The sequence below is a fragment of the uncultured Flavobacterium sp. genome (genome assembly GCF_963922255.1).
Lineage (GTDB): Bacteria > Bacteroidota > Bacteroidia > Flavobacteriales > Flavobacteriaceae > Flavobacterium.
This window is the reverse complement of the sequence record NZ_CAWUIC010000004.1, coordinates 57,672-115,342: the sequence shown is the minus strand read 5'-3', so window position 1 is coordinate 115,342 and position 57,671 is coordinate 57,672. Positions and strand designations below refer to the sequence as shown.

At 30.8% G+C, this 57,671-nt stretch carries 43 protein-coding genes (2 of these 43 cut by a window edge); 27 read left to right on the top strand and 16 right to left on the bottom strand.

Annotation, left to right across the window (positions count from 1 at the left end; genetic code table 11):
- Both AABJ49_RS05105 and AABJ49_RS05100 read right to left on the bottom strand, forming a co-directional pair.
- Positions 1–348 carry the 5' portion of a hypothetical protein gene (locus AABJ49_RS05105; protein WP_338376623.1) on the bottom strand. It extends 150 nt beyond the left edge of the window, so the window shows 348 of its 498 coding nt (coding positions 1–348); its start codon is at positions 346–348; its stop codon lies off the left edge, out of view.
- 138 nt (positions 349–486) lie between these two features.
- Complete coding sequence (locus AABJ49_RS05100) at positions 487–1,419, bottom strand: peptidylprolyl isomerase (RefSeq protein ID WP_338376621.1); 933 nt, start codon at positions 1,417–1,419, stop codon at positions 487–489.
- Positions 1,420–1,592: 173 nt separating this feature from the next.
- On the opposite strand from AABJ49_RS05100, the gene AABJ49_RS05095 reads away from it, so the two are divergent.
- The 5 genes from AABJ49_RS05095 to AABJ49_RS05075 all read left to right on the top strand — a co-directional run bounded on the left by AABJ49_RS05095 (position 1,593) and on the right by AABJ49_RS05075 (position 7,081).
- Positions 1,593–2,312: a 3-ketoacyl-ACP reductase gene (locus AABJ49_RS05095; protein WP_338376619.1), complete on the top strand. Its 720-nt coding sequence runs from the start codon at positions 1,593–1,595 to the stop codon at positions 2,310–2,312.
- A gap of 73 nt (positions 2,313–2,385) precedes the next feature.
- Positions 2,386–3,183 (top strand): class I SAM-dependent methyltransferase, encoded by a 798-nt coding sequence (locus AABJ49_RS05090; protein WP_338376617.1) that lies wholly within the window; start codon positions 2,386–2,388, stop codon positions 3,181–3,183.
- A 97-nt stretch (positions 3,184–3,280) separates the two neighbouring features.
- Positions 3,281–3,955 carry a tRNA (guanosine(37)-N1)-methyltransferase TrmD gene (gene trmD, locus AABJ49_RS05085; RefSeq protein ID WP_338376616.1) on the top strand — a complete coding sequence of 225 codons (675 nt, stop codon included), beginning with the start codon at positions 3,281–3,283 and terminating at the stop codon, positions 3,953–3,955.
- 154 nt (positions 3,956–4,109) lie between these two features.
- Entirely contained in the window at positions 4,110–4,466 is a 357-nt protein-coding gene (rplS, locus tag AABJ49_RS05080) for a 50S ribosomal protein L19 (protein WP_338376614.1), read from the top strand.
- Positions 4,467–4,858: 392 nt separating this feature from the next.
- Positions 4,859–7,081, top strand: a complete 2,223-nt coding sequence (locus AABJ49_RS05075; protein ID WP_338376612.1) for an NADP-dependent isocitrate dehydrogenase — start codon at positions 4,859–4,861, stop codon at positions 7,079–7,081.
- A gap of 74 nt (positions 7,082–7,155) precedes the next feature.
- Here the strand turns inward: AABJ49_RS05075 and AABJ49_RS05070 are convergent, their stop codons facing one another.
- Positions 7,156–7,866: a hypothetical protein gene (locus tag AABJ49_RS05070; RefSeq protein WP_338376610.1), complete on the bottom strand. Its 711-nt coding sequence runs from the start codon at positions 7,864–7,866 to the stop codon at positions 7,156–7,158.
- Positions 7,867–7,980: 114 nt separating this feature from the next.
- Here AABJ49_RS05070 and AABJ49_RS05065 point away from each other — a divergent pair, with 114 nt between their 5' ends.
- The 4 genes from AABJ49_RS05065 to uvrB are packed head-to-tail and all read left to right on the top strand — an operon-like array spanning position 7,981 to position 13,920.
- On the top strand, positions 7,981–10,353 hold the full coding sequence (locus AABJ49_RS05065; RefSeq protein WP_338376608.1) for a TonB-dependent receptor: 2,373 nt from the start codon (positions 7,981–7,983) through the stop codon (positions 10,351–10,353).
- A 3-nt stretch (positions 10,354–10,356) separates the two neighbouring features.
- The gene (locus AABJ49_RS05060; RefSeq protein WP_338376606.1) at positions 10,357–11,193 is read left to right on the top strand and encodes a DUF4249 domain-containing protein; all 837 of its coding nucleotides are present in this window, start codon (positions 10,357–10,359) and stop codon (positions 11,191–11,193) included.
- 41 nt (positions 11,194–11,234) lie between these two features.
- Positions 11,235–11,897, top strand: coding sequence for a thiamine diphosphokinase (locus tag AABJ49_RS05055; RefSeq protein WP_338376604.1), 663 nt, complete (start codon positions 11,235–11,237; stop codon positions 11,895–11,897).
- 34 nt (positions 11,898–11,931) lie between these two features.
- Complete coding sequence (uvrB, locus tag AABJ49_RS05050) at positions 11,932–13,920, top strand: excinuclease ABC subunit UvrB (protein ID WP_338376602.1); 1,989 nt, start codon at positions 11,932–11,934, stop codon at positions 13,918–13,920.
- Between the two features lie 51 nt (positions 13,921–13,971).
- On the opposite strand, the gene AABJ49_RS05045 is transcribed toward uvrB, so the two are convergent.
- On the bottom strand, positions 13,972–14,406 hold the full coding sequence (locus AABJ49_RS05045) for an Hsp20/alpha crystallin family protein (RefSeq protein WP_338376600.1): 435 nt from the start codon (positions 14,404–14,406) through the stop codon (positions 13,972–13,974).
- Between the two features lie 244 nt (positions 14,407–14,650).
- Here AABJ49_RS05045 and AABJ49_RS05040 point away from each other — a divergent pair, with 244 nt between their 5' ends.
- A complete protein-coding gene (locus tag AABJ49_RS05040) occupies positions 14,651–15,118 on the top strand; it encodes a DUF4375 domain-containing protein (protein WP_338376598.1) in 468 nt (155 codons plus the stop codon).
- Positions 15,119–15,122: 4 nt separating this feature from the next.
- Here AABJ49_RS05040 and AABJ49_RS05035 read toward each other — a convergent pair whose 3' ends face one another.
- The gene (locus AABJ49_RS05035; protein WP_338376596.1) at positions 15,123–15,524 is read right to left on the bottom strand and encodes a TerB family tellurite resistance protein; all 402 of its coding nucleotides are present in this window, start codon (positions 15,522–15,524) and stop codon (positions 15,123–15,125) included.
- A 47-nt stretch (positions 15,525–15,571) separates the two neighbouring features.
- On the opposite strand from AABJ49_RS05035, the gene AABJ49_RS05030 reads away from it, so the two are divergent.
- From AABJ49_RS05030 to AABJ49_RS04985, 10 genes are all read left to right on the top strand, one after another.
- Positions 15,572–16,357, top strand: a complete 786-nt coding sequence (locus AABJ49_RS05030; RefSeq protein WP_338376594.1) for an alpha/beta hydrolase-fold protein — start codon at positions 15,572–15,574, stop codon at positions 16,355–16,357.
- Positions 16,358–16,398: 41 nt separating this feature from the next.
- Positions 16,399–16,881, top strand: coding sequence for a DUF1456 family protein (locus AABJ49_RS05025; RefSeq protein ID WP_338376592.1), 483 nt, complete (start codon positions 16,399–16,401; stop codon positions 16,879–16,881).
- A gap of 674 nt (positions 16,882–17,555) precedes the next feature.
- On the top strand, positions 17,556–18,443 hold the full coding sequence (locus AABJ49_RS05020; RefSeq protein WP_338376590.1) for a branched-chain amino acid transaminase: 888 nt from the start codon (positions 17,556–17,558) through the stop codon (positions 18,441–18,443).
- Complete coding sequence (gene ilvD, locus AABJ49_RS05015; protein ID WP_338376588.1) at positions 18,443–20,119, top strand: dihydroxy-acid dehydratase; 1,677 nt, start codon at positions 18,443–18,445, stop codon at positions 20,117–20,119. The genes AABJ49_RS05020 and ilvD overlap by 1 nt, the downstream gene beginning before the upstream one ends.
- A gap of 7 nt (positions 20,120–20,126) precedes the next feature.
- Entirely contained in the window at positions 20,127–21,827 is a 1,701-nt protein-coding gene (gene ilvB, locus AABJ49_RS05010; protein ID WP_034751523.1) for a biosynthetic-type acetolactate synthase large subunit, read from the top strand.
- Between the two features lie 16 nt (positions 21,828–21,843).
- Entirely contained in the window at positions 21,844–22,374 is a 531-nt protein-coding gene (gene ilvN, locus AABJ49_RS05005) for an acetolactate synthase small subunit (RefSeq protein ID WP_094772680.1), read from the top strand.
- 20 nt (positions 22,375–22,394) lie between these two features.
- Complete coding sequence (gene ilvC, locus AABJ49_RS05000) at positions 22,395–23,441, top strand: ketol-acid reductoisomerase (RefSeq protein WP_034751526.1); 1,047 nt, start codon at positions 22,395–22,397, stop codon at positions 23,439–23,441.
- On the top strand, positions 23,438–24,682 hold the full coding sequence (ilvA, locus tag AABJ49_RS04995; RefSeq protein ID WP_338376582.1) for a threonine ammonia-lyase IlvA: 1,245 nt from the start codon (positions 23,438–23,440) through the stop codon (positions 24,680–24,682). Before ilvC ends, ilvA begins: the two co-directional genes overlap by 4 nt.
- 279 nt (positions 24,683–24,961) lie before the next feature.
- Entirely contained in the window at positions 24,962–25,669 is a 708-nt protein-coding gene (locus AABJ49_RS04990; RefSeq protein ID WP_338376580.1) for an FRG domain-containing protein, read from the top strand.
- 38 nt (positions 25,670–25,707) lie between these two features.
- The gene (locus tag AABJ49_RS04985; protein WP_338376577.1) at positions 25,708–26,235 is read left to right on the top strand and encodes a hypothetical protein; all 528 of its coding nucleotides are present in this window, start codon (positions 25,708–25,710) and stop codon (positions 26,233–26,235) included.
- 4 nt (positions 26,236–26,239) lie between these two features.
- On the opposite strand, the gene AABJ49_RS04980 is transcribed toward AABJ49_RS04985, so the two are convergent.
- The 5 genes from AABJ49_RS04980 to AABJ49_RS04960 form a co-directional block, all read right to left on the bottom strand.
- Positions 26,240–26,611 carry a methylglyoxal synthase gene (locus tag AABJ49_RS04980; protein WP_338376575.1) on the bottom strand — a complete coding sequence of 124 codons (372 nt, stop codon included), beginning with the start codon at positions 26,609–26,611 and terminating at the stop codon, positions 26,240–26,242.
- Positions 26,612–26,701: 90 nt separating this feature from the next.
- A complete protein-coding gene (locus AABJ49_RS04975; protein WP_338376573.1) occupies positions 26,702–27,547 on the bottom strand; it encodes an N-acetylglucosamine kinase in 846 nt (281 codons plus the stop codon).
- Positions 27,548–27,635: 88 nt separating this feature from the next.
- Positions 27,636–28,646 (bottom strand): type I glyceraldehyde-3-phosphate dehydrogenase, encoded by a 1,011-nt coding sequence (gene gap / locus AABJ49_RS04970; RefSeq protein ID WP_338376571.1) that lies wholly within the window; start codon positions 28,644–28,646, stop codon positions 27,636–27,638.
- A gap of 50 nt (positions 28,647–28,696) precedes the next feature.
- Positions 28,697–29,683: a 6-phosphofructokinase gene (gene pfkA, locus AABJ49_RS04965; protein ID WP_338376569.1), complete on the bottom strand. Its 987-nt coding sequence runs from the start codon at positions 29,681–29,683 to the stop codon at positions 28,697–28,699.
- A gap of 180 nt (positions 29,684–29,863) precedes the next feature.
- The gene (locus AABJ49_RS04960) at positions 29,864–34,252 is read right to left on the bottom strand and encodes a translocation/assembly module TamB domain-containing protein (RefSeq protein WP_338376567.1); all 4,389 of its coding nucleotides are present in this window, start codon (positions 34,250–34,252) and stop codon (positions 29,864–29,866) included.
- Between the two features lie 202 nt (positions 34,253–34,454).
- Here AABJ49_RS04960 and tsaD point away from each other — a divergent pair, with 202 nt between their 5' ends.
- The 7 genes from tsaD (at position 34,455) to AABJ49_RS04925 (ending at position 40,819) form a co-directional block, all read left to right on the top strand.
- Positions 34,455–35,477 carry a tRNA (adenosine(37)-N6)-threonylcarbamoyltransferase complex transferase subunit TsaD gene (tsaD, locus tag AABJ49_RS04955; RefSeq protein WP_338376565.1) on the top strand — a complete coding sequence of 341 codons (1,023 nt, stop codon included), beginning with the start codon at positions 34,455–34,457 and terminating at the stop codon, positions 35,475–35,477.
- 9 nt (positions 35,478–35,486) lie between these two features.
- On the top strand, positions 35,487–36,191 hold the full coding sequence (locus AABJ49_RS04950; protein ID WP_338376563.1) for a 16S rRNA (uracil(1498)-N(3))-methyltransferase: 705 nt from the start codon (positions 35,487–35,489) through the stop codon (positions 36,189–36,191).
- Between the two features lies 1 nt (position 36,192).
- Positions 36,193–36,834, top strand: a complete 642-nt coding sequence (locus AABJ49_RS04945; RefSeq protein ID WP_338376561.1) for a DUF4159 domain-containing protein — start codon at positions 36,193–36,195, stop codon at positions 36,832–36,834.
- 119 nt (positions 36,835–36,953) lie between these two features.
- Positions 36,954–37,907 carry a zinc metalloprotease gene (locus tag AABJ49_RS04940; RefSeq protein ID WP_338376560.1) on the top strand — a complete coding sequence of 318 codons (954 nt, stop codon included), beginning with the start codon at positions 36,954–36,956 and terminating at the stop codon, positions 37,905–37,907.
- 69 nt (positions 37,908–37,976) lie between these two features.
- Positions 37,977–39,065 (top strand): AI-2E family transporter, encoded by a 1,089-nt coding sequence (locus tag AABJ49_RS04935; protein ID WP_338376558.1) that lies wholly within the window; start codon positions 37,977–37,979, stop codon positions 39,063–39,065.
- 3 nt (positions 39,066–39,068) lie between these two features.
- Positions 39,069–40,244 carry a class I SAM-dependent methyltransferase gene (locus tag AABJ49_RS04930; RefSeq protein WP_338376556.1) on the top strand — a complete coding sequence of 392 codons (1,176 nt, stop codon included), beginning with the start codon at positions 39,069–39,071 and terminating at the stop codon, positions 40,242–40,244.
- A 2-nt stretch (positions 40,245–40,246) separates the two neighbouring features.
- A complete protein-coding gene (locus AABJ49_RS04925) occupies positions 40,247–40,819 on the top strand; it encodes a hypothetical protein (protein ID WP_338376554.1) in 573 nt (190 codons plus the stop codon).
- A 795-nt stretch (positions 40,820–41,614) separates the two neighbouring features.
- Here the strand turns inward: AABJ49_RS04925 and AABJ49_RS04920 are convergent.
- The 6 genes from AABJ49_RS04920 to AABJ49_RS04895 form a co-directional block, all read right to left on the bottom strand.
- Positions 41,615–43,090: a hypothetical protein gene (locus AABJ49_RS04920; protein WP_338376551.1), complete on the bottom strand. Its 1,476-nt coding sequence runs from the start codon at positions 43,088–43,090 to the stop codon at positions 41,615–41,617.
- Positions 43,091–43,226: 136 nt separating this feature from the next.
- Entirely contained in the window at positions 43,227–44,447 is a 1,221-nt protein-coding gene (locus tag AABJ49_RS04915) for a hypothetical protein (RefSeq protein WP_338376550.1), read from the bottom strand.
- Positions 44,440–45,435 (bottom strand): SH3 domain-containing protein, encoded by a 996-nt coding sequence (locus tag AABJ49_RS04910; RefSeq protein WP_338376548.1) that lies wholly within the window; start codon positions 45,433–45,435, stop codon positions 44,440–44,442. Before AABJ49_RS04910 ends, AABJ49_RS04915 begins: the two co-directional genes overlap by 8 nt.
- A gap of 11 nt (positions 45,436–45,446) precedes the next feature.
- Complete coding sequence (locus tag AABJ49_RS04905) at positions 45,447–46,166, bottom strand: hypothetical protein (protein WP_338376546.1); 720 nt, start codon at positions 46,164–46,166, stop codon at positions 45,447–45,449.
- 18 nt (positions 46,167–46,184) lie between these two features.
- Positions 46,185–52,700, bottom strand: coding sequence for a hypothetical protein (locus AABJ49_RS04900; protein ID WP_338376544.1), 6,516 nt, complete (start codon positions 52,698–52,700; stop codon positions 46,185–46,187).
- Between the two features lie 6 nt (positions 52,701–52,706).
- Positions 52,707–57,671, bottom strand: partial view of a hypothetical protein gene (locus AABJ49_RS04895; RefSeq protein WP_338376542.1) — the 3' portion only. Its footprint extends 2,994 nt past the window's final position; 4,965 of the gene's 7,959 nt are visible here — the last part of the coding sequence; its start codon lies beyond the right edge, outside the window; the stop codon is at positions 52,707–52,709.

Sequence of the window (57,671 nt, the reverse complement as noted above, 5' to 3'; positions counted from 1 at the left end):
TATACTATATTGTTCAGCAGGAAATGTACTTGTAACAGATAATAAATAATTGTCTTTTGCATATGGAAAAAACCAACGTTCCTTTTCACCTTCTTTACTAATCAAATAGTTTTTGGAGAAAATCATAGGCTTATTTGCGTCCTTCCAACTCAATGAATTATTTATATTTATAACTTCGTTTCCTCCTTTATCAATTAATGTAATTTTTATATTATCTAAATTCTCACTTTTTCCATTTTCATGAACATCAACAACTAAATAGGATGTAAAATCAAAACCACAATGTTGAATTTGACCAAAAGAGCATAAAGAAAATAGAAAAATGAATATGGAGAATAACTGTTTCATGGATTAAATAATATTGGTAAAAATACAAAATCAAGAATAATACCAGTAATTTTTAAAAATAAAAAAATCCCGAAAATTTAACTCTTCAGGATTTCTTTGTAATTATCTATTAGTTCTAATCTAACTGTTAATTTTAAACTACTTAACGTCAATTAATTCAACATCAAAAATTAAGGTTGCATTTGGTGGAATAACTCCTCCAGCACCTTGTGAACCATAACCCAAATGAGAAGGAATTACAAAACGAGCTTTATCACCAACTTTCAATAAAGCAATACCTTCATCCCAACCAGAAATTACTTGTCCTATTCCTAATGTAAATTCAATAGGTTGTTTTCTTTTGAAAGATGAATCAAAAACTTGTCCATTTTCTAATGAACCTTCATAGTGAACTGAAACTTTTTTACCTTTTTCAGCTTGAGCTCCATTTCCTTTTTGAATCATTTGGTAACGTAAACCACTTTCTGTTTTATTGAAACCTGCAGCTAACTTCTCCATAGCTTCTTCGGCCATTCTTTTTTGTTCAGCAATTCTTTTCTCACGAGAACCTTCAAATGTTCTAAAAGCTTCTATAGCATTCCAGTTTTTAGCTTCATCACCTATTCTTATGATTTCTAAAGAATCGATAGTATTTCCTTGCTCAATTGCATCAACAACATCTTGTCCTTCAACAACATGTCCAAAAACAGTATGCTTGTTATCTAACCAATTTGTAGGTACATGTGTAATGAAAAATTGAGAACCATTAGTTCCAGGTCCAGCATTAGCCATAGATAAAACTCCTGGTTTATCATGCTTTAATTCAGGATGAAATTCATCATCAAACTTATAACCAGCATCACCAGTTCCTGTTCCTAATGGACAACCTGCTTGAATCATAAAATCAGGAATCACTCTGTGAAATTTGATTCCATCATAATAAGGTTCACCCATTTTCTTTACATTATTTTCTAATTGACCTTCAGCTAAACCAACAAAGTTTCCAACTGTTCCAGGTGTTTTATCATGAGTTAACTTTACAATAATACTTCCTTTAGTAGTATTAAATTTTGCGTAAATTCCGTCTTGCATTTTTTTGAATTTAAATTATTCGACAAAATTAGTCATTTTATTAGACATAAAAAACTTCTAAATCAGAACAAATTCTTAAAATGAAGGCAGTAATTTATAATTAATTTAAGGGTATATCGACATACAAATTCCATTAAATTCTTAATTTTACCTAAAATAAAAATAAGATTAAAATGGAAAACTTAAAAGGTAAAAAAGCAATCATTACAGGAGGAAGCAGAGGACTTGGAAAAGCAACTGCCCTAGCCTTTGCCAAAGAAGGAATCGATGTTGCTATTACTGGAAGAAACGAAAAAAACTTACAAGAAACCGTGGCCGAATTAAAAGCATTAGGTGTAAACGCAATTTACGCACTATTTAATGTAGGTATTTATGAAGAAGTTCAAAAAGGAATAAAACAAATTATTACAGATTTCGGAAGTGTTGACATCTTAGTAAACAACGCAGGTGTTGCAGCTTTCGGTTCCTTAAATGATATGAAAGTAGACCAATGGTCAGAAATAATCCAAACGAATGTAATGGGAATGTATTTTGTGACTAAAGAAGTCTTACCTTATATAATAGAAAAAAATGAAGGAGATATTTTCAACATTTCATCAACTGCAGGTTTAACTGGAAATGCAAATACTTCTGCTTATTCAGCATCTAAATTCGCAGTAATCGGAATGTCAGAATCATTGATGAAAGAAGTCCGTAAAAATAACATTAGAGTTTGCACTTTAACACCAAGCACAATCGCATCAGACATGTCAATTGAATTAGGAATTGCCAATAAAAACTCAGAAGATTCAGTGTTACAACCAGATGATTTTGCAGAATTAATAGTTGCTGGATTAAAATTACCAAGAAGAGCGATGTTAAAAGCAGCTTCACTTTGGTCAACAAATCCATAAGCTTTAAAAAACATATTAATTTGGACACTTTATTTATTTGAAGTAAATTGTTCCAAATTAAAACAAAAGCTATATGAGTATTGATAATTATAAAAATGTTAACAAACAAACATGGAATAATAAAGTCGATATTCATGTAGCTTCTGATTTTTATAACGTTTCTGATTTCCTTTTGGGAAAAAACTCCGTTCCAAAAATTGACTTAGAACTTTTAGGAGATATAAAAGGAAAAAGCATTTTACATTTACAATGCCATTTTGGACAAGACACGCTTTCCTTAGCAAGACTTGGAGCCAAATGCACAGGAGTTGATTTATCCGATAAAGCCATAGAAAAAGCAAAACAATTAAATGAAGAACTTAATTTAGATGCCAAATTCATTTGTTGTGATGTTTATGAAACTCCTAATCATTTAGACGAAAAATTTGATATAGTTTACACCAGTTATGGCACAATTGGTTGGTTACCCGATTTAGATAAATGGGCAAAAGTAATTTCTCATTTTTTGAAACCCAATGGAAAATTGGTTTTTGTAGAGTTTCATCCAGTAGTTTGGATGTTTGATGATGATTTCACCAAAATTCAATACCATTATCATAACGAAAAACCAATCGTAGAAGAATATACTGGAACTTATGCAGATCAAAATGCAGACATAAAAACAGATTACATTGGTTGGAATCATTCCCTTTCAGAAGTTTTTCAGTCTTTAATGAATAATGGTTTACAAATAGAACATTTTGGAGAGTATGATTACTCCAATTACAATTGTTTTAATGAAACCATAGAGTTCGAAACCAATAAATTCAGAATAAAGCATTTGGAAAATAAGATTCCGATGATGTATAGTTTGATGGGAAGGAAAATTTAAAAGATTTTCGGATTTTCAGATTTTAGATATTCAGACAAACCTGAAACTAAAAAAACTTGCTAACTTTGCAACTTCAAAAACTTTCAAACAAAAAAAAATGAGAATTGACATCATAACCGTTTTACCAGATTTACTAAGAAGTCCGTTTGAAGGTTCTATCATGAAAAGAGCTATCGAAAAAGAATTGGTAGAAGTTCATTTTCATAATTTAAGAGATTATACAACCAACAAGCAAAGAAGTGTAGACGATTATCAATATGGTGGTGGTGCCGGAATGGTTATGAACGTTCAACCCATAGACGATTGTATTTTAGATTTAAAATCACAAAGAGAGTACGATGAAATCATATACATGACACCAGATGGTGCGACATTGAATCAAAAAATGGCAAATTCTATGTCAATGTATGAAAACATTATCATTTTATGCGGTCATTATAAAGGTGTAGATCAACGTGTTCGTGATTTACATATTACAAAAGAAATTTCAATTGGAGATTATGTACTTTCTGGTGGAGAAATTGGAGCTATTGTTTTTTGTGATGCTATAATTCGATTAATTCCAGGAGTTTTATCCGATGAAACTTCAGCATTAACAGATAGTTTTCAAGACAACTTGCTCTCACCTCCTATTTATACTAGACCTGCAGATTATAAAGGAATGAAAGTTCCTGATGTGCTTTTAAGCGGAAATTTTGCCAAAATTGAAGAGTGGAGAGAAGAACAAGCCTATGAACACACAAAAAATAGACGACCAGATTTACTGGAATAAATTCCAAATTTAAAAATTCCTAATTCCAAGTATAAAAATATTTGGATTTGGGATTTAATTATTGATTTTTTTTTATACATTTGCACCCATATTTAACCAACCTCTGACGAAACACGTGTATGTTGCTTAGATTCAACAAGTTATTTATAATATTATGTCAAATTTAGTTGATTTCGTTAATAGCGAATTTGTAACCAAAAAAGATTTCCCTGCATTTTCAGCTGGTGATACAATCACAGTTTATTATGAAATTAAAGAGGGTGAAAAAACTAGAACTCAGTTTTTCAAAGGAGTAGTAATCCAAAGAAGAGGTTCTGGAGCAACGGAAACTTTCACAATCCGTAAAATGTCAGGTTCTGTAGGAGTTGAGCGTATCTTCCCTATCAACATGCCAGCTTTACAAAAAGTTGAAGTTAACCAAAGAGGTAAAGTTCGTAGAGCAAGAATTTTCTACTTTAGAGAACTTACTGGTAAGAAAGCAAAAATCAAAGAAAGAAGATACAAAAACTAGTATCCCATTTTCTCATATTAAAGTCTCAATTTCGATTGGGACTTTTTTTTTGTAATTTTTACACAAATTTCACTAATTAACACAGATCTTAATTTGTACTTATCTCTCAAATTTCTGATTAATAATAGTATTCTGTGTTAATTTATGTAATCTGTGTCTTTCACATTCACAATTACTTACAACACAAAATGCATTTGTATTAAAATAATTCTTTCAAATTATCAAATTCACAATATTAAATCCTTAAAATACGAATTTATCAAATCAAACGATTTCGAGTCAAACAGACCAAAAATAAACTCAAATTTCTTATATTTGCGAGGCTTGAAACTAAAATTCTATACAGTTTTTAAGCATTTAATTAAAATTACTTAACTAAAATAACATTTTTCATGTCTAACAAATCTAAAATTATTTATACAATTACCGATGAAGCACCAATGTTGGCAACTCATTCTTTCTTGCCAATAGTTCAAGCTTTTTCAAAACCTGCAAATATTGATTTAGAAACAAGAGATATCTCTTTAGCCGGAAGAATTTTATCTAATTTTCCAGAATATTTAGAGGAAGGCCAAAAAATTGCTGATGCTTTAGCTGAATTAGGTCATTTAGCTACAAAACCAGAAGCTAACATCATTAAACTACCAAATATTTCAGCTTCTGTTCCTCAATTGAAAGAAGCAATTGCTGAATTACAATCTCAAGGATTTAAAATTCCTAGTTTTCCTGAAGAGGCTGCCAACGATGAAGAAATAGCTGTAAAAGCTAAGTATGCTAAAGTGTTAGGTTCTGCAGTAAATCCAGTTTTACGTGAAGGAAACTCGGATAGACGTGCTCCAAAAGCGGTTAAAAATTATGCAAAAGCTCATCCACATTCAATGGGTGCTTGGACTTCAGATTCTAAATCACATGTTTCTCATATGGAAAGTGGAGATTTCTATGGTTCAGAAAAATCAGTTACTATAAAAGAATCAGGAAGTTTTACTATAGAATTTGAAAGTGCTGAAGGAACAACAACTACACTAAAAGGAAGCTCTCCTTTAAAAGCTGGTGAAATTATTGATTCTTCTGCGATCAATATGAATTCTTTAAAAAAATTCATCGCTGAACAAGTAGCTGATGCAAAAGCAAAAGGAGTTTTGTTTTCAGTGCACTTAAAAGCTACAATGATGAAAGTTTCTGATCCCTTAATTTTTGGAGCTTTCGTAGAAGTTTTCTTCGCTGATGTTTTTGCAAAATATGCTGAATTATTTGCTGAATTAGGAGTTGATACAAAAAACGGTTTAGGTGATGTATATGCTAAAATTGCAGGTCACTCAAAACAAGCTGAAGTTGAAGCTGCTTTAACAGCTGCTATTGAAAATGGTCCAGCTTTAGCTATGGTAAATTCTGATAAAGGAATTACAAACTTACACGTTCCTTCTGACGTAATTATTGATGCTTCAATGCCTGCAATGATTCGTAACTCAGGACAAATGTGGAACAAAGAAGGAAAATCTCAAGATACAAAAGCAATTATTCCAGACAGATGTTATGCTGGAATTTATCAAGCAACTATAGATTTTTGTAAAGAAAACGGTGCATTAGACCCAAAAACTATGGGAAGTGTTCCTAATGTTGGTTTAATGGCTCAAAAAGCTGAAGAATATGGTTCACATGACAAAACGTTCCAAATGAGTGCAAATGGTATTGTAAAAGTTAAAGATGCAAATGGAAACGTAATCATGGAACAGGCTGTTGAAGCTGGAGACATTTTTAGAATGTGTCAAGTTAAAGATGCTCCAATTCAAGACTGGGTTAAGTTAGCTGTAAGTCGCGCAAGAGCAACTGGTGTAGCTACTGTATTTTGGTTAGATGACAAAAGAGCACACGACAGACAAATTATAGAAAAAGTAAATTTATACTTAAAAGATCACGATACAAACGGATTGGATATTCGAATCATGAATCCAGTTGACGCGACTAAATTTTCATTAGAAAGAATTGTTAAAGGTTTAGATACAGTTTCAGTTACTGGAAATGTTTTACGTGATTATTTAACCGATTTATTTCCAATTTTAGAAGTTGGAACATCAGCAAAAATGTTATCTATTGTTCCATTAATGAATGGTGGTGGATTGTTTGAAACTGGTGCAGGTGGTTCAGCTCCAAAACATATTGAGCAATTTATTGAAGAAGGATATTTACGTTGGGATTCATTAGGTGAATTTTTAGCTTTAGGTGTTTCATATGAACATTTAGGCTTGACTTTTAATAATTCAAAAGCTTTAGTTTTATCTGAAACTTTAGATGAAGCAACAGAATTATTCTTGCAAAATGATAAATCACCTGCTAGAAAATTAGGAAGCATTGATAATAGAGGTTCACACTTTTATTTAGCTTTATATTGGGCACAAGCTCTAGCAAAACAAGATAAAGATGCTGAATTAAAAGCTATCTTTTCTCCTATTGCTACTGAATTAACTGATAATGAAGCTAAAATCAATGAAGAATTAATTGCTGCTCAAGGTAAACCACAAGAAATTGGTGGTTATTATCATCCAAATTATGAATTAACGGATAAAGCTATGCGACCAAGTGCAACTTTAAACGGAATTTTAGCTAAATTGAAATAAAAATATATTTCATATATAAACAAAAACGTCCTAATTTCTTAGGACGTTTTTTTGTGATTAATTATTGATTAAATTTATTCTTCTTTAGTAGTTTCTTTTTTCTCTTCAGCATTTTCTTTAGCCTTATTCATAATAGTCAAACTAGCTTTTACACCAGTGTTTAAATTCCATTGACTTGCTGCAATTTGTTTTCCAAATTCATCAAAGATAACAAATGCAGCAGTATTTGGACCTGAAGTCCCTTGATTTAATGCTCTAAAATCAATATGATTATTACCTTCTTTTAATGCTAAAAAAAATGTTTTATATCCTGATTCTAGATAAACACTTTGTACAACAACTTCATCATTAACTAATATAGAAACTACATCTCCATCGGGTTCTTGATGGTCTCTACACATTACTTTTATTAAGTTTGTTTCTACAGTAAACTCTCCTAAATATTGCGTGCTTTGATTACCTGTCGTTGCTTCTTTTAACTTATTATTTAAAGCACTTTTTCTATCTTCATCAAAATCATATCCTTTATCTTTTTGAACCATTATAGGCTGTACTTTATCCTCTTTTTTAAAAGTAAATTTTTTAAGATAGGAATCATCCTTTTTAGTTAAAATACTTTTATAACCGATAGTTACTTGTGGTTCTTCAACTTTAGGAGTTTCATCAATAGTAGGCAATTTATAATTTTCTAACTTCAATTCACCTGTTTTTTTTGGAACTTCTTTTTGTGCCAAAGTGGTAAATGAAATTAAAAATAGAAAAGCTATCAAAAGTGCAATTCTCATGTTTTTTTTGTTTTGGTAAATTTAAAAATTATTTCTGCAATTAACTACAAATTAACATTTGATAAAGAATAAATTAGAATAATATTAGCAAATTTGTAACTCAAAATCTATGCCATGTTAATTAGACGAGTTTTTTTATTATTTCTTTTATTAGTAAGTATATTTTCATATTCACAAGATAAATTCACATTAAGTGGTGTTATTTCAGATGAAAAATCAAATGAAACTTTGATTGGAGTTTCCGTAATAATAGAAGAATTAAAAACGGGTACGTCAACCAATGAATATGGTTTTTATTCCATTACACTTCCTGAAGGTACTTATACTGTAAAAATAAGTTATCTGGGTTTTAAAGAAGTTAAAACAACCATTGATTTAAATCAAAACATAAAAAATAATTTTTCTATTATAGAAAGTGAAGAAGTTTTACAAGAGGTTGTTTTAGTTGATAATCCAAATAAAATCAACATTAAAAGTACTGAAATGAGTGTTAACAAATTAGCCGTTAGTACCATAAAGAAGTTACCCGTAATTTTAGGTGAAGTTGATATTTTGAAATCAATCTTGACTTTACCAGGTGTAACAAATGCTGGTGAAGGACAATCTGGTTTTAATGTTCGTGGTGGAGCTGTTGATCAAAATTTAATTTTATTGGATGAAGCAACTATCTATAATTCATCACATTTATTTGGTTTTTTCTCTGTTTTTAATGCAGATGCTATTAAAGACTTAAAGCTATATAAAGGTGGAATTCCTGCGCGTTTTGGTGGAAGAGTTGCTTCAGTTTTAGATATTTATCAAAAAGAAGGAAACAGTAAAGAGTTTCATGTAAATGGTGGAATTGGTTTAATTTCAAGTCGCATTTTAGCTGAAGGACCAATCGTTAAAGACAAGGGTTCGTTTTTAATTGGTGGAAGAAGTTCGTATGCCCATTTATTTTTAAAATTGACGGACAACCTAAATTCAGCTTATTTTTATGATTTGAATACCAAACTAAGTTATAAAGTAAACGAAAATAACAATTTATATCTTTCAGGCTATTTTGGAAGAGATGTTTTTAGTCTAAATGAAAGTTTTGTAAATACTTATGGAAATAGTGTTTTAAACTTCAGATGGAATCACCTGTTCAATGATAAATTATTTTCAAACGCATCTTTAATTTATAGTGATTACTATTATGGCTTGACTTTAGATTTTATTGGATTTAATTGGGACAGTGGTATCAAAAACTATAATTTTAAATATGATTTCAAGCATTATTTAACAGATAAAACTAAATTAACTTACGGAATTAATACCGTTTATTACGATTTCAATCCAGGGAAAATTGAACCAACCGATTCTAACTCAGGAATTAATCCTGATCAATTAGACAAAAAGTATGCATTTGAACCAGCACTTTATATTGATGCAGAACAAACTATTTCTGAAAAATTATCTGTAAATTATGGATTAAGATATAGTATGTTTTACCGATTAGGAAGTCAAGAAATCAATGTTTATGAAAATAATCAAGCTGTAAATTATGACTCAGATTTAAAAATTTACGAAAAAGCAACTCCAATTGGAACAAAAAAATATGGTTCTAACGAAACCATAGCAAGCTTTGACAATCTTGAACCTAGAATAGCTTTATCGTATTCTATCGATTATAAACAATCTATAAAAATGAGTTATAATAGAATGACTCAATACTTACATTTGATATCAAATACTCAATCTCCTACTCCATTAGATGTTTGGGCTCCTAGTGATGATTTTTTAAAACCTCAAATATTAGATCAATATGCCATTGGTTATTTTAGAAATTTTGCTAATGGAAAATACACTTTAGAAGTAGAATCCTTTTACAAAGACATCAAAAATCGTTTAGATTATATTGATGGAGCCGATTTGATTGCGAATAATGCTATTGAACAAGTTGTTTTAGCAGGAAAGTCAAGAGCTTATGGTTTAGAAATTTTGGCTAAAAAAAATGAAGGAAAATTAAGTGGTTGGATTTCTTATACTTTATCGCGTTCAGAACAACAAACTCCAGGAAGAACTGCTGATGAAATTGGAATAAATAACGGTAATTGGTACAAAACGGGTTGGGACAAAACGCATAATTTATCAGTCACTGGAATTTATGAATTAAATGATAAATGGAGTTTTGGTAGTATCTTTAGTTTACAAACTGGTCAACCGGTAACTTATCCAAATGGTCAATATCAATATTTAGGAATAACAGTCCCGAGTTTTAATACACGAAATGCTAACAATCTTCCTACCTATCACAGATTAGATATTTCAGCTACAATGACACCAAGAAATAATGCTGATAAGAAAATAAAAGGAGAATGGGTCTTTGGAATATATAACCTTTACAGTAGAAAAAATGCAGCATCAATTAGTTTTAGACAAAATCAAGATTCTGGAAACAATGAAGCTGTTCGATTATCAATTTTTGGAATTGTTCCAAGTGTAACGTATAATTTTAAATTTTAAATCATGGTCAAATTTATATATAAAGTAACAACTTTTATAATTCTATTAGTGCTTATGGCTTTAAGTTTTGTTAGCTGTGAAGACGTTGTAGATGTTGATTTAGATACTGCAAATCCTAATTTAGTGATTGAAGCTTCAATTCTTTGGAAAAAAGGAACTAATGGAAATGAACAAAAAATAAAATTAAGTACAACCACTGATTATTACTCAAATGTAATCCCTTTAGTTTCTGGTGCAACTGTTTTCATTACAGATTCATCAAATACATATAATTTTATTGAAAATCCTGGAACTGGAGAATATATATGCGGAAATTTTAATCCTATTATTAATGAAACTTATGTACTAACAGTAATTGCCAATGGTGAAACATATATAGCTACAGAAAAACTTAAGGCTGTTCCAACTATAGATACAGTACAGCAAGATGATGAAGGTGGTTTTTTAGGTGATGAAATAGAAGTAAAATTCTTTTATCAAGACAATGGTTTAACAAATGATTTCTATTTGATTCAATTTAATTCTAATTTCAGTTTATTACCTGAATATGATGTAACTAATGACGAATTTTTTCAAGGCAATCAAATGTTTGGATTATATACAAATGAAGATATGAAACCATCAGATGTTTTAACATTTACACTACATGGAATTTCAGAACGTTATTATAATTACTTAAATGTATTATTAGGTATATCAGGTGGAAATGGTGGAAGTCCTTTTAATACACCACCAGCAACAGTTAGAGGAAATTTTGTAAATCAAACTAATTCGGATAACTTTGCTTTTGGTTATTTTAGTTTATCCGAAATTGATACAAAAACTTATATAATTCAATAACTTCAAAAATCTACAATCGTTAATCTTCAATCTAAAATCTAATGTCTTCACATCATATAGTTCGAGATGACCAAGAACCTGCTTTAATTATTGCTAATGGTGCTGCTTGTAGTGAAGAATTATTAGGTCAACTTTTAGAATGGTCACCTTTGGTAATCGTTCTAGATTCAGCTATTGAACGTGTTTTAGAATTAGGTATTAAAATTGATGTCTTATTAGGTGATTTTGACAGAGGTTTTGATGTTTCAAAATACAAAGAAAGTCAATATCCAATAGAAATTGTTCACACACCAAATCAAGATAAAACCGATTTAGAAAAAGCTTTTGATTATTTAATTGAGAAAAATCATAAAGCAGTAAATGTAATTTGGGCAACCGGAAAACGAGCAGACCATACAATTACAAACATTACAAATATTGTTCGATATAGAGATTTACTGAAGATTGTGATTTTAGATGATCATTCAAAAATATTTTTATTGCCTTCAAAATTTGAAAAATGGTATCCAAAAGAAAGTGTAATATCATTAATTCCAATTGGTGAAGTTACTGATATTCATTCTACTAACCTATTTTATCCTTTAAACAATTTATCATTAACCATTGGTTACAAAACTGGAAGTAGTAATCATGTAGCTGAAGATGGAATTGTAAAAATTACACACAAATCAGGTGATTTATTATTGATGGAATGTTGGGATTGATTTTGTAACTTTGCAATTAAAGCTACAATACTAAATGAAATTCAAAGTCGTATCTGATTACAAACCTACTGGAGATCAACCTCAAGCCATTGAAAAACTTTCAAAAGGAATTATCAATGGTGAAAAATACCAAACTTTATTAGGTGTAACAGGTTCTGGAAAAACATTTACGGTTGCCAATGTTGTTCAAGAAGTTCAAAAACCTACCTTAGTTTTAGCACATAATAAAACTTTAGCGGCTCAATTATATTCAGAATTCAAACAGTTTTTTCCTGAAAATTCGGTGCAATACTTTGTATCTTACTATGATTATTATCAACCAGAAGCCTTTATTCCAGTAACTGGAACTTATATTGAAAAAGATTTATCTATCAATGAAGAGCTAGAAAAACTTCGTTTAAGCACTACTTCTGCCCTACTTTCTGGTCGTAGAGATATCATTGTGATTTCATCTGTTTCTTGTTTATACGGAATTGGAAATCCGGTTGAGTTTCAGAAAAATATTGTTACCGTTGAAAAAGATCAGGTGATTTCTAGAACGAAATTATTACATCAATTGGTGCAAAGTTTATATTCTCGAACAGAAATGGAATTCACACCAGGAACATTCAGAATAAAAGGTGATACTGTTGAAGTTTTTCCAAGTTATGCTGATGATCCGTTCAGAATTCACTTTTTTGGAGATGAAATCGAAGAAATTGAAGCATTTGATGCCAGAGATTCTAAAGTTATTGAAAAGTATGATAAACTAAACATTTATCCAGCCAATATGTTTGTGACTTCACCTGATGTACTAAATGGAGCCATTTGGGAAATCCAACAAGATATGGTGAAACAAGTTGAATATTTTCGTGAAATCGGAAAGCATTTGGAAGCCAAAAGATTAGAAGAACGAACCAATTTCGATTTAGAAATGATTCGAGAATTAGGCTATTGTTCAGGAATTGAAAATTACTCAAGATATTTAGATGGAAGATTACCTGGTACAAGACCTTTCTGCTTGTTAGATTATTTTCCAGATGATTTTTTAATGGTTGTTGATGAAAGTCACGTTACCATTTCGCAAGTGCATGCCATGTATGGTGGTGATAGAAGTCGAAAAGAAAATTTAGTAGAATATGGTTTCAGATTACCAGCTGCGATGGACAATCGTCCGTTAAAGTTTGAAGAATTTGAAGGATTACAAAATCAAGTTATTTATGTTTCGGCAACACCAGCTGATTATGAATTGCAAAAGTGTGAAGGTGTTTATGTAGAACAAGTCATTCGTCCCACAGGCTTATTAGATCCAATTATCGAAATTCGTCCAAGTTTGAATCAAATTGACGATTTAATCGAAGAAATTCAACAAAGATGTGAAGTAGACGAACGTGTTTTGGTTACAACTTTAACCAAAAGAATGGCTGAAGAATTAACGAAATACTTGACAAAAGTCGCGATTCGTTGTAGATATATTCATTCTGATGTTGATACTTTGGAACGTGTTGAAATCATGCAAGATTTGCGAAAAGGTTTATTTGATGTGCTAATTGGTGTGAATTTATTGCGTGAAGGTTTAGATTTACCTGAAGTTTCGTTAGTTGCTATTTTAGATGCTGATAAGGAAGGTTTTTTAAGAAGTCACCGTTCGTTAACACAAACTGTTGGTCGAGCTGCTCGTAATGTAAACGGAAAGGCTATTATGTATGCTGATAAAATTACAAATAGTATGCAAAAAACGATAGATGAAACTACCTATCGTAGAGAAAAGCAAATGGCATACAACAAAGAACATGGTTTAAAACCAAAAGCTTTAAATAAAAGTTTAGGAAATGCTTTGAATAAAAATTCAGTATCTTCACAATACTATGAAAACATTGAATTAAAAGCAGCAGAACCAGAAAGTGAATACTTATCCAAACCAGAAATAGAAAAGAAAATCCGCGAAAAAAGAAAAGCGATGGAAAAAGCAGCCAAAGAATTGGATTTTATGGTGGCAGCACGATTAAGAGATGAAATCAAAGCTTTACAAGATAAAATATAAAAAAACGCAACCATAAAAAGTTGCGTTTTCAAACAATTAACTTCAATCAAATTAATTTATTGCAATCAATCTTTTTGGTTTTGGTAAAGCCTCTTCCCTTTTTGGTAAAGTTAATACCAAAACACCATTTTCATAATTGGCTTCAATATTTTCTGCATTTACCGTTTTAGGTAACGTAAAAGAACGTTTGAAAGAACTATAACTGAACTCTTTTCTGGTGTAAAGCTCTTTTTCATTGTTCTCTTCTTTTTCGGTTTTGATTTCACTTGAAATAGACAATGTTTCGTTATCTAATTCAATGTTGAAATTTTCTTTTTTCAAACCTGGAGCAGCCAATTCTATTTGGAATTGCGTTTCAGTTTCTTTGATATTTACGGATGGAACGTTCGAGGCAAAGGTTTGAACTCCACCAAAATAATCAGGTTTAAAAAATTCTTCCATAATCGCTGGAAATAAATTGCTTGGATTTTTTTTAACTAAGTTCATAGTATTAAATTTTTTAAGATTAAACATTTTTATTATTTGATTCAATATATTCAAATTAAATACCATTGTAAAAATCAAGTCAATTTGACATTTTTACAAAACTTTTTTATGCAAAAATGACTGTTTTAACTAAATTTTAACTGTCTAATTTTCAGTCACATATCTCTATTATTAAATTTTAATGCATCCAAATTCTTTTTAAAATGAATATTGCTTTACTTTTGCAAAAAATAGTCTTAGAAAAATGAAAAACATAAACGAAATACTGCAATTAACCGACGAAATCGAAATCATCGAAGCTGTTGGAACCAACATTTGGAGCAAGAAAAACGAATCAGATGATTTTACTTTACTAAACGATTGTGAACGTACTTTTGTTTATGTAGATGTCTTTGAAGCTGCTATGAATGAAGGTGGTTTCAATTACTTTTTTAGTAACGATGCTGGCAATTTTGCTCTAGAAATAAAAGAAGCTTACAAAGCCATAAATGCTCCAAAAACAGCATTGTTAATTGAAAAAGCATTAAGTTTATTTCCAAAAGGTGACTACAAAGACGATATTGACGAAAGAAGCAAACAATTAGCCAAAATGGACGAGAAAGCTTTCTCTGGTTGGGAAGATTTAGACGAATTGTTTTTTGAAGATGAGCAAGAAGAAGATATTGTGACTTTAATTGTTGCGTTTATTAAGGAAAATAAAGAATCTTTTTAATTAACTAATTCAACTGTGACTGAAAAGCAGCCATTAAAACTTCTCCATCAATCATTCTTGTAGGAGATTTTTTCATTAAATGCAAAACACGTTTCATAGCATAAGGATTCAACCCCATATTAATACCAATTTCATTAATTTTTTTGTGTTCATTTTCGTGTAAAACACCATCAACGTGCATTAATAATGCTATTCTATAAAATTGACAAATTCGGCTAAACTCATCTTTAATAATAGTCTTAGTAGGTTGTTTATCATACAATTTTAACATCGTTCCCTTATCAATTTCTAGTTCTTGAGCCACCATTTCAATAAAGTCATATTCTCTATCGTGTAATTGTCCATCAACCAATGCAAAGGCAATCATTTCTTGCAATAAACTAATTTTCTCTTGATAAGTTTCCATCAAAATGCTACTTTTATTAAAGATTTCAAATTCAAATATAAGCAAAAATGAAAAACAGTGTTCTATTTATTTTAACATTTTTTTTGGGTTTAGCCCAAATTTTAGCTCAAGATCGCTATACTACATTTGAAATTGAAGTACCACAATTAGATACCATTAAAAAAATTTATGTCTATTTGCCTTTAGATTATGAAAGTTCAAACAAAAAATATCCTGTGATTTACATGCATGATGCCCAAAATTTGTTTGATGCCAAAAGATCTTATGCTGGTGAATGGCACGTTGACGAAACCTTAGACAGTTTAAAAGCTAATGTCATTGTAATTGGTATTGAACATGGAAACAACAAACGATTAGAAGAACTTACACCTTATAAAAACGAAAAATTTGGTGGTGGAAAAGCCGATTTGTATCTAGATTTTATAGTTTCGAATTTGAAACCCTATGTAGATAAAACGTATCGAACAAAATCAAATAAAAGCAATACTGCCATAATGGGAAGTTCGCTTGGTGGATTAGTTTCTTTTTATGCTGGCTTAAAATATCCAAAAGTTTTTGGAAAAGTAGGTTGCTTCTCTCCTTCTTTTTGGTTTTCTGATGAAATTTATAAACTGATGGAAAATATTAAAAAGATAAACACCAAAATCTATTTCATGTGTGGTGACAGCGAAAGTGAAAATATGGTAGCTGATATGGAAAAAATGGAAAACTTAATTAGAGAAAAACGTTGCGATTGCTTACACTTAACAAAAATGAAAGTGGTCAAAGACGGAAAACATAATGAAAATTTATGGGCAAAGGAATTTGCAAAAGCGTATCTTTGGCTTTTTTAAAACCCATTACCTATTATCATTAACCCATTACCCAAAATAAAATGACAAACAACGATATATTTAAAAAGCTACGTGTTGCTCTTCAATTAAGAGACGACCAAATAGTTGAAATTTTAGAATTAGTAGATTTTAGAGTTTCAAAAGGTGAATTGGGAAATATTTTTAGAAAAGAAGACCATCCCAGTTATATGGAATGTGGTGATCAATTGCTACGTAACTTCCTGAATGCTTTGGTAATTAAACTTCGTGGTACCAAAGAAAACCCTAAAAATGCTAGCGAAGAATTAACTAAAATAGCCAATTCTAAAATAGATTTATCCACTGGAGAAAAACCAGCAGCAAAGAAACCTGTTGCCAAAAAACCATTTGTAAAAGAGTTTCCAAAAAAGAAATTTGACGACAAACCAAAAACGGATGCTAAAAAGAAACCAGCTTCTAACTCAAAATCTAGAGACGCAAAACCAAAAAAGGTACAAGTAGTTGAAAAAGTTAAATTTAACAACGGAAAACCAAAGAAGAAATAAGTAGCTTTTCAATAAAATATTTAATCCTATCAGAATTAACTGATGGGATTTTTTATATATTTACAATTACTTACAAACGATTATAACTAGTTGTAAGTACTTATAAACGAAACATGCGACTATAAACAAGTTAGGTGCAACCCTAAAAGACGAAACAACCGACATACAAAATGCCAACCCGGCACATAATAAAAAGAGCTGCAAGCCAACGCACAAGCCTACACAAATTGCAGCACATTTTATTTTCCCAACCTCACCCAAACCTACATCTGTCTACTGAATTTTAACGACTTTCAAAAAAAAGGTATAAAAAATTTGCACATTAAAAAAGTATACTTACATTTGTACCGTTAAAACAGAAAAAATGTACAATTCAATTATTATTTCTTCTATTATTATTGCGGGTGTGATTTCACATACCGGGGAGGAATAATTTTGATATAATCTAAAAGATATATTTGAAAGCCTCCCGAGAAATCAGGAGGCTTTTTTTATTGACATTAAACTAAAAAGAACAAAATGAAATCATATAACAACACTATTATTATCAGCATTATTATTAGCTCGCCACCGTGAGAGATGCTGCTTTATGCCAAATTGTAAGCCTTTCTCATTTCGGGAAAGGCTTTTTTTATTCCCAAAAATCAATTATCAACTCAATAAAAAAAATAAATATGTATTCAAACAACGAAACAGTCCTTTTTTTGGACGGAAAATTTGTAAAGGCTAACGAATCTACAACCGATTTGTACAGTCAAACGCTTCATTATGGCTACGGTGCATTTGAAGGTATTCGTTCTTATGAAACCAAAAATGGAACTAAAGTATTTAAAGCCGAAGAACATTATGAACGCTTGAAAAAATCCTGCGAATTGGTAAAAATCCCTTTCGATTGCACTGTTCAAGAGTTAGTCCAAGCTACTTACGAGTTACTGGAAAAAAACAATTTAAAAAATGCTTACATCCGACCATTGGTGTATTGTGGACAAAATATGAGTTTGTCAAAACCTACCAGGGTTTCGGTGATGATTGCCGCTTGGGACTGGGGAGCGTATTTGGGAGAAAAATTATTGCGGTTAACGGTCTCTTCCTATTGCCGTCCGCATCCAAAATCAATCCATATCGAAGCAAAAGTCTGCGGTCATTATGTCAATTCTATCCTAGCAACCAACGAAGCAAAAGACAATGGATTCGATGAAGCCTTGCTTTTGGATAGCGATGGATTTTTAGCCGAAGGTCCGGGTGCGAATTTGTTCTTTGAAAAAGACGGAAAATTATTCACGCCTCAATTAGGAAACATCCTTCCGGGCATCACCAGATCCACTGTCTTGGAGTTAGCCGAGCAATTAGGTCTGGAACTGCATCAAGGAAAATTTACCAAAGAAGCTCTTTTTCAAGCTGATAGTGCCTTTTTCTGCGGAACGGCTGCCGAGGTAGTGGGTATATTATCGGTGGACACTTATCAATTTCCAAAAAACTGGAATGATTCCTTAGGTAAAAAACTTCAAGATGCTTATTCACTTTTGGTACGAGAACCTTTAAAACAGCTCAATTTAAACTAATGAAAACACTCAACAAATACAGTAGAACCATTACACAAGATGAAACCCAACCTGCAGCACAAGCCATGCTTTATGGAATAGGTTTAACCGAAGACGATTTGCAAAAAGCACAAGTGGGAATTGTGAGTATGGGTTACGAAGGAAATCCCTGCAACATGCACCTCAACGATTTGGCTAAAGAAGTAAAAGCTGGTGTGCAACAAGAGGATTTAGTAGGATTGATATTTAACACCATTGGTGTGAGTGACGGTATCTCAAACGGAACTGACGGTATGCGTTTTTCTTTGGTTTCCAGAGATGTGATTGCCGATTCCATAGAAACGGTGGTGAGTGCCCAATGGAACGATGCAGTATTGGCGGTAGTAGGTTGCGATAAAAATATGCCTGGTTCTATCATCGCCATGGGAAGATTAAATCGTCCTGCAATCATGGTTTATGGAGGAACGATCCATTCTGGAAAATGGAAAGGAGAATCGCTCAATATCGTTTCAGCTTTTGAAGCTTTAGGTAAAAAATTCAGCAACACCATTTCCGATGAAGATTACAAAGGTATAATCAAAAACGCTTGTCCTGGCGCGGGTGCTTGTGGCGGTATGTACACAGCAAATACGATGGCTTCGGCTATTGAAGCTTTGGGAATGAGTTTACCTTACAGTTCATCCAATCCTGCGTTGAGCAGCAATAAAAAAATGGAATGTTTTGATACAGGAAAAGCCATCAAAGTGTTGTTGGAAAAAGACATTAAACCCAAAGACATCATGACCCGAAAAGCCTTTGAAAATGCCATGACCATGGTAACGGTTTTGGGCGGCTCTACCAATGCCGTAATGCACCTGATAGCTATGGCACATTCGGTGGATTTGGAATTGACTTTGGATGATTTCCAAAAGGTAAGTAACCGTGTTCCAGTGTTAGCAGATTTAAAACCGAGTGGAAAATACCTCATGGAAGATTTGCACGAAGCAGGTGGTGTTCCAGCAGTAATGAAATATTTATTGAAACACAACTTATTACATAGAGATTGTTTAACTGTTACAGGAAAAACAATTGTTGAAAATTTGGAAACTGTGGAAGATTTAACCGAAGGTCAGGAAGTATTTCTTCCATTGGAAAATCCAGTGAAAGCAAATGGACATCTGCAAATGCTCTACGGAAATTTAGCTACCGAGGGAAGTGTAGCTAAAATAAGTGGCAAAGAGGGCGATTATTTTGAAGGAACAGCCAAAGTATTTGACGATGAATATGCAGTGATTGATGGTGTGAGAAACGGAGAAGTAAAACCCGGTAATGTAGTAGTAATCCGTTATTGTGGACCAAAAGGCGGACCGGGAATGCCCGAAATGCTAAAACCTACTTCCGCCATTATGGGTGCAGGATTGGGAAATTCAGTGGCTTTAATCACCGATGGTAGATTTTCGGGTGGAACACACGGTTTTGTGGTAGGACACATCACGCCGGAAGCTTTTGTAGGCGGAACCATTGCCTTGGTAAATGATGGAGATTTAATTGCGATTGATACCAAAAATAATACCATCAATTTAAAAGTACCTGAACAGGAATTGGAAAAACGAAAAGCAGCATGGAAACAACCTCCATTGAAAGCAAGTAAAGGGGTTTTGTACAAATATGCACAATGCGTTTCGAGTGCTTCATTGGGGTGTGTAACCGATAAATAATTAAAAAATGAAAACAACGGAATTAAAAATAACAGGTGCAGAAGCGGTGATACAAAGCCTGAAAGCCGAAGGTGTAAAAACGATATTTGGTTATCCAGGCGGTGCTATCATGCCAATTTATGATGCCTTGTTTCATCATCTTGAAGAAGTAAATCATATCTTGACAAGACACGAGCAAGGTGCTATACATGCAGCTCAAGGATATGCTAGAACTTCAGGAAAAACAGGGGTTGTATTTGCTACTTCGGGTCCGGGAGCCACCAATTTAATTACAGGTTTAGCCGATGCCCTGATTGATTCTACGCCCTTGGTTTGCATCACCGGACAGGTGGCTTCTCATCTCTTGGGAACTGATGCTTTTCAGGAAACCGATGTCATGGGAATTTCGATGCCGGTAACCAAATGGAATTGTCAGGTAACCAAAGCAGCAGATATAGCACCCACTTTAGCCAAAGCATTTTACATCGCCTCGTCTGGTCGTCCGGGGCCGGTTTTGGTGGATATTACCAAAGATGCCCAGTTTGAAAAACTGGATTTCTCTTACGAAAAGTGTACATCGGTGAGAAGCTACCAACCTAAGCCAAAATTGAATGTAGATCAAGTGCAAGCAGCAACCAAGTTTTTGAATGAGGCAAAAAAACCTTTGATGATTGTCGGACAAGGAATTATGCTTTCCAATGCAGAAGAAGAATTATTGGCTTTTGCCGAAAAAACGGGTATTCCGGTGGCTTCTACGCTTTTGGGATTAGGAGCTTTTCCAAGTCATCACCCTTTATTTGTTGGAATGGTAGGCATGCATGGCAATTATGCACCCAATGTAAAAACCAATGAGTGCGATGTGTTGCTTGCCGTGGGAATGCGTTTTGACGACCGTGTTACAGGTGATGTTTCCCGGTATGCAACACAAGCAAAAGTGGTTCATGTTGATATAGACACTGCCGAAATCAATAAAATCATAAAAGCCGATGCTCCTGTTGTAGCCGATGCCAAAGAAGCACTAACCGTTTTAGCAGATTTGGTAGAAAAACAAACTCATCAAAATTGGTTGGATGAATTTCATCAAGCGAAGCAAAAGGAATTACAGGTACTTTCAGAAAATAGAGAAAAGGAATTTTCAGATGAACTGAGAATGGATTTGGTGATTGATTTACTTTCTCAAAAAACCAAGGGCAATGCAATCGTTGTAACCGATGTGGGACAGCACCAAATGATGGCGGCACAGTTCTATCAGTATAATCAAACCAAAAGTAATGTTACATCTGGCGGATTGGGAACGATGGGTTTTGCACTTCCAGCCGCTATTGGAGCAAAAATGGCAAATCCGGAAAAACAAGTCGTAGCTATCATTGGAGATGGTGGTTTTCAAATGACCTTGCAGGAATTGGGAACCATGATGCAGAATAATATCGGCGTGAAAATCATCATCTTAAACAATGGTTATTTGGGAATGGTGAGGCAATGGCAACAAATGTTCTTTGAAAAAAGATATTCGTTTACCGACATTCAAAGTCCTGATTTTGTGGCTTTGGCAGCCTCTTACAACATCAAAGGTCAAAAAGTTGAAAGACAGGAGGACTTGAACAACGCATTAGACCAACTTTTAAACACAGAAAATGCGTACCTGTTGGAAGTGAAAGTTGCCAGAGAAGATAATGTTTTTCCGATGGTGCCAACAGGTGCTTCGGTAGCTGAAATAAGATTACAATAATTATAAAACGGATAAAATGGAAACAATGAACAAAACATTTACCGTATCCATATTTACGGAAAATACAATCGGAATGCTCAACCGCATCACCATCATATTTACAAGACGACATTTGAATATTGACAGCATCACCGCTTCTGAAACAGAGGTTAAAAATGTGCACCGTTACACTATCGTTTTGAGAACAAACAGAGAACAAATAGATAAAGTTGTTGGGCAAATCGACAAATTAATTGATGTTCTGAAAGCCTTTGTACACGAAGATAATGAAGTAGTACATCAGGAAATTGCGTTATATAAAATCAAAACAACAGAACTTAAATCCAACAATGTAGAGCAAGTGGTTAGAGAAAATAGTGCCAAAGTTCTCACCGTAGATCCCGATTTTATCGTCATTGAAAAAACAGGGCACAAAGCAGATACACAGGTTTTATTTGAGAAATTGAAACCCTTTGGTATTCTGGAATTTGCCCGCTCAGGAAGAGTAGCAGTTACCAAACCAATGAAAGAATTAAGTACTTATTTAAAAGAATTAGAAATCAATTAAAAAAAATAATACAATATAAAATGGCACAATTAAATTTTGGCGGCGTAATGGAAAATGTCGTAACACGAGAAGAGTTTTCATTAGAGAAAGCAAGAGAAATATTAAAAAACGAAACTGTTGCAGTCATTGGATACGGCGTGCAAGGTCCGGGACAAGCCTTAAATTTGAAAGATAATGGCGTAAAAGTAATTGTAGGACAACGAAAAGGGACAAAGAGTTGGGACAAAGCACTTGCTGATGGTTGGGTAGAAAATGAAACTCTTTTCGAAGTGGAAACCGCTTGCGAAAAAGGCACTTTACTCATGAATTTATTATCAGATGCAGGGCAAATACAAGCATGGGAAACGATGAAAAAAAATTTGACAACAGGAAAAGCCCTGTATTTTTCACATGGTTTTGGCGTTACTTTTCATGAAAAAACAGGTATCGTGCCACCTAAAGATGTAGATGTGTTTTTGGTGGCTCCCAAAGGTTCGGGAACTTCGTTAAGAACATTATTTTTAAAAGGGCAAGGTTTAAATTCCAGTTATGCCGTTTTTCAAAATGCAACCGGAAAAGCTGAAGAAAAAGCATTGGCATTAGGCATCGCTATCGGTTCTGGTTATTTGTTTGAAACCACATTTCAAAAAGAAGTATACAGCGATTTGACTGGCGAACGAGGCGTTTTGATGGGAGCTATCGCAGGTGTTTTTGAGGCTCAATATAATGTGCTTCGTCAGCGAGGACATTCGCCAAGTGAAGCCTTCAACGAAACTGTAGAAGAATTGACCCAAAGTTTAATGCCTTTGGTAGCCGAAAACGGAATGGATTGGATGTTTGCCAATTGCAGTACCACTGCACAACGAGGAGCATTGGATTGGAAAGGTAAATTTAGAGAAGCTACCACTCCTGTTTTTAATGAACTGTATGATGACGTGCTTTCAGGTAAAGAAGCAGCCATCGTTATCGAAGCCAACAGCAAGCCAGATTACAGAGAAAAACTCAACGCAGAACTCAAAGAAATACAACAAAGTGAGTTGTGGCAAACTGGAATGCAAGTTCGAAAATTAAGACCTCAAACCAAATGATACATTTAGCAAAAATACAAGAGGCAGCCGAAAACCTGAAAGGTGTGGCTGTGCATACGCCTCTTGTGAAAAACGAAAACCTGAGCGAGCGATTTGCTGCTCAGGTTTATTTGAAACGGGAAGATTTACAACCTGTACGATCCTACAAATTGCGTGGAGCGTATCATAAAATAAGTTCGCTTTCCGAAAATGATATAAAACTAGGCGTTGTATGTGCAAGTGCGGGTAATCACGCTCAAGGAGTGGCTTTTGCGTGTAGAAAACTGAACATAAAAGCCGTTATTTATATGCCTATTACCACGCCTGCACAAAAAATAAAGCAGGTAAAACTCTTTGGAAAAGAAAATGTAGAGGTTGTGTTGAAAGGTGATACTTTTGACGATGCCTACAACGAAGCCCTTCTTTTCAGCCAGAAGAATAAGGCAGTTTTCGTTCATCCGTTTGATGATGAATTGGTTATTTCCGGACAAGGAACTGTAGGATTGGAAATTGTGGAAGACAGCAAATGTAAAATTGATTTTTTATTCTTCCCAATTGGAGGTGGCGGTTTGGCAGCAGGGGTCGTTTCGGTTTTTAAACAATTGAGTCCTGAAACTAACCTTATCGGTATAGAACCACAAGGAGCAGCCTCTATGAAAACATCGTTGGAAAACGGTAAAAATACTGCATTGACGAACATTGATAAATTTGTAGATGGAGCTGCCGTAAAACGGGTGGGCGACAAAACATTTGAAATCTGCCAACATTCGTTAGATGACATCGTCTTAGTGCCTGAAGGGAAAGTTTGCACAACAATTTTACAATTATATAACGAAGAAGCCATTGTTGTAGAACCAGCTGGTGCATTGAGTATTGCAGCCTTGGATTCGTATAAAGACCAAATCAAAGGTAAAAATGTGGTGTGCATTGTTAGTGGCAGCAACAATGACATTACAAGAATGGAAGAAATAAAAGAGCGATCCTTGATGTTTGAAGGATTGAAGCATTATTTCATCATCAACTTTCCACAACGACCAGGAGCATTAAAAGAATTTGTAAATGATGTTTTAGGAGAAAATGATGACATTACTTATTTCCAGTTCACTAAAAAGAACAACCGCGAAGAAGGTCCGGCTGTTGTTGGCGTAGAGCTAAAATACAGATCTGATTTAGATAGTATGGAACAAAAAATGAAAACTAAAAAAATAAATTATCAGCATCTGAATGAGCAGAAAGAATTGTTTACGCATTTGATATTTTAAACTATCTTGTACAGTTATGTGTTGTAAAATTCAAACAACAGTTCATTAATATTTAGCCAACGCACCAAGCAGGAGTAAAATGGACAGACAACAACAAGACAGAAAAGAAGGGCAGCACCTAACCTCGGCTTTAAAAAATTGCTGGTTTTGTGCGCTTTCAGAGAGTACTCAGGTGATTGAAAATCCATCTTGTTTTATTAGCTTTGGAACTACCGGCCGCAACTTCTCAAAGCCGTAGCCGTTGGCAGTAACTACCAAAAAACGATTGAAAATTCATAAATGAAAGAAACCACATTACAATCAATTGAACATCTTCACAAATATCTTGAAAAATTTAGAAAAAGTAGTATTTTTAAATTTCGTGGTCAAAGTGATGATTCTTGGGATTTGATTCCAAAAGCTGGTAGAAAAAATTTTTCAAAAGTATTTGACGAAGAATCTTTTAAACATTGGAAAAGAAGAGCATTATCTTATCTTGAAAGAGAAAACTATACAGAATGGGAATTGTTGGCAATTGCACAACATACAGGATTACCAACAAGACTTTTAGATTGGACGCATACTCCACTTGTTGCAGTTTTTTTCGCAGTTACTGAAAACCAAGATAAAGATGGATCTATTTATGTTTATAAACCAAAATCATTCTTAAGTAGCGAAAATGAAAGCCCATTTGAAGTTAAAGAAGAGATTGGTTTATATCAACCAAGTACTTCGTCAAACAGATTAGCAAATCAATATGGATATTTCACTATTCACAAAAACCCTAAAAAATCTTTAAACGATAAAAATAAAAATGGATATTTAGAAAAACTAATTATTCCAGCAAATCTAAAATTAGAATTAACACAAATGTTAAATCAATATGGCATAAACTATTTAACATTATTTCCTGATTTGGAAGGCTTGTCAAAACATTTGAGTTGGTTTGCGGAAAATTATGATTATTGGGACAAAAATTTTAATGAAAAAGAACTTGAAGAAGATTAAAACCTACTGCTAACAGCCGTCAAACGTTAAAAATAAACATGAAAAAACTACTATTAATAATTCTATCCATTTTCACATTAAATTCTTGTAATAAAAACGATGATAATGATGAAATAGATGCAACTACAATTGATCTAATCACTGGTATAAATTTTAGACAAACATTTGATGATACTCCGCTGTCTTTGGGTAATCCTAATAATCATACAAATAATATTTTTGTAATTTACCCAAATCCATCAATAGATTTTTTATCAATTGCTTCAAATGAAAATATTACTAAAGTCTGGATAATGCCTGGAAATCCAAATAAAATTCATCAACAAACTGACTTTAGCACTATTTATAGTCCTAATACATATACGGAAAGTCAAATTCAAACAAAATCATTATTGGAATTAAATGATTTAAATTCAACCAACGTTTTAATAGATTTAAATTCTTTAAATACAGGCTATTACAGAGTTTTCTTAAAAATTAATGATGCCATTTATTGGGATAATATTTATTTAGAAAAAAATGGAGATGAAAATTCAATAAATGAAATCATTAATTTTTGGAACTAACTCATTAGTCCATCGTCAAAGCATTCAACAACATTTGTGCAGAAGCTTCATTGGTTGCTAAAGGCACGTTGTGCACATCACAAATACGAATCAACATCGAAATATCAGGTTCATGTGGATGACTTGAGTTGGGATCTTTGAAGAATAAAACCATTTTAGTTTTACCTTCTGCTACTCTAGCGGCAATTTGAGCATCACCACCTAATGGTCCAGAAAGCATTCGCTTTACTTTTAAACCCACAGAAGCTACTTTTCCACCTGTTGTTCCTGTTGCAATTAGTTTTATGTTTTCTTTAATTAAAATATCTTTATTTTTATTGATGAATTGAACCATATCGGCTTTTTTTCCATCGTGAGCAATTATTGCTATTTCCATTTTATGCTGAATTTAGTTCAGTATCTTTTTTTTGTTAAAATTAAAAAAAAATCCTGATAGTTACCTATCAGGATTAAATTTTAAATTGGATTAATTAGAATGAAACTCTATTAAACCATCAGCTGGTCTTCGCAGGGCATTACCCATTTTATAACCATATTTTTCTAAAACTACTTTTAGTTCGTCTTTTAAATAAAAAGCAATTGAACCTACAAAGTTTACAGGAACATTTTTATGTTCTTCAAATTGCATTACATAATTTTTGACAAAAGATTTTAATTCTTTTTTTATAATCTTTTTGCAAAATTCTTCTTCTTTATGCTTAATTAAAAACTTAGCAAACGTAGCTAAATAAGCATTTGGATTAGGCTCTTTATATAAATTGTTTTTTATGAAATCAGCATCAACATTGAATTCTTTCTCGAATTCTTTTGCCATTGTTGCAGGCATTTTGTTAAAATAATAACCTCTTAGCAGATGTCTTCCAAAACGATTACCAGAACCATCATCCATAGCGATATAACCTAAAGACTGTACTTTTTGATGTAGAACCGTACCGTCAAAATAACTGCAATTTGAACCTGTTCCTAAAATACAAACAATTGCTTTTTCATCTTTTGGAGTTGTTGCAAAAACGGCAGCATAAGTATCTTCATATACTTTTACTTCTGCATTTTTAAAATATTCTTGAAAAACTACTGTTAAAAAGTCTTTCATTCTATCTGTACCACAACCGGCTCCATAAAAATAAAGATGAGAAGCTTTGTCTTTGTTATGAGAAATATCAAATTTATCCTCTAAACGCTCAATAATTTGCTCTTTACTCAATACTTCTGGGTTTAATCCTAAAGTTTGTGTTGTAAAAAGTACTTTTCCAGCATCATCAATTGCAATCCAATCGGCTTTTGTAGAACCACTATCAACTAATAATTTCATTATTTAGATTTTTAGATTTTCAGATTATAGATTTTCAAACAAATGAATTATAAAACCTTATAACCTTTTAACCATTTAAACTTATAACCTATTTAAGATTAGCTACGTGAACTGATAAATCAATCAATTTACTTGAATATCCATACTCATTATCGTACCAAGATACAATTTTAAAGAATGTTGAATTTAATCCAATTCCAGCTTTAGCATCTACAATTGAAGTTCTTGTATCTGAAATAAAATCTTGAGAAACTACATCATCTTCTGTGTATCCAAGAACTCCTTTCATACTAGTTTCTGAAGTCTCTTTTATTACTTTCATGATTTCTTCGTACGTAGTTTCTTTAGCAACTTTTACAGTCATATCAACAACAGAAACATCAATAGTAGGAACACGAAATGCCATTCCTGTTAGCTTTCCATTCAGTTCAGGAATTACTTTTCCAACCGCTTTTGCAGCTCCAGTTGAAGATGGAATTATGTTTACACTTGCAGCACGTCCACCTCTCCAATCTTTTTTAGAAGGTCCATCTGCAGTCATTTGTGTTGAAGTTGTAGCATGAACCGTTGTCATTAAAGCTTCTACAATTCCGAAGTTATCATTAATTACTTTTGCTAAAGGTGCTAAACAGTTTGTTGTACATGATGCATTTGAAACAATAGTATCTGAAGCTTTTGCTTCCTTATGATTTACACCCATTACATACATTGGAGCATCAGCAGAAGGAGCCGAAATAACAACTTTTTTGGCTCCACCATCAATATGAGCTTGAGCTTTTTCTAATGTTGTGAAAATTCCAGTACATTCTGCAACCACATCTACATCAACTTCTTTGTCATCCCATTTGATTAATTTTGGATCTCTTTCGGCAGTTACTCTAATAAATCTGTCGTTTACATATAGTTTTCCTTCTTTTACTTCTACTTTTCCAGCAAAACGACCGTGAACTGAATCATATTTTAACAAGTAAGCCAAATGATCTACATCTAATAAGTCATTAATTGCTACTACTTCTACGTTATCTCTATTGAATGTTTCTCTAAAAACAATTCTTCCTATTCTTCCAAAACCGTTAATTCCTAATTTTACTGTTGACATTTTTCTTTTAAGTTTTTTATTTATTTTTTTAATTTATAATTTCAAATTGTTTAAGTTGTCATTATATCAGAAACTCTTAATAATTCTAAATCTATTTCAGTTTCTCCTTTAATAGCTTGTTCTAATGGAGTTAGTTCAATTTTATCATTCAAAATTCCAACCATATAATTAGATTTTCCTTCCAAAAGTGATTCAACGGCTTTAACTCCTAACCTAGAAGCTAATACTCTATCAAAACATGAAGGAGAACCACCACGTTGCAAATGACCTAATACAGAAACCCTTACATCATATTCAGGCATATTATCTTCCACATAATCTTTTAGTTCAAAAACACTTTTTCCTATTTTATCTCCTTCAGAAACCACAACAATACTTGATGATTTACCAGAAGCTTTACTTTTTCGCAAAGATTCTAGTAAACGTTCTAATCCTAAATCTTCTTCAGGTATAAGAATTTCCTCTGCTCCTGCTCCAATTCCTGCATTTAAAGCAATATGACCAGCATCACGACCCATAACTTCCACAAAAAATAATCGATTATGAGAACTTGCCGTATCTCTAATTTTATCGATTACTTCTACTACTGTATTTAAGGCAGTATCATAGCCAAGAGTGTGACTTGTTCCAAAAATATCATTATCAATTGTACCAGGAATACCCATTACTGGAAAATTAAATTCTTTATTGAATATTTCTGCTCCTGTGAAAGAACCATCACCACCTATTACTACAAATGCATCAATTTGAGCCTTTCTTAATTTTTCATAGGCTTTTTTTCTTCCTTCTTCTGTTCTAAATTCTGTTGAACGAGCGGATTTTAAAATGGTTCCACCTTTATTAATTATATTGTTTACAGAACGTGGACCCATTTCTTTAAAATCACCTTCAATCATTCCTTGGTATCCTCTATAAATACCAATACATTCTACATTATGAAAAGCACAAGTACGAACAACAGAACGAATAGCAGCATTCATTCCAGGTGAATCGCCTCCTGATGTTAGTACTCCAATTTTTTTAATGTTCTTTGACATGTTTTTTTTTATATTTATCGTAAAATTAGATCATTTATAATTTTTATTCAATGTTTTTAGAAAAAATATAACAAATACTTATACTTTCAAACGTTTTCGTTGATAAGTTTATTTGACATTATCTGCTAAAACGTTTGAAATAAATATGATTTTTTTAAAATAAGTGGTGAAAAATAAGAATTATTCAATATCAGGCACATTTTCTTCGCTTTCTTGAACCTTCTTTTTGTTTTTTTCTTGAGTAGTAATGTTGATGTATTGAGGATCTAAATCCGAATCTGGAACTTCATCATATGGATTTTTGTCGTCTTTCTTTTGTAGCGATTTAGGTGCAAAGACTTTTCTCCACAATTCTGTAATATTATCAAAATCCACGTTATATGACAATCCAATTCCTTGAGTGTAACCAATTCCTTGACCTATATAACTGATATCGTTTTCTTTATTAAAAGCTCTTGCACGTAAAGTATTATCTTCATTTAATTGATATTGTAACTCTACATTTCCAACTACACCTGATTGACTTATTCCACCAACAGGGACACCAACTTTTCCATTAATGGAAATTTTATCATTAATTTGAGTACTTAAATTAACTCCAACTTGATCTGAAATATTATAAATTCTTGAACCCGTAGTATACCCTAAACCTACTTTAATTTTATCATCTTCATTTGAAATAATATCTTCTAACAAACTACTAGCTGTTTCACTCAATGCATTAGAATAATAATCACTGGCAACAGCTCCTTGTGCAAAATAAGTTCCACCTGCTAGAACCGAAAGAGCTTGTTGTTGACGGGTATCTTTATCGGATAATTTATATAAAATTTCAGATTTATAAACTGAACTTACATTTGGATATTCTAAAGAGAATTCTGTTTCAGGATTTTCAAGGTTTCCGGTAATTTTAATAATTACATCAGTGTCTACTTTTCTGTTTGAAATAGAAGAAGATTCTAACAATACTGAAGGATTTGTTTGTGTACTATAAACCGCTTCTAGATTAAGAATTGCAGCCATTGGATCACCTTCCCAAACAATGGAACCATATTTTTTTACAGCTAATTTTTTAGAAATTATTCCACCATATTTAAAGTTATATTCACCTTCAAATATGGTAAAATCTCCATTCATTGTAAATACACCGTTTGTATTTATATGCATATACATTCCACCACCACCTCTACCTTTCATTGCGTGACCTGTTTCTTTATTTAAAATCACTTCAATTTCAGCATCTGGAGTTATGTCAAAATCTAAAACTAAATCTAAACCACCTAAGTCTTTAATATTTTGTTTTATGATTTTTTGTTCTCCAACTTTAATAATATTTATATAAGATACTTCTCCATAGCTCTCAGTATCTTGAACAGGAATTTTAATAGAAGTTCCTTTTTCTGATTTTCCTGAAACATTTATTTTTAATGCTTCAACAGGTCCATTAATAGTAGCTGTTCCGTTTAAGAAAGCAGTTCCATAGTAATATTCGTCTTCTTTTTCTTTTGTATCTAAAGCCAAAATGTTTCTTGAAGATAAATTTAAATCTAAAATCCAATTGTCTAAATTTTTATGTTTTATATTCCCTGAAACAACACCTTTTGTATTGTATTTGGTATCAGTAATTTCAAAACTTCTAAATAAAAATTGATTTTCTGTAACGTCAATTCTAGATCGTTCTTCCAAGTCAAAATCTACATTCAAATAAGGCACATTCATTCCTGCTTTATCTAAATAAATGATTCCATCGATTTCAGGATCATTTGCTTTGCCAACAATATTGGCCCTACCAGTTGCTAAACCTCGCATATCTGAAAAAACTGAACTCAACAATGGTCCAAGCGGTTTGATATCAAAGTCTTCGAATTTAGTATCTAATGAAAGTAATGCTTCGTTATTTACTATTTCAATATTTCCTTTAGTATAAAAACTTTCAAAACCATCTCTAACTATTGAAGAATTTACATTGAATTTTCTAAAATACTCATCACTTGTGACTTGAAGTTTTAAATCTCCTACATCAAAATCATTTACTTGCAAACTATCTATTCGAACATCAGAAACAGGTTTATAAACATCCTTGTCTTGTTTAAAGTCAATTATTCCGTTCATTCTACCTGCAAATGTAAGATTGTTCAATGCTGGTGTGACTTTATTTAAATCAACGTTATTGAATTTTAGGTTTAAATCTTTATAATCTTTACCTTTTATAAATCCTTCAAGTGAAAAAGATTCGTCTTTATTTGAAAATAAGAGTTTTTCAAAATCAAAATTTTCTAGTTTTTTATCGAATACAATTTTGTTAGCTGTATCTTCATCTTCATTTATATACCAAAGACTGTTTTTAAAATTAACTTCAGAATTTTTAAAACCAATTACCGAATTTTTTTCAGGATTTATGGTATGATATAAATTCAAATCATATTTGTCTTCCTGATATTTTCCACCTTTAAACTCTGTTCTAAAAAACAAAGTATCATTTTGAGTAATGTTGATCAAATTAAATTCGGAAATATCATAAAAGTTAGTATGCAAACTATCTAATGAAATATAAGCGTTGTATAAAGGGTTTTTGTTGTCAATATCAATGGTAATTCCACTAAACTTATTGTTATCTATAGAAATCGAAGGTGATTTAAAATCTAGTGTAAATAATTCTTCATCAGATACGATTTTACCTTTTACCCTTGTATTTTCACCTACTTCAACATTGGGCAAAATGGCACCAATGACTTTATTATAAATTGTAATATCAAACGTCATGTATTGATTTGGCAACAGTTTATTTGGAGAATAATTAGCATATAGACTTCCCACTGCATTTTCTAAAAGCTTTTGCAGTTGGTTGAATTTAAATTTCCCTACAACTTTTCCACTTACAATATCTGGAGATTCTACAATTATTGTTCTTTCGTCATTCTCATCGAAAGTAGATTCTAACTTAAAGTCATCAAAAAAGTAGAAATCTTTATTATTTTGATAGTATAAATCCTTAAGGTTAATTGTACCATAAATTTTATCTAAAGAATTTCCTGTAGCATTTATATCAACTATTCCCTTAATTACCGAAATACTATCTTTAGTATAAATATTTAGTGCTTTAAGGTTTGCATAATCAATATTTGCTTTAAAATTGTAGCTTTTTGACTTTGAACTTAAGTCAACAAGTCCATCAAAATCCATTCGAAGGTTCTTATCATTGCTATTAAAATATCCTTGGAAATAAGGCATTTTTAGTTTTCCATCAACTTCAATATTTTGATATGTATATCCATCATAATTTAATGCTTCTACAAAACCTGCAATTTTTGTATCTAAGTACTTTTTGGTAAATCCTTTTCCATCAACATCAATATTAAGTGTTGTATTACCAATAGTTTTGTCACCTATTAATGTTCCTACATCAAACCTTTTTAAAATAACATTACCATTATATTCTGCTCTGTCAATATTATCTAAATTATTTATGTATAAATTTGACTTCAAATAGCCTAATTCAGACAACATAATTACATCTGCGTTTATATCATTATAGGTTAAATCTACAGAACCATTGATGTCAAAACTCCCTAAGTAATTTAAAGATGATGGTAATCTTTCACCCAAAACCCTTGGCATCAATAGTTTTAAATCATTATATTTTGAATAAATTTTATTAAAGTCACCTGTAATTTCAAAGACATTCTCCCTTTTAGATAATAAATTTTTAAAAGTAACATTTCCTCTAATTTCAGAACCATATTTATCTATTAAACTTAGATTCTTTGTGGTAAAATTATTTAATGTTCCTTTTAAATGAGTGTCAACATAAAAGGTGTTATTTGCCCCAAATTCATTGTAAAAGTAATTCAAATCATTAGTTGAAATAGTTGCTTTATCAATTTGAACATCAAATACAACCTTATTGTTAAAATCCTTAAAATCTTCTCTTTTATACAATAGTTTTACATTTCCTTCAAAATTGGAATTAGATGTTTTTAAAGCTAAAGTATCTAAAATTATATTTTGTTTTGTATAAGTAAATTTAGCAGACAAATTCTCAACAAGCAAACCGCGATGATCTTTCAAAGCTAAGGTTTTTATAATAGTCGTCACATCACTGCCTTTAATTGCAAATTGATCTAGTTCACCATTTAAATCAGTAAAATATAAGATTTTTGGATTTTCTAAATTATAATTAGTATAAGTAAATAAACTTTTGTTAATTTTCATATTATTAACAAACATTCTAAATCTACCAGAACTTGGACTACCATCATCAAATGAAGCAATAAATTCATCTAAGTTAGTTTCTTCATCACCTTTATACTGAATAATGTTAAGATGCAATCCATCAACCACAAGGTTTTTTAAATATGGATGCCCATTATTGATTAATTTTCTCACTTCTAAAATTGAAGTTTGAATTTTATCTATTTGAAAAAGATCACTATTATTTTTATCTTTTGCTACAACGTTTTTGAGTTTTACATTTCCAAATGGACTTATTGCAACTTTTTCAATCGATAAGTTTGTACCAAAATCTTCATTTAAAACATTTGTAACATATTGACCCAGTTTTGTTTGCACAAAAGGCAATGACAAAAGTACACCCGAAATGAGTATTAAAACCAATAAACCCAATAGGGAACGTAGTACTATTTTTTTTAATGTTTTGATACGAAAAAAATGTTTTAAATTTGTCTTTTTAAATTAAACCGACTTTTCTGAAACAAAAATAACTATTTTTGAAAGATATTCTTACCAATTAACAAATTTCATGCCTGTTTTTATGTCAAAAAATCCAATATATACTTTAGCAATTGAAAGTTCATGCGATGACACATCTGCTGCTATACTTGTTAACGATAAAGTTATATCAAATGTTGTAGCCAGACAATCTATTCATGAAGAATTTGGTGGTGTTGTCCCAGAATTAGCTTCTAGAGCTCATCAACAAAATATAGTGCCTGTTGTAGATGTTGCCTTAAAAAAAGCTGGAATTACGAAAGAAGACTTAAATTGTATAGCTTTTACACAAGGTCCAGGTTTAATGGGTTCTTTGTTGGTTGGTGGTTCATTTGCAAAATCAATGAGTGCTGCTTTACAAGTTCCTTTGATTGCGGTAAACCATATGAAAGCGCATATTTTAGCTCATTTTATTGATGAAGAAGGATTTGACAAACCAAGTTTTCCTTTTTTAGCTTTAACGATTAGTGGTGGACATACACAAATTGTAAAAGTGAATAGTTTTTTTGATATGGAAATTATTGGTGAAACAACCGATGATGCTGTTGGAGAAGCTTTCGATAAAAGTGCTAAAGTATTAGGTTTTCCTTATCCTGGTGGACCTTTGATAGATAAATTTGCTAAAGAAGGAAATCCAAAAGCTTTTAAATTTACGAAACCAAAAGTAGATGGCTTAAACTTTAGTTTTAGCGGATTAAAAACACAAATTTTATATTTTATACAAAAAAATGTAGCTGAAAATCCCAATTTTATTGAAGAAAACAAAGCAGATATTTGTGCCTCAATACAGCATACTATTATCAACATTTTAATGGATAAAATAAAAATAGCTGTTGCAGAAACTGGAATTTACCAAATAGCTATTGGTGGTGGAGTTTCTGCTAATTCTGGTATTAGAGAAACATTAAAAAAAGCTGAATCAAAGTATGGTTGGAAAACCTACATTCCAAAATTTGAATACACTACAGATAATGCAGCAATGATTGGAATTGTTGGCTATTACAACTATTTAGAAAATAACTTTAGCGATGCTTCTATTGTTTCTAAAGCACGAATTGAATTTTAAATTTTGACCATGCAATTATTCTATAATCCCGATATTAAATCTACTGATACTTTCTTTCAATTTGACAAAGAAGAAAGTAAACATATCATTAAAGTATTAAGAAAGAAAGGTGGTGATACTATATTCATTACCAACGGAAAAGGAAATTTATTTCATTCAGAAATCACTTTGGAATCAGAAAAAAAATGTGAAGTTAAAATCGTTAAAATTGATACATTTGATTCCAAAAAATATCACTTGCATATTGCTATTGCTCCAACCAAAATGAATGATCGATTAGAATGGTTTTTGGAAAAAGCAACTGAAATTGGCATTCATGAGATTACACCTATAATATGTGATCATTCAGAACGAAAAATTTTTAAAATTGATAGAGCTGAAAAAATTATTCAAGCTGCTATGAAACAATCTAATCAGTTTTATTTACCTAAAATAAATGAACCAATTTCACTTGTTGATTTTTTAAAAAATGAATCAAATTCTTTAAAATTTATTGCACACTGCGAAGAAAATAAAAAGGATTTATTCAAAAACAGTTTTAAACCCAATCAAAATGTTCTGATATTAATTGGTCCAGAAGGAGATTTTTCCTCGAAAGAAATTACATTAGCCTTGAAAAATAATTTTATTCCTGTATCTTTGGGAAACACAAGGTTACGAACAGAAACTGCTGGTGTAGTAGCCTGTCATACAGTAGCATTGATAAACGAATAGTATGAAAAAAATTGTTTTTCTTGGGATTTTATTTTTTTGGAATATAGGGTTTTCACAAGAAATCGCTCTAGCTAAATATGCTGGTGGTGGAGATTGGTATGCAAATCCAACTTCTTTGCCCAATTTGGTAAAATATTGCAATCAAACCATAAATACTAAAATAAGTTCTAAAGTTCCAACAGTTGAAGTAGGAAGTCCTGAAATTTTCTCCTATCCATTTATTCACATGACCGGACATGGTAATGTCGTTTTTAGTGCAAATGATGTCGAAAATCTTAGAAATTACTTAACATCAGGTGGTTTTTTACATATTGATGATAATTTTGGGATGGATGAATATATTAGAAAAGAAATTAAAAAAGTATTTCCGAATAATGATTTAAAAGAAATTCCTACCAATCATGAAATATTCCAAGGCCCGAATTTATTTCCAAATGGATTACCTAAAATTCATGAACATGAAAATTTGAGACCACAAGCTTTTGGAATTTTTATTGAAAATAAATTAGTATTACTGTATACCTTTGAATGCGATTTAGGTGATGGTTGGGAAGATAAAGAAGTTCACAATGATCCTGATGCTGTTAGAGAAAAAGCATTAAAAATGGGTGCTAATATTATAAATTACGTTTTTAAAAATTAAACATCTTTTACGGTTTTTACGTAAATTTTAACTATTCCGTATTAAAAGTTAATTATTTTTGATTTTGTGTTATTTTTTTAATTAAAATTGCATCATATTAACAAACCAAATTAACTTATATGAAAAAATTGATTTTATCAGCATCTTTATTGATGTTATTATTTTCTTGTTCGGAAAATAATTCTACTGATTTAGTATCTGCAACAGACGAAGTTGCTCACAGAGGATGTGCCTCACATGATGTTCTATTAAACAATCTAAATGATGACCCAACCTTAGCAGAACGAATGAATCAAATTGAAACATTCACTAAAAATGCTATTATGGAAGGTAGATTAGTAAATGGTAAAATTGAAATTCCTGTTGTAGTGAATGTTCTATATAAAACTGCAGCAGAAAACATATCCTTGGCTCAAATTCAATCTCAGATCGATGTTTTAAATAAAGATTTTAATGGAACAAATACAGATTTTAATAACGTTCCTTCTATGTTCTCTACTGTAAAAGCAAATATTGGAATTACTTTTGTATTAGACGCTGTTGTTAGAAAAAGTACAACAAAATCTTCATGGAGAACAGATGATTCAATGAAAAAAGCAAACAAAGGTGGAATTGCTCCCACTAGTCCAACTACGAAATTAAACCTGTGGGTTTGTAACCTAAGTGGTGGAATATTAGGTTATGCTCAATTTCCTGGAGGTTCTTCTGCTACAGATGGAGTTGTTATTGATAACAATGCAATGGGTACAAACGGAACTGCTACAGCTCCTTTCAATTTAGGAAGAACAGCAACTCATGAAGTTGGACATTGGATGAACTTACGTCACATTTGGGGTGACGCTACTTGCGGAAGTGATTTTGTAAATGATACTCCTTCACACAATACTGCAAATTATGGATGCCCTTCATTCCCTCATTATTCAACTTGTTCAGGAACACCAGTTGAAATGACAATGAATTATATGGACTATACAAACGATTCTTGTATGTATATGTTTACAAATGATCAAAAAAGTAGAATGTTAGCTATATTTTCTTCTGGTGGAGCAAGAAATTCTTACGCACAGCCATAATCTTTTTTTTTTATAATTTATTTTAAAAACTCGTTATTACTAACGAGTTTTTTTTCATAATTTAGCCATATGACTTCAAAAACATTAGCAAATGGAATTTTAAGAGCCGTGGGAATTTTAGTTCTTATTGCTCTGAGCCTTTTTATAATTCATCAAATTTCGACAGTACTTGTTTATTTAGCTGTTTCCCTAATTGTTGCCTTAATTGCAAGTCCTATTGTAAAATTTTTGAAGAGAAAATTAAAATTTAAGAACACTTTAGCAGTTGTTACTACTCTACTTTTCTTCATTTTATTATTAATTGGATTTATTTTATTGTTTGTTCCCTTACTTATTAATCAAGTGGATAAATTATCTTTATTGGATATTGATTCCTTAAAACAGAATTACACCACAGTTATAAATCAATTAACTGATTATTTTTCAAAATATAATCTTGATCTTTCAAAAGCTTTAGATAGTGAATCAATGGTCAAAAAAATTGATTTTAACTTCGTACCCAACCTTGTAAATGGAATTATAAATACGTTAGGAAACTTCAGCGTTGGTTTGGTGTCGGTGATATTTATCACCTTTTTTTTATTGAAGGACAAAGCCTATTATTTTAGAAGCTTTAAAAGTCTTTTACCCAATTCCAATAAAGATAAAATTGTGCATTCGGTTAGACAAAGTAATGATTTATTATCGCGATATTTTATTGGTTTAATGCTTCAACTGTTAATCGTTTTTATTTTATACTTAATTGTTTTGTTGATTTTTGGAGTAGATAATGCTTTGATAATCGCTCTTTTATGTGCAATTTTAAATATAATTCCTTATGTTGGACCCATAATTAGTACGGTTTTAGCTGCATTATTAACAATGATTAGCAATATTCAAGGTGATTTTTCTACCGAAATTATTCCAACGACTATTTATGTTGTTATTGGCTTTTTCCTAGTTCAATTTATTGATAATAATTTTAGCCAACCTATTATTTTTTCAAAAAGTACAGATTCTCATCCTTTGCAAATTTTTTTAGTCATATTAATAGCAGGTTATCTTTTTGGAATAACTGGAATGATAATAGCAGTACCTTTATACACAGTTTTAAAAGTGATTGCTAAAGAGTTTTTTCCAAATAATACCTTTGTAAAACTTCTTACTAAAACTCAATAAACTTTGGAATTCAATACGTTATTAACTGATGAAGTTCAAGATTTTATTCAAAAGAATTTGGATGTAAATCATACAGAATTAGCTTTAAAAAAGAACCCTTTTCCAACGATTGATTATCCAGATTTGATTAACCAAATCATTGCTAAAAAGAAAGCTAAAGACAAATTACCGACTTGGTTTGAAACAAAAAACATTATTTACCCAGCCAAAATTTCAATTGAACAAACTTCTTCAGAAATAACAGCAAAATACAAATCATCATTATTGACTGGAGAAAAATTAATTGATTTGACTGGTGGATTTGGCATTGATGACTATTTTTTCGCTCAAAAATTTAGTGAAGTCTTTCATTGTGAGATTAGCAATGAATTGTCAAGTATCGTTTCACATAATTACAGTGTTTTAAACCAACAAAATATTAATTGCTTACAAGGAGATAGTTTTGAAATTCTAAAACAACTAGACATGCGTTTTGATTGGATTTACATAGATCCATCAAGAAGAAGTGATATAAAAGGTAAGGTTTTTTTGTTAAACGATTGTTTACCAAATGTTCCTGCGTTATTGGATGATTATTTCAAATTCACCAACAACATTCTTATTAAAACAGCTCCTATTTTAGATATAACTTCTGGATTGAATGAATTGAAATTTGTAAAAAAGATTCATATTGTTGCTATTAAAAATGAAATTAAAGAATTGCTTTGGGAAATTGAAAAAGATTATTCCAATGAAATTACTATATCTTCACTGAATATTGATAATGAAATCATAAATAAACTAGATACAATTTATAGAAAAAATTATTTAGCATCATATTCATTGCCAAAAAAATATTTGTACGAACCCAATAGTTCCATAATGAAATCAGGAAATATGGATTTTATTTCTTCATTTTATAAAATGGATAAACTGCATCAACATTCACATTTATTTACTTCAGATCAAATATTAGATTTTCAAGGGAGAAGTTTTCATATTGATGAAGTAATTCCATTTCAAAAAGAATTCATGAAAGCTCTTCAGAAGAAAAAAATGAATTGTACTACACGAAATTTTCCGTTGAGTGTAGAAGAAATCAAAAAAAAGTTTAAATTTAAAGATGGTGGTACTATATTTGCTTTCTTTACTACAAACTTAAATAACGAAAAAATTGTATTAATTTGTACAAAATTATAAAAATGAAAAATTACTTTTTAACCTTACTTTTATTTACTATATCTTTCTCATTTGGTCAAAAAAAAGAATGTCTCTATGATTTTGAAGAAAAAACAGACTCCACTTATATAAAAAAAACAGCTGATATTTTAGTTCATGAAAGAGTTTTTGGAAATAATAAAGAAATGATTTTCTTTTCACTTCTTAATTCTAATGGTGCTCCGATGCTTGGATTGCAGCAAATTCAAAAAAGTAAAGATTTTATACCTGCTTTATGTTTTGATAAAAATTCAAAAGTTATTTTTCAATTGGAAAATGGTAAAATTATAACATTAATCAATTCATCTCAGGAAAACTGTAGTTCTTTTAGTTATGACGAAGAATCAAAAAGTAATATTAAAATTATAACTAACTATTTCTTGTTTTTAAAAGACAATTATGACGAACTGAAGAAATCTCCCATTTCATTGATGCGAATTAAATATGTAGGAGAATCTAAAGATATTGTTTTTAAAAGCAATATGAATTCTGAACTATTAAAGTCAAATTCTTCTCCATCAAATTATTTTGTTGATTATTTGAATTGTGTAGAGTAATTATAAATATTACAAATAAAAAAAGCAACTCTTTTGAGTTGCTTTTTTTGTGGGCGATGAGGGTTCAAAACCTTATTCACAATCCATTGATATATAATAAAATATAAACTTTAAAAACTACTAGGTCTCGATAATGCCCCTTTTATTATTGGGATACAATTATTCCTAAATCTTATTAGCATAAAATTAGTAAATAATGTGGAAATTAACAAATTAATTTAAACCAAAAAATGGACTAGTAGTAATTAATTAGAAAGTCCTTTAAGAATAGTTTTTATACTATACCATTTGAAGATAACATCAAACAGAAAACATTTGTACTTGTACAATTTTCAAACTAGTAAATTTACATGTTGCAGTATATTTTTTGATAATTACAATTATTTAAAAGGATTTCGTTTGACAAACCATTGTAATATTTGTTCTTTTTTTTCCCTGCACAAACGATCAAACTTATACTCTTTATTTGTACTATCAGAGCTATAATTGTTACCATACATTAAAGGTTTTAAGTAAGCATTAATTATTATGATTACCATAAATATGAAAATATCATACCATTTCATTTTTCTAAAATTAAAATTTAGCATAAAAATAAAATGCAGTTGAATTTAAAACAAATTATATAGTGCTTGATTCGGGAATTGAATATACATTTAAGTAATCTAATTACAAGTTACATTGGATATTATTTCAATAAAAAAGTATTTTCTTTTATAATCATTTTTGATAAAATATAATTTTACATTATTGATTATAAGTACTATAAATACAATTAAAATTCTTTAAAAAAAATTAATATTGCTTCATAGTTGTACTCAAAAATTTCCTTGGATTTTCATTAGATATTAACTTAAATAAAGTCTCCCCTAAATAACCTCTTAAGTTGTAATGCAAATCTTTTTCTGTGTCTTTTTGAGATACAACATAATAGTCAGAACCAAAAAGAACTTTATTTTTTACTTTTCCATCTTCCAAAATAAATTTTAACAATGGAAATAATGACTCATCATGAATTATAAAACTTATATCGGCATAAACATTCTCATAGACAACCATCAAGTCATAAATTACTGACAACCAACTTGCATTCCACCACATAGTCCTCTGATTTTCATGATTAAGAGTGTTTCTATATTTTTGATAATAAGTATCATATTCACTTTTACTAAGATGCGAGATGTTTTTATTATAATTATTCCAGCCATCATTCAAGTATTTTTTCCATTCATCTTCACCTCCAAAATGTGCTAAGCAAATTTTTAATTTGCTTAAATCTAATCCTTCTTCATAATCGTTACCTAGATATTCCTTCAATAAGTCTTTATTTAATAAACAATGGTAATTTAATGGATGCGTAAAATTTGTGGTAAAATGATAATTATCTTTTTGCGGTAGAGGTATTGCAGCCATATTCCCTTCTTTCGCATTATACTTTAAAACTGGGTGTGCATTCCATTCTTTTTCTTTTTTCCCTCTATAAAAAACAGTTCCTTCAATACAATGTGATACAATTGGTATATTTCTTTCAACTGCAAATTTATACATGGAAATTAATTCTTTATCAAATGGATAATAACCCAAAGCGGGATACATTTTTATTCCAGAAAAACATTGACTATCCAATAAGTGCTTGGCATAATTTTCATAATTCTCATACTTTTTCAAATGCTTTGTTTGTTTTATTCTCCTTGGGTCAAGAAATAAAAATGGTAGCATTTTATCACCTTTCTTTTGCTTTAATTGTTTTAAATCTTCTAACTGGTCCATGTAAGATATTCCTGGATTACTTGCGTCCATATAATCCATATCCATTGACAAAACAACAAATGAGGTATTAGAATCGTAGCTCTTTGAAAGTAAGTCAAAAATTTTTGATTGAGTTTTGTATAATGAGTATCTACCAAGAGTTAAAAATCTATTTATCGTTTCTCTTGTTGATTTACTAAAAATAAAATCTACTCTAAAAAAATTAATAAAAATTTTGAATATCCATCTAGCAAAGAAAAAAACAATAGATAAGAATAAATGTATAACTATTGTTTTCTTAAAGAATTCCTTTATTTCGTATTTTAAAGAATCAATTTTATTTTTTAAAACCTTATACTTATAATTACCTCTAGAAGTAAAATTAGAATAGTACCATTTTACCAGACGCATAGTAATTAAATGATGTAAGCCTAATGGTAGTAACTTCTTTCCAAATTTATTAGGCACATGATCAATAGTAAAAATATGTGTATGGGTGTTGTATATTTTATATTTTTCCATTAATTAACGACTTTTAAAATAATTTTAATATTTCTGTTTGATTTTTGTTAAAACTTATATTATAATTTACGTTTAGATTTCCAATATTTTCATTGTCTATACTTAACAATAACGCAATCAATGGTATAAAATTCTACTATTCATATTTAATAAAATCTAATTCTTGCATTTTATCAATAATTAATCTCATACAACTTTGCCCATTTGGTGTATGATCCCAGTAACTCTTATGTATTCTAATACCATGCATTGTTAAAAAATTAATAATATTTAGACTCAATATAGGTGCTATCTCATAATTCAAATTTATTGGCATTAACTCATTATTGTTAAAACCATACTTTGCTTCTCCAATTTTATTATCATCTCTAAAATTAGTAGCTAAAGCATCCGATATAGAATATATATTTAACCATGTTAAATCAGGACCACTTGTAAAATTTCTATTCAAAAAATAATTTGGATAATAGGCATTAATAAATTCATAAGGATTACCAGTAGTTATTAATAATTCAACACGATTAATTACATTTCGTGAAGGTTTATTTCCTAGAGGAAATAATAAATCAAACGCTAATAAACTTCCAAAACTATAACAATGGAAATGAATCTTAGATTCCAAATTATTTTCTGCAATATATTCTATTAATAAATCTAAATTCCCTAAAACTAATTGGCTTTTTTCACCACTCTCTAAATATTGATCTACAGATGCAAATTCAGTTGCTAAAGAAGTTATAATAGTTTTTGATTCTGGTATTATCAATAGTATTAATGTAGTAAATGGTACAAGAAATTTTAAAATTCCTTTCATATCAATTGAACTAAATAAATCTAACATAAAATCCATCTTAATCAATTTCAAAAAATCAACTAACTCTTTTGTAAAACTTAATTTTGTTGCTAAATCAATACTAGCAGGTATTAAAAAAATAATTGCTAAAGAGATTATAAAAAATAGAGTAAAAGCATAAAAAGTTAAATAAGTTCTGTTATAACTTGTATAAAAAAACAATTTACTAACCAATAAAGGGAATTTTTTTATTACTAACCATAACAATATAATATTCTTAACTAAAATGTTTTTCTTTTTAAAATCCTCTGTTAAGGCATTATGGTAATTAAAATCATAAATTTTATAAATAACTTCACAATTGTTCTCATCCTCGTGATAGATTGAAACTAAAGTTGTTTCTAAGCTATCTGAATAAAGTTCTTTCTCTGTTTTAATTTTAAATTCTTTACCTTCAGTGGAATAATTAAGTTCATTTTTTATTCTTAAAGCATATTTCTCAACATTCTCTTTATTTAAAGTTTGACCTAACCCTGATATGTATATTCCAACTTTATTACTCATTGCTAAACTTTAAGTATTTTTTACTTACCCATTTGTTATCTGAACTCACCTTACACCAATCTCCAATTATTTGAGAAACAAAAATTTCTTGACCTTTATTAAAACTACCTACTACAGGATACTTTGTTCCTCCTCCACTCCTTACATTTAAAGCAGTAGCAGTTACTGTTGCTTTTTTGACTTCATCAGTAAAACGTTCACTAACCCAATGTTCAGATGAATTTGAAATTTTCAACCAATTATTTTGTTCTTTATAAACTCTTAAAACAGAACCAAATTTTATAGGATTTCTATCTTTCACTTTATCACTTTTATAATTTGAATCTACCCTAACATTTAAAGTTGAAGAAGTAACCATAACATACTTTAGAATACTATCATCATTTATTTTAATATCATTATCATTTATAAGTTCTTTTAATAGGGGATAAAAGTTGTTTTCAGCATCAGCAACTTTATTTCCTCCAAAGAAATTTGTTCCTGGACATGATTTGTTATTTTTAATTCCATCATTTCTTGAACCTGAAACTAAATCAAACCAATGATGATATACAATTCTATCTTTATTTACTGGAAGATTAAATTTTACACATAATAACTTAGTGACTTCAATAATTGTCTGTTTTTGTTCTGAAATCATTTCATCACCACCAAAATCAAAATTCCCTAAATTTTCAATACAAATTGAATTTGCATTTTGACCATAGATACAAGCAGGTGATTTTTCAATATTTCTACATGTTAATATTGTTCCATCTGGAAAAATGGTAAAATGTTGACCAATATCACTCCATCCATTATGAACAACATGATAACTTTTCATTCCTTTTTGAAGTTCAAAATGATTATTCCCTTTAAAGTGAATATAACTTGGAGAATATGTATGATGTTGTTGAATTTTTAGAATCGTTCGACCTACTTTTAAAGTATTCAACCACTCTTTAAATTCATTTAAAGAAAACTTTGTAAAGCCATATTTTGTTTCCATGATAAAAACAACTAATCAACAAAAAAACTAATTCCAGATAAAGATGCATTAACATTATTGTAAATAACTGCATATACATTTCCATTAGGATCAATATCTATTCTACCAACTAACCCATTACCTGTATGAATAGTAAAAGTATGTCTTCTAAGAGGTCTAAATCCTACTGGTAAAAGAAATAATGAATAAGTCAATCCATTAGTTTGTGTAGTTCCTCCTTTAATAACACCCTCAATATATACTATATTTTGAATTTTTCTATATCTAACCGTCTGATAATTAGAACCAAAATTAGTGACAGAATTTAGTAAAGTGGGTGTTTGCCATGAAGAATCTGTAATTGTCGGAATATTTAAATTTACTATACCTGTTTGACCATTCACACTTTTTACAGGCGCAAACGTTTCTGCAGCTTTTTTTGCTCCTTCTGGTGTAACCACTCTAGTTGTATCTGTTCCTGCTTGAACTTCAGTAAGAGTTGCAATTTCAACCTTCCCTTGTGTAGATATTGTAGCCGTTGGAATTGAACTACTAGCAAAAGTTTCAACAACTTTTTTTGCAGTTTTAGGTGTGATGTATTTAACTTCATCATTACCTGCAGCAGCTTCTGTTAAATTCGCTTTATCATCAATATTATTTACTGTGTTATCAATTAATTCAGCAAATTGACTTTCTGTTGGTCTATCACCAGTATTAAAATATGCTTTTAAATCTTCTCTATTTGTTGCCATAATTTATTTTTTAGTTATTTATCTTATATAAAATGTGCCTCCTACTATCATATCTCCTATTCCTCCAATGTCTTGCCAGTTTGCTTCATTATGTATGGTTAAAATACGTTCCTCTCTACTCATCATACCTGCAGTATTTTCAGCAATAACTTTAAAATGATGATAGATAGAATTGTTTTCACTATTCATGATAGATAATGTTCCTGACAGCAAGTCTGTTAATTCTAAAGGCAAGTAAGTATCTTGATCATTAGTTTGTAATTCATGTATTTTTACCCAATTACCTTGCGAGTTCATTTTGTATAAATGGTATTTACCTTTATAACAAGTTTTTTCCCAATGAAGCACAATTGTTGTTAATTCATTATTAGTATTTAAAGGTTCTGAATAATAATCTAAAATTGGTGAAGCAGGGTTATAATTCTCAACCACATTAGTTATTATTAGTTTTGAAGCCTCAGAAGGTGCATAATCTACAACATTGGCTAATTCTTTATCATTATAACGAATTCTTCTAGCTACTGTTAACCTATAAAATAATGGATCTCCAAACGGTGTTTCGGCCAAATCCGAAAAATCATCCTCAAAAATCCATTTACTTTCATCCAATAAATTTTCAACTTCTAAATCAACAATTCTAACTAGTTTCATTGTCCTGATTGATAAAGCATCAGACGGGCTATCTGCTCTATAAATTGAAACTTTAGCTATATTCTGAGCTTTTGGATAAGCGTTAATTTGTAATTGTACTGATGGTGTGATTCCTAAAGTTCGATTTTCTAGAACAGGAATTACTTTAATGATTTCAGGAGCAATTGGTGGAGCTGTATTAACCAAACTAATTGGACCAAGTATTTCGCTATAATCACTAGTTTTCATTTGGTTATTAATTTCTCTTACTGCATAAAAATATTTTGCGTTTGAAGCACCATCTAAACCAAAATCAGTAAATTGAGACTCATATTGTTGTCCTTGTGGGTCAATTCGGCACATCATTGGTGCCATATCAAAATCAGATTCTGGGTCAAGCGTAGGCTGTAATAAATTCCCATTTCGATCTCTTACAACTTGCTTTTTAGGAATTGGTTTATACGGAAGCAACTTTACAAAATTATACAATACAGGAACTTCTGTTAAAGGAATAAAACAATTCAATAAAACATCTTTCAAGAAATCTTTAATTTTTAATTCAGCATTTCTAACATCTCCGTTAGATAATAATACTTCAGGAATAACCGTTTCATTAAGACTTATTATTGGCACTGAAATATGTCCAACTTGAGTTGGAGAGTTATTATAAAACACATTATGGGCGTCAATAAAAGCATTAATACTTTCTATAAAAGAAGGATTGTCAGGCAATGGTAATGTTCTATCTTCAAAAGTAGCAAAACTGCCTGAAGGGTAATTAAAACTCAATAAATCATTCCATCTATCAACATAAAAATCTTCTTCTCCATTTAGAAAAATATTTTGCATCACATCCTGAACCGTATTTAATATAGGAAGTCCCGTATCCCCATCATAACCTAAGACATCTTTATTATAAATTGCAGATAAGAATTGAATATCACTGGCTCTGTTGAACTGAACAGAATAAGGTTTGTGAATTTCTTCTGGTGTCCCATATTTTGTATTAAAAGAATAAGATGATTTTCCAAAATAATCTGGTCGTGTAGCATACATTCCTCCTGTTGGTCTTTGAGGTTGAACAGGTTCCATAACAGCGTTAGCAAACATTAATGCAGGAACAGACATTTTAGAAAAGAAGTCAACGGCATTATCGTACGGAAACTCATTAGGTAAATCCCAACTTCTCAAACCAAAAACAGTATAACGTACCTCATTATCTCCTTGAGGTAAAACACTACTTTTGTTTAATCCTAAATTATCATCTTTATACAAATAAACTTTATATCCAGGATAATAATTAGTCATTTGACTAATAGAATCATCCTCATCATCCATTAATTTACCTTTGTAAGTATCTAAGTCACTTAAATCACTTGGGAATGTTAAATCTTCAATATAAAGAACTAAATCATCAGTAGTAGAACCTATATTTTCTGTCCTAATAACTTTAAATTCTTTTCTTGGTCCACTACTATCACTAAGGGTATGTAACCTAACTATTCCATTATACCATTCAACGGAATTAGTACCAGGAGAAGTTTCTAAATAATGTTGTGAATGTTGTGGTAGTTTAAATCCAGGAAAAGTAATTTTATATAATCCTAAATGTTTAAGAATAAAATTATCATTTGTATCTGTATCATATAAACCATCTCCGTCTTCATCAACTTTCTCTAATATTTTTTCTATGTTCGCATTTTCATAAATTCCTCTAAACTTTTGTACGTGAGTTTCTGTTGTACAATCAATATTTTTTATGATAATTTCCTCTTCACGATGAACTATATCATGGTCAATAACAACATTAAATCCTGAATTAGTTGGCAATCCCCATATAGATAGATTTTGCATATTTTCTACAATTACAAATAAGCTTCCTATAGTAGGTAAAATTTCATTTGCTGGGTTAGTTCCTGTTCCTGAATTCAAAATAGAGTCACTAGCATCAGCCTTAAAAACAATAAACTTTGGATAATTTCCTGTATTGTCAATCTCATGAATAACATACTGAACATTATCAACTAGCATTACGCTACCTATATAATTACTTTCTGTTCCATTAGGTATAATAGGAATTAAAGTTTCATTATATGTAGGTGGTACAGTTTGAGGAACAACACTATCATCAATACCTGAACTATATATTGAATATGGCGCTGTATCGACTTCAATTAATAAAGGATTACTATTATTTCCTACAAAACTTACTTTTCCAGAAACGCTATTAGGCACTTGATCCCTAAAGAAAATCTGTATTTTATCAGCAAATAATTCCTTATTATTATCAGTTTCAAAATAATTTGGAATTGTTTCTCCATTAATTTTTTGATGATAATCAATCAATTCTTGTGCATGATTATATTCAAAAGTCAAACGAACTAATGTTTTATCTTGATTTGTATTTTCAGAGAACAAGACTTGCTCTTGAGAAGATGTTAATAGCAAAGGAATTTCTTTTTGAATTAAAGTCGCTGTTACATTAGTTGGAGGTAATAGTTCATTTACAGCTGGTAGGATAATCTCAACTTCATGTACTACTTCACTTGGAGTAGCTCTACTAAACCAATTTATTCCATAAGATGAATAATCTAACTTACAATTTTCCTTTACAGCATGAGTAAATAACGGTTTATCTTCTTCTGGTAGTACTAACTCAACAGTTTCATTTGTTAATTCAGATGCAACACTACTAGTATCAACATTAAAATAAAGTGGATGATAAGACAACTCGGGTTTAATCCAACTAGTTTCTCCTGTTTTTCTGTATTCTAAACCTGCAAAAACTGGTTCTGTTGTCTCACAAGCTATAAACTCATCACTGATATAGTAGAACGGAGCATCAGCTAGTTCATCAATGTCATTCTCAGGAAAAAGAGAATAATATTTTGTTTTACCATCTGGAGAAAAACCTTCAGGCGTAACTAAATTTATTTGCTCTTCATCAGTAAATTCTTCTTCATTTTCATCTACTTCGGAATCATCATAACCATTGTTAAAAAAGATACCAGGAACCGGCTCTTTTAAATCTACAGGAAGAGGAAGACGTTGATCATGCAATGAAGTAGGCAGAGAACAGTATAAATGTTGTACTTGTCTGGCTCCTAAACCGTCATGTAAATCACCAAAAGAAATGTATTCAGACAAATACATATATTCTCCATCAAAAACTATTGGGTTCAAATCCAATGTTCCTAATCCCAACATTCGTGCAACATGATAATCCAACGAACCTAACTTTAAAACTTCCAGAAATGGAATTTCAATACCAGAATTCTCTGTAGGAGGTTCTGGAATATAAGGATCATATTCTGGTTCTGAGTTTGGATCATTAGGGTCATAATCAGGATTAGTAAGAATACAGGCTTCAACATCGCTATAATTATCAAATGGAAAAATTTCTATTGCAGTAGGATTGTTCAAAGCATCGCTTAGTTCAATATATTTATCAACTGACGTGTAAATTCGCTCAAGTTCAGGAATACTATTAGAATTCCATCGCGTATGATAATTATCTACATTCACAAAGGCCTGATCATTGTAACGTAACCAGTTTTCTAAACAATTAGCTTCAGGCTCTAATCGTTGATAGGCTACATTAGTTTCTTTAGTTAAAGCATATTTTCCAATAAAATTCCATTTATTCTGTTTCTGAGTAGTAAGTATAAAATCAGAGTAAAATTCAAACGATAGTAATTCAATATGAGATGCAGTACTACTAAATCGAATACTTCTAATGTTTTCTGAAACTAATGATGTATTGTTAAGTTCATCAGCAGCATATTTTTTCCTCAATGATGCAGCTTTCGGAGAGATAATTTTGTTTTCCGAAACAGATAATAATTCTGTTTTTACAAAATGATTACTAGTTAAAATTTGAAATTTCGGAGAAACTTTAAAACTTAATTCTGTTTTAGTTTCAACCTCAATAACACTATTACCATAATTTTTAATAAACAACAAAGTATCTGTTGCAGGATCTAAGTTTGACCTAACCTGATTATACTTTGCAATATCTGAAAAATGAACGTGAAATACTTTTCCACTAACTTCATAAACCCAGTTTCTTTTGGTACCAAATTCATTAACCTGAAGAGGAGCAATATTAAAATCTAAAGTTGTTTTAAATGGAACATATTTTGCTCTGTAAATTTTAACATAATCATCATTCTTATTAAAGTTATGAGTGGTTGTGGCATAATTTGCTTTAGGTAAATGATCAGATAAAGCATCTCTCAATGCCCATCTTAAATGAATTCCTTGTGTACTATCTTCTCCAACAGAACCTGCTGATTGCAAATATAAATGACCTGATTGAATAGAAGAATAATCCGTAAATTCTAAAACATTTTCACAGTTACAATTTCCCAATTGAGATAAATAGTTCAAAATAAATTCAACAGCACTTAATGCATCATAATAATACACTTCAATGCCTTTATCTCCTTTATATATGATATAAGCCTGTATGGCTTTAATTTGAAATTGTAAATGTTCTTCTAAATGATATTGTGGGTAATTAGCATTTATTTGTGAAAACATTTCTAAAAATTGCTGAAAACAATCCTTAAATAAACTCAAACTTTTAATATAATCAGGGTTTTTAGTTTTTACTCCTTCAACACATTTGGCAAAAGCCCCTTCCAACTTAATGTAATCTGCACATATTTTTTCATCTTTTATACAGGGACCTAAATCTGGGCAAACAGGTTCAACGGTAGAATTTAAATTGAATGCTTCTGGTGTTGATACATCAACAAAAGAATAATCAAAAGTGACAAACGTAAAATCAGTTTGTATAATAGAAAAAGTACATGCTTTGGCAACCAACTGCACTAATTCCTCATCATTTGTTCTACAGCTTGTAAGCTCTGAATCTAAAGAACCAATGACCGCATGCTGCAGTTCACCATTAAAACTACTTCCTAAACTATTATTTAACAGAATGTCCTCATTAGCAACATCACATAAAATTCCAACTGCAGGTTGTATATTAATAAAGTTAAACTGTTTAGTCCAAATGGGATTAAAATTATAATCAATTTTAGAAATTACAGCATGTTCTCTTTCATAATTTTCAGTATATAAATAATTAGTATTATATTTTAAATTATTGATTTTAGAACCTACATAAAGTTTTTCACTTAAGTGATTAATTGTAGAACCAGAAACATTTAATTTTACAAAAAAATCGTAAAAATCAAATGTTGTCCCCTTAACAATGTAGTTTTGATTTTTATATATCAAATCATTTACCGTACTGACAGTAGAAGATTCAATAATATTTTGAACAGTATTCAAATTAAAATCCAATTCAACTATTAAACCTCTGTTGGAACTATTGAGATCTTGATGAGCTGTACCATACAAACCTATCTTAGTAGTACCTTTAGCAATACCTTTTACCTCAAAATTATAAGTATCAAAAGTTAATCTCTTTTGAGCTAATATAGTTCCATTGATGTCAAATTTTATAACTACAGTGAAAGTACTATCAGTTAATAATCCTTCACTAAAAGCAAGTATGTAGTTTTCATTTCCTATATCAACGAGAGTATCAATATCTTTAGAATTAGGCAGTTGATAATTAGGAGTTCCACTCAATTGTTTTTTCCAAAGAATTTTTCCATTGGAATTTATTCGCATCAAATACAGTAAATTTCCAACTGATGTTCCTAGAACTAGAAAATCACTAGCATTACTACAAGAAATTATTTTCCTAAACGAAATTTGTTCTTCAAAGAGATAAGATTTTTCCCAAACAACTGTTCCATCAAGATTTAACTTAGTGATAACACTTGCACTATCATCTCCTTCTCCTACATTATAAATAGCAGTTCCTATTTTTAAAGAATAATAATAAATATATCCTTCTGTTTTAATATATCTGTTTAAAAATGGCATACTTTTCTAATTATTATTTAATAAATCAATGGGTAAAACAACTTCAGTCATCACGGGATAATTAATTATAGCATCATTACCTGGTTGCATATCTCTGTAAACTTTGTATTGGAATTTCAAACTAATATTTTCTGAAATATTTTTTGCAGAATTCATAATAATAGCTTGTGAGTGATCTTTAGAGAATAGAGCCATATAAGAACCATTAACATTTCCGTCTGTCATGATTTCAATAGTATCTTTTACAACTTCTTGTCTAAATTTAGGATTATTAAAAGGCTCAGGATTTCTAACAATCAAAGCCACAACAGTATTTGTATTTTCATCTTTAATAATCGTAACTTCAGTACATACAGCTTCATCCCATGGTTTTAAACCTAAAATACCTTCAAAAACTCGGTCAAACGGATGTTGATAGTCGTTAGTTAAAGTATTAACTACCTCAGGTGTAAATCCAGTCATTAGCTGTAAATTATCAGGATTATTCCAATTCCAAATAGTAGTATAACTAGCTTCAATTTCATCAGAAGTAAATGGTTTTGCAAAATTAAAAATAGCCTCACGTTGCACCAGATTACCATCAAAATCACGTTTCATAAAATAACTCTCCACCTGCTCTTTAAAGTCTTTATAGCGAGAAGTTTTAAATACAAATTTGTGAACTTCGCGTATTTCATCTATCGTTGTTGCATTATCAAAATCTCCATTATGATTAACATCAAACAAATTGTTGACGATAGCAGTGTAAAGTTTGTTAGGTTTCAAATGCTTAGGAAATATCGTAACATATTCAGAAGCAGGTTTAGTAATGGTAACTTCTCCCATACAGTTTGGTGCTTCCATTAAGTTAAAATAGTGACTTATAGCAAATGGTACTTGAGGATTTTCCTCAGGATTCCAAACTTCTTCAGTTTGTGGAATGTGAGTATGCTCTGTATCATTTTCATCATAATCCAAATAAGGAGGATTTTCAATTAAAATATCTTCTACTGGATCTTTAATCACAATCTTTAACCTACCATCTAAAGCATTCTGAGAAGGGAGACTAGAATTAGGTGGATTTTGCTGTGCTTTATAAGACTCCCATTTATGGAAGAAATGAGTAGCATACGCTTTACTAAAGAATAACTGAATTTGCGTAGTACTAGCAATTTGTCCATTTATCATTGATACCTGATCATCATAAAACAAAGGTTTAGCACTCAATAAATTACCATCAGCATTCGGATAAGAACGGTTATAATCAATATATTGTTTCAATGTGGTCAACGGATATTGATCTGGGTGACCAATTACTCTCAAGTCTTCACCTGTTTGAGGATCAAGAATAATTTGTTTGGTAATAGCATCTCTTAATTTACCAACAGTATCCTCAAATATAAATCCATTTGTATTACTAATGTATATGCTACCACCTTCATTTTCTAAACCATTATTACTCACAATAAAATAACTATTCCCATTGGTATTATCCTCTTTTAAAAGCATATCACCAATTTTCAATTTCAAATCACCATAAGTCGATTCATCATGTGTATGGAAAAACCCTACAGGACCTCCTGTACTAAATCCATAAGTATAAGGGTAAGATTGAACAGTACTACCATTATCCACATTATCTTTCAGTATAAAATGAATATAATAACTAGTATCAGGTCTCCAAATAGGTTGTATATATTTTGTAATGCCATCTATGGCAGCTTGAGCATCTTCTGTAATGGCCTCTTGAGATGGTATATTTACATTATATTCATAGTCTTCAACTGACATCCAACAGACTTGATGAATCATCGTGAAATCTTTTGGCGTACATTCACAAATACAATTGCCTATTTCATTCAAATAATCAAGTACAGACTGAACAGCATTCCATGCTTGAGTATAATTCTGAATATCTTTCTTATTTAAAAACTGGTTAATCAATTGCAATTCATTAGTAAGATATCCTCCTAAATTATAATTAGGATCAAACGATTCTATAAGACCTAATATATCTCTGTAACATAATGATACAGCTTCAAAATTAGCTTCACTAATAATCGAAGGATTTAATAAGCAATTCGAATAAATAGTTGAAATCTGCTCATACAATTCACAAACTTTTGGATCTGCTTCACCACATCCTTCTGCTTCACAATATGGTTTTATTTCAGAGCCGAAGTTTTCAGATTCACAACCTAATTCTTTTAACCCTAATTCATATCCCTCTAGTTTTCCTTCAAATTTTACAATTTCAACAGCTAGTGGTGTTAAGTTTGAAGCATTCAACTCATTTGTCAAGCAACTCTGCAAATTAGAGTTGGCATGTACAACTAGCGAACCTTCATTTTGATTAAAACAATTTAGAGTAATAGCCTTACTTGTACTATTAAATGTAAAGTTTCTAATACCATTTGTTCCGCTATTTAAGTGTATCTCCTTACTCCAAATTACATTAAAATCATAACTCACTTTATGTAAAACCCCATTGTAATCATTGTTTTGAAGAAAATAGAAAGCATCATTCCCTAATTGAACAGAGGAATTATGATGCTTAGTATTTGGAAATTGATAAGAAGTATAAGAACCTTCTCCATCAACTAATAAAGCAAAAAGACCTTCTTGCTTACTATCATAACCCGATAATAAATAAGCCCCATTAGCTGTAATTTTAATATCATGTATAGTACTGTAACGTTTATCAATTTTTATAGAAGTAATGAGTTCTAAATCATGACTTATTTTCATAATACTTCCTACAGAGTCATTATACTCTCCTTCAATATATCTTCCCGCTACAACAAAACCATCAACGTCTTCACAAATAACACTTACTATAAATTCTTCTTTTTCAATAACCAATAAACTTCCCTTGATAAATTCTCCACTAGAATCAATAACAGCAACAAACGGCTCCCTTCTTGTGTCAATTTGATTTCGGTCAGTAAGAGTTAAATAAAACTGGAATTCTTTTTTTGAAGGAGCAATATGCACGAATATATCTTCATCACCCCATTCAATATGTTTACACCATATAATTTTTCCATCTTCAGGATTAAAACTTAATAAATAATGTTGTTTACCAGTAGTTGCATATACTACATACTGAAACTCATTTGAACCTTGTTTCTCAATCTGAATAATACGTTTAAAAATTAATTTTTCTTTTGTGTTAGCAGGTAATACATATTTTGCTTCCCATACTAAACTACCATCCTTAGTAATCTTACTAAGTAAACCTCTTTGTTCAGTTGTTCCTATAGCATAAATAAATTGCGTATCCTTTTCAGTAAACTCTTTAGAATAATAATAATTTAACAAATCCTTTTTAGAATATCGATTTACAAAAGAATCCGAACTTCCTACTCCACTAACTCCGCAAATCAATTGATGTAATTCTTCTTCTAAAGCAGCCGTAGAGAGTATATCTCCGTCTATTATACCTAAAGAAATCAAATTATTATCATTCTCAATTGTGGCAATCTCATCGTTTAATAAATTAATCTGCTGGCTAATGCTACTGTCAAAGATAGGTTCTACTACTATACGTGAAACAGGTCTCCAGTCATCATGAATCGGTTGCCATACTCCAGAAGAATTAGTAGAAAAGTTATAATGTATTTCATCATGCAAATCATCACCAAACAATACCATTTCAAAAGGTTCATTCACATTAGCGGCAGCCGGATTTGGATTACCATACACAACATTAAATAAAACATCATTTTGAGGACTTTGAATAACAGCATAAAATTTCACTTTCACTCCATTACTAAAGTTACTCAGTTTTAAAGCTGTCATTATAGAAGGTTGTGGCAATAAAATTTCTAAACCATTCCAATTATTAAAAGCTAATGATTTAGTTATGTTAAAAAAATTAGCTTCATCCGTTACATAAGCATAATCTTCATCAGCATTTGGAGTAATCAACTGAAAAGAAACACCATTAGAAAAAAGTGGTGTATTCGCATCACCACAATAATACTTGCCATGTAAAGGTTTTTGCAAGAACGTAGCACATTTTTTCTCCCTTTGTTCGGCTTCACAAAACAAAGTAGAAGCATTTATGCCATATTGTTCTGGCACATACCAGCCCGGTTCTCCTTGTTCTGTGTAAGAAAACGGAGTTGTAGCAAGCAATCTTACAGCATTATAAATACCATCTGTTTTTTGAAATTGCCCTACTTTTAAATTGGCTATACTTGGCTCATTAGGGTATAACGCTTCATAGGGATGATAATGTTCCCATATATTTTTAGTCTCATTCCAAAATTTAATTTCCAGATGATCTATAGTGTATTGATGCTTAACTTGTCGAATACTTCTTCCCTTCATAGTACTTACAGGTGGAATCAAATCAACATAATTTGCAGGAGCGTTATTAATACCTCCTATTAATTTTCGAACAGAATTATTAGGGTCTTGCGTATTACCTGGCAATAGTCCTTTTTGAGTTTTTATGTCAATATAAGTATCCAAAGGAATAATGTGCTCTAAGATTAATTCATTGGGAGCTCCAGTTGGTGGAGATGCTAAATAACCTAGTAAGAAAGGCTCATTAGTCAGCATACTTATACCTTGTACTAATTCCGGTATAGCATCAGCATTAGATTCATTAATCAATGGATTAATTGGAGTTCGGTCAATATTTTTATTAAAGTTCCAAACTACCTCTAGGTTTCCACTAAATTTAAATAAGGTGATACGTTTACCAAATATCTTAATCCCTACTTTTACTCTAAAATAGAATTTACCATAGATTAAGAAAGGTTTTGGAGCTTCTACACCAAACAAGATGCCAATATCTAAACTCAAGGTTACAAATAATACTCGCACTCTTGCACTCACACCAGCCATTAAATAAGCTCCCATTTGAGGTCGCTCAAAACTTACTTTCCCACCTACTTCAATAAAGGCATGAGCTTGTACTTTTATAACACCATAATTTCTGTCAAAATTAAACTCTCCTCTTGCCCCAGCTTCAATTCCTTT

Coding starts and splice junctions, on each gene's coding strand:
- AABJ49_RS05095 (WP_338376619.1), top strand. CDS start 1,593: ATGGAAAACTTAAAAGGTAAAAAAGCAATCATTACAGGAGGAAGCAGA.
- tsaD (WP_338376565.1), top strand. CDS start 34,455: ATGTCAAAAAATCCAATATATACTTTAGCAATTGAAAGTTCATGCGAT.
- AABJ49_RS04950 (WP_338376563.1), top strand. CDS start 35,487: ATGCAATTATTCTATAATCCCGATATTAAATCTACTGATACTTTCTTT.
- rplS (WP_338376614.1), top strand. CDS start 4,110: ATGTCAAATTTAGTTGATTTCGTTAATAGCGAATTTGTAACCAAAAAA.
- pfkA (WP_338376569.1), bottom strand. CDS start 29,683: ATGTCAAAGAACATTAAAAAAATTGGAGTACTAACATCAGGAGGCGAT.
- AABJ49_RS05060 (WP_338376606.1), top strand. CDS start 10,357: ATGGTCAAATTTATATATAAAGTAACAACTTTTATAATTCTATTAGTG.
- AABJ49_RS05100 (WP_338376621.1), bottom strand. CDS start 1,419: ATGCAAGACGGAATTTACGCAAAATTTAATACTACTAAAGGAAGTATT.
- AABJ49_RS05020 (WP_338376590.1), top strand. CDS start 17,556: ATGTATTCAAACAACGAAACAGTCCTTTTTTTGGACGGAAAATTTGTA.
- AABJ49_RS05055 (WP_338376604.1), top strand. CDS start 11,235: ATGTCTTCACATCATATAGTTCGAGATGACCAAGAACCTGCTTTAATT.
- AABJ49_RS04925 (WP_338376554.1), top strand. CDS start 40,247: ATGAAAAATTACTTTTTAACCTTACTTTTATTTACTATATCTTTCTCA.
- ilvB (WP_034751523.1), top strand. CDS start 20,127: ATGAAAACAACGGAATTAAAAATAACAGGTGCAGAAGCGGTGATACAA.
- AABJ49_RS05090 (WP_338376617.1), top strand. CDS start 2,386: ATGAGTATTGATAATTATAAAAATGTTAACAAACAAACATGGAATAAT.
- ilvA (WP_338376582.1), top strand. CDS start 23,438: ATGATACATTTAGCAAAAATACAAGAGGCAGCCGAAAACCTGAAAGGT.
- AABJ49_RS05045 (WP_338376600.1), bottom strand. CDS start 14,406: ATGAACTTAGTTAAAAAAAATCCAAGCAATTTATTTCCAGCGATTATG.
- AABJ49_RS04905 (WP_338376546.1), bottom strand. CDS start 46,166: ATGGCAACAAATAGAGAAGATTTAAAAGCATATTTTAATACTGGTGAT.
- AABJ49_RS04940 (WP_338376560.1), top strand. CDS start 36,954: ATGAAAAAATTGATTTTATCAGCATCTTTATTGATGTTATTATTTTCT.
- gap (WP_338376571.1), bottom strand. CDS start 28,646: ATGTCAACAGTAAAATTAGGAATTAACGGTTTTGGAAGAATAGGAAGA.
- AABJ49_RS05040 (WP_338376598.1), top strand. CDS start 14,651: ATGAAAAACATAAACGAAATACTGCAATTAACCGACGAAATCGAAATC.
- AABJ49_RS04920 (WP_338376551.1), bottom strand. CDS start 43,090: ATGGAAAAATATAAAATATACAACACCCATACACATATTTTTACTATT.
- AABJ49_RS05030 (WP_338376594.1), top strand. CDS start 15,572: ATGAAAAACAGTGTTCTATTTATTTTAACATTTTTTTTGGGTTTAGCC.
- AABJ49_RS05035 (WP_338376596.1), bottom strand. CDS start 15,524: ATGGAAACTTATCAAGAGAAAATTAGTTTATTGCAAGAAATGATTGCC.
- ilvN (WP_094772680.1), top strand. CDS start 21,844: ATGGAAACAATGAACAAAACATTTACCGTATCCATATTTACGGAAAAT.
- trmD (WP_338376616.1), top strand. CDS start 3,281: ATGAGAATTGACATCATAACCGTTTTACCAGATTTACTAAGAAGTCCG.
- AABJ49_RS04915 (WP_338376550.1), bottom strand. CDS start 44,447: ATGAGTAATAAAGTTGGAATATACATATCAGGGTTAGGTCAAACTTTA.
- AABJ49_RS05065 (WP_338376608.1), top strand. CDS start 7,981: ATGTTAATTAGACGAGTTTTTTTATTATTTCTTTTATTAGTAAGTATA.
- uvrB (WP_338376602.1), top strand. CDS start 11,932: ATGAAATTCAAAGTCGTATCTGATTACAAACCTACTGGAGATCAACCT.
- AABJ49_RS04980 (WP_338376575.1), bottom strand. CDS start 26,611: ATGGAAATAGCAATAATTGCTCACGATGGAAAAAAAGCCGATATGGTT.
- AABJ49_RS04985 (WP_338376577.1), top strand. CDS start 25,708: ATGAAAAAACTACTATTAATAATTCTATCCATTTTCACATTAAATTCT.
- ilvC (WP_034751526.1), top strand. CDS start 22,395: ATGGCACAATTAAATTTTGGCGGCGTAATGGAAAATGTCGTAACACGA.
- AABJ49_RS04990 (WP_338376580.1), top strand. CDS start 24,962: ATGAAAGAAACCACATTACAATCAATTGAACATCTTCACAAATATCTT.
- AABJ49_RS04900 (WP_338376544.1), bottom strand. CDS start 52,700: ATGCCATTTTTAAACAGATATATTAAAACAGAAGGATATATTTATTAT.
- AABJ49_RS05025 (WP_338376592.1), top strand. CDS start 16,399: ATGACAAACAACGATATATTTAAAAAGCTACGTGTTGCTCTTCAATTA.
- AABJ49_RS05070 (WP_338376610.1), bottom strand. CDS start 7,866: ATGAGAATTGCACTTTTGATAGCTTTTCTATTTTTAATTTCATTTACC.
- AABJ49_RS04935 (WP_338376558.1), top strand. CDS start 37,977: ATGACTTCAAAAACATTAGCAAATGGAATTTTAAGAGCCGTGGGAATT.
- AABJ49_RS04945 (WP_338376561.1), top strand. CDS start 36,193: ATGAAAAAAATTGTTTTTCTTGGGATTTTATTTTTTTGGAATATAGGG.
- ilvD (WP_338376588.1), top strand. CDS start 18,443: ATGAAAACACTCAACAAATACAGTAGAACCATTACACAAGATGAAACC.
- AABJ49_RS04975 (WP_338376573.1), bottom strand. CDS start 27,547: ATGAAATTATTAGTTGATAGTGGTTCTACAAAAGCCGATTGGATTGCA.
- AABJ49_RS05075 (WP_338376612.1), top strand. CDS start 4,859: ATGTCTAACAAATCTAAAATTATTTATACAATTACCGATGAAGCACCA.
- AABJ49_RS04910 (WP_338376548.1), bottom strand. CDS start 45,435: ATGGAAACAAAATATGGCTTTACAAAGTTTTCTTTAAATGAATTTAAA.